General features: G+C 37.7%; 52 protein-coding genes (2 of these 52 cut by a window edge). 34 read left to right on the top strand and 18 right to left on the bottom strand.

The annotated features are described in order from the left end of the window. The 11 genes from AC5YGI_RS07890 to AC5YGI_RS07840 all read left to right on the top strand — a co-directional run. Positions 1-102 carry the final stretch of an NIPSNAP family protein gene (locus tag AC5YGI_RS07890; RefSeq protein WP_330746194.1) on the top strand. It extends 324 nt beyond the left edge of the window, so only the last 102 of its 426 coding nucleotides appear in the window; its start codon lies beyond the left edge, outside the window; it ends in the stop codon at positions 100-102. 317 nt (positions 103-419) lie between these two features. After that, the gene (pdhA, locus tag AC5YGI_RS07885; protein ID WP_110008687.1) at positions 420-1,421 is read left to right on the top strand and encodes a pyruvate dehydrogenase (acetyl-transferring) E1 component subunit alpha; all 1,002 of its coding nucleotides are present in this window, start codon (positions 420-422) and stop codon (positions 1,419-1,421) included. An 84-nt stretch (positions 1,422-1,505) separates the two neighbouring features. After that, the gene (locus AC5YGI_RS07880) at positions 1,506-3,101 is read left to right on the top strand and encodes a dihydrolipoyl dehydrogenase family protein (protein ID WP_496167957.1); all 1,596 of its coding nucleotides are present in this window, start codon (positions 1,506-1,508) and stop codon (positions 3,099-3,101) included. A gap of 295 nt (positions 3,102-3,396) precedes the next feature. After that, a complete protein-coding gene (locus AC5YGI_RS07875) occupies positions 3,397-4,065 on the top strand; it encodes an ABC transporter ATP-binding protein (protein ID WP_002979895.1) in 669 nt (222 codons plus the stop codon). Between the two features lie 15 nt (positions 4,066-4,080). Next, the gene (locus AC5YGI_RS07870; protein ID WP_330746196.1) at positions 4,081-4,659 is read left to right on the top strand and encodes a murein L,D-transpeptidase catalytic domain-containing protein; all 579 of its coding nucleotides are present in this window, start codon (positions 4,081-4,083) and stop codon (positions 4,657-4,659) included. A 17-nt stretch (positions 4,660-4,676) separates the two neighbouring features. Continuing rightward, positions 4,677-5,354 (top strand): RadC family protein, encoded by a 678-nt coding sequence (radC, locus tag AC5YGI_RS07865; RefSeq protein ID WP_330746197.1) that lies wholly within the window; start codon positions 4,677-4,679, stop codon positions 5,352-5,354. Then, on the top strand, positions 5,351-6,265 hold the full coding sequence (locus tag AC5YGI_RS07860; protein ID WP_330746198.1) for a hypothetical protein: 915 nt from the start codon (positions 5,351-5,353) through the stop codon (positions 6,263-6,265). Before radC ends, AC5YGI_RS07860 begins: the two co-directional genes overlap by 4 nt. Positions 6,266-6,338: 73 nt before the next feature. Beyond that, positions 6,339-7,271 (top strand): phytanoyl-CoA dioxygenase family protein, encoded by a 933-nt coding sequence (locus AC5YGI_RS07855; RefSeq protein WP_330746199.1) that lies wholly within the window; start codon positions 6,339-6,341, stop codon positions 7,269-7,271. A 74-nt stretch (positions 7,272-7,345) separates the two neighbouring features. Continuing rightward, positions 7,346-8,521 (top strand): hypothetical protein, encoded by a 1,176-nt coding sequence (locus AC5YGI_RS07850; protein ID WP_496167956.1) that lies wholly within the window; start codon positions 7,346-7,348, stop codon positions 8,519-8,521. A gap of 24 nt (positions 8,522-8,545) precedes the next feature. After that, complete coding sequence (locus AC5YGI_RS07845) at positions 8,546-9,058, top strand: DUF7935 family protein (protein WP_137903997.1); 513 nt, start codon at positions 8,546-8,548, stop codon at positions 9,056-9,058. A gap of 17 nt (positions 9,059-9,075) precedes the next feature. After that, positions 9,076-9,687, top strand: a complete 612-nt coding sequence (locus AC5YGI_RS07840; RefSeq protein ID WP_047495607.1) for an inorganic pyrophosphatase — start codon at positions 9,076-9,078, stop codon at positions 9,685-9,687. 83 nt (positions 9,688-9,770) lie between these two features. On the opposite strand, the gene AC5YGI_RS07835 is transcribed toward AC5YGI_RS07840, so the two are convergent. After that, a complete protein-coding gene (locus AC5YGI_RS07835) occupies positions 9,771-11,492 on the bottom strand; it encodes an amidohydrolase (protein WP_496167955.1) in 1,722 nt (573 codons plus the stop codon). Between the two features lie 135 nt (positions 11,493-11,627). On the opposite strand from AC5YGI_RS07835, the gene AC5YGI_RS07830 reads away from it, so the two are divergent. Beyond that, entirely contained in the window at positions 11,628-14,360 is a 2,733-nt protein-coding gene (locus AC5YGI_RS07830; RefSeq protein ID WP_454510074.1) for a sodium-translocating pyrophosphatase, read from the top strand. Positions 14,361-14,524: 164 nt separating this feature from the next. Here the strand turns inward: AC5YGI_RS07830 and AC5YGI_RS07825 are convergent, their stop codons facing one another. Then, complete coding sequence (locus tag AC5YGI_RS07825; RefSeq protein WP_496167954.1) at positions 14,525-15,664, bottom strand: aminotransferase class I/II-fold pyridoxal phosphate-dependent enzyme; 1,140 nt, start codon at positions 15,662-15,664, stop codon at positions 14,525-14,527. 160 nt (positions 15,665-15,824) lie between these two features. On the opposite strand from AC5YGI_RS07825, the gene AC5YGI_RS07820 reads away from it, so the two are divergent. The 5 genes from AC5YGI_RS07820 to AC5YGI_RS07800 all read left to right on the top strand — a co-directional run bounded on the left by AC5YGI_RS07820 (position 15,825) and on the right by AC5YGI_RS07800 (position 21,240). Beyond that, positions 15,825-16,865: a M28 family metallopeptidase gene (locus AC5YGI_RS07820; RefSeq protein WP_496167953.1), complete on the top strand. Its 1,041-nt coding sequence runs from the start codon at positions 15,825-15,827 to the stop codon at positions 16,863-16,865. A gap of 171 nt (positions 16,866-17,036) precedes the next feature. Next, positions 17,037-17,858 carry a GNAT family N-acetyltransferase gene (locus AC5YGI_RS07815; protein WP_496167952.1) on the top strand — a complete coding sequence of 274 codons (822 nt, stop codon included), beginning with the start codon at positions 17,037-17,039 and terminating at the stop codon, positions 17,856-17,858. Then, a complete protein-coding gene (locus AC5YGI_RS07810; protein ID WP_202842580.1) occupies positions 17,855-18,355 on the top strand; it encodes an endonuclease V in 501 nt (166 codons plus the stop codon). Before AC5YGI_RS07815 ends, AC5YGI_RS07810 begins: the two co-directional genes overlap by 4 nt. A gap of 156 nt (positions 18,356-18,511) precedes the next feature. Next, a complete protein-coding gene (locus AC5YGI_RS07805; RefSeq protein ID WP_496167951.1) occupies positions 18,512-19,687 on the top strand; it encodes an acetyl-CoA C-acyltransferase in 1,176 nt (391 codons plus the stop codon). A 242-nt stretch (positions 19,688-19,929) separates the two neighbouring features. Then, complete coding sequence (locus tag AC5YGI_RS07800) at positions 19,930-21,240, top strand: T9SS type A sorting domain-containing protein (RefSeq protein ID WP_496167950.1); 1,311 nt, start codon at positions 19,930-19,932, stop codon at positions 21,238-21,240. A gap of 96 nt (positions 21,241-21,336) precedes the next feature. On the opposite strand, the gene AC5YGI_RS07795 is transcribed toward AC5YGI_RS07800, so the two are convergent. Continuing rightward, positions 21,337-24,678, bottom strand: a complete 3,342-nt coding sequence (locus tag AC5YGI_RS07795) for a DEAD/DEAH box helicase (RefSeq protein ID WP_496167949.1) — start codon at positions 24,676-24,678, stop codon at positions 21,337-21,339. A gap of 134 nt (positions 24,679-24,812) precedes the next feature. On the opposite strand from AC5YGI_RS07795, the gene AC5YGI_RS07790 reads away from it, so the two are divergent. After that, positions 24,813-25,610, top strand: coding sequence for an SDR family oxidoreductase (locus AC5YGI_RS07790; RefSeq protein WP_227942818.1), 798 nt, complete (start codon positions 24,813-24,815; stop codon positions 25,608-25,610). A 76-nt stretch (positions 25,611-25,686) separates the two neighbouring features. Further along, the gene (locus AC5YGI_RS07785; protein WP_330746210.1) at positions 25,687-26,601 is read left to right on the top strand and encodes a helix-turn-helix domain-containing protein; all 915 of its coding nucleotides are present in this window, start codon (positions 25,687-25,689) and stop codon (positions 26,599-26,601) included. A gap of 51 nt (positions 26,602-26,652) precedes the next feature. On the opposite strand, the gene AC5YGI_RS07780 is transcribed toward AC5YGI_RS07785, so the two are convergent. Beyond that, positions 26,653-27,264: a GNAT family N-acetyltransferase gene (locus AC5YGI_RS07780; RefSeq protein ID WP_330746211.1), complete on the bottom strand. Its 612-nt coding sequence runs from the start codon at positions 27,262-27,264 to the stop codon at positions 26,653-26,655. 429 nt (positions 27,265-27,693) lie between these two features. Here AC5YGI_RS07780 and AC5YGI_RS07775 point away from each other — a divergent pair, with 429 nt between their 5' ends. The 3 genes from AC5YGI_RS07775 (at position 27,694) to AC5YGI_RS07765 (ending at position 30,573) form a co-directional block, all read left to right on the top strand. Next, positions 27,694-28,851: an MFS transporter gene (locus AC5YGI_RS07775; RefSeq protein ID WP_496167948.1), complete on the top strand. Its 1,158-nt coding sequence runs from the start codon at positions 27,694-27,696 to the stop codon at positions 28,849-28,851. Between the two features lie 122 nt (positions 28,852-28,973). Next, complete coding sequence (locus tag AC5YGI_RS07770) at positions 28,974-29,831, top strand: helix-turn-helix domain-containing protein (protein ID WP_330746213.1); 858 nt, start codon at positions 28,974-28,976, stop codon at positions 29,829-29,831. 91 nt (positions 29,832-29,922) lie between these two features. After that, positions 29,923-30,573, top strand: coding sequence for an HD domain-containing protein (locus tag AC5YGI_RS07765; RefSeq protein ID WP_330746214.1), 651 nt, complete (start codon positions 29,923-29,925; stop codon positions 30,571-30,573). Positions 30,574-30,637: 64 nt separating this feature from the next. Here the strand turns inward: AC5YGI_RS07765 and AC5YGI_RS07760 are convergent, their stop codons facing one another. Together AC5YGI_RS07760 and AC5YGI_RS07755 are read right to left on the bottom strand one after the other, a co-directional pair. Continuing rightward, positions 30,638-31,027 (bottom strand): hypothetical protein, encoded by a 390-nt coding sequence (locus AC5YGI_RS07760; RefSeq protein WP_330746215.1) that lies wholly within the window; start codon positions 31,025-31,027, stop codon positions 30,638-30,640. 38 nt (positions 31,028-31,065) lie between these two features. After that, entirely contained in the window at positions 31,066-32,442 is a 1,377-nt protein-coding gene (locus tag AC5YGI_RS07755) for an MFS transporter (protein ID WP_330746216.1), read from the bottom strand. A gap of 71 nt (positions 32,443-32,513) precedes the next feature. Between AC5YGI_RS07755 and AC5YGI_RS07750 the strand changes: the two genes are divergently transcribed. The 3 genes from AC5YGI_RS07750 to AC5YGI_RS07740 all read left to right on the top strand — a co-directional run bounded on the left by AC5YGI_RS07750 (position 32,514) and on the right by AC5YGI_RS07740 (position 34,729). Continuing rightward, positions 32,514-33,359 (top strand): helix-turn-helix domain-containing protein, encoded by an 846-nt coding sequence (locus AC5YGI_RS07750; protein WP_496167947.1) that lies wholly within the window; start codon positions 32,514-32,516, stop codon positions 33,357-33,359. A gap of 114 nt (positions 33,360-33,473) precedes the next feature. Continuing rightward, positions 33,474-33,968: a MarR family winged helix-turn-helix transcriptional regulator gene (locus tag AC5YGI_RS07745; protein ID WP_496167946.1), complete on the top strand. Its 495-nt coding sequence runs from the start codon at positions 33,474-33,476 to the stop codon at positions 33,966-33,968. Then, positions 33,965-34,729: a hypothetical protein gene (locus AC5YGI_RS07740; protein ID WP_496167945.1), complete on the top strand. Its 765-nt coding sequence runs from the start codon at positions 33,965-33,967 to the stop codon at positions 34,727-34,729. The genes AC5YGI_RS07745 and AC5YGI_RS07740 overlap by 4 nt, the downstream gene beginning before the upstream one ends. A gap of 65 nt (positions 34,730-34,794) precedes the next feature. On the opposite strand, the gene AC5YGI_RS07735 is transcribed toward AC5YGI_RS07740, so the two are convergent. Beyond that, complete coding sequence (locus AC5YGI_RS07735) at positions 34,795-35,037, bottom strand: hypothetical protein (RefSeq protein ID WP_496167944.1); 243 nt, start codon at positions 35,035-35,037, stop codon at positions 34,795-34,797. A gap of 187 nt (positions 35,038-35,224) precedes the next feature. Here AC5YGI_RS07735 and AC5YGI_RS07730 point away from each other — a divergent pair, with 187 nt between their 5' ends. Further along, entirely contained in the window at positions 35,225-36,520 is a 1,296-nt protein-coding gene (locus AC5YGI_RS07730) for a cryptochrome/photolyase family protein (protein WP_454510083.1), read from the top strand. 97 nt (positions 36,521-36,617) lie between these two features. Here AC5YGI_RS07730 and AC5YGI_RS07725 read toward each other — a convergent pair whose 3' ends face one another. The 5 genes from AC5YGI_RS07725 to AC5YGI_RS07705 form a co-directional block, all read right to left on the bottom strand. Continuing rightward, on the bottom strand, positions 36,618-37,313 hold the full coding sequence (locus tag AC5YGI_RS07725; RefSeq protein WP_202842563.1) for an ABC transporter ATP-binding protein: 696 nt from the start codon (positions 37,311-37,313) through the stop codon (positions 36,618-36,620). Continuing rightward, the gene (locus AC5YGI_RS07720) at positions 37,307-38,653 is read right to left on the bottom strand and encodes an ABC transporter permease (RefSeq protein ID WP_496167941.1); all 1,347 of its coding nucleotides are present in this window, start codon (positions 38,651-38,653) and stop codon (positions 37,307-37,309) included. Before AC5YGI_RS07720 ends, AC5YGI_RS07725 begins: the two co-directional genes overlap by 7 nt. Then, positions 38,654-40,099: an ABC transporter permease gene (locus tag AC5YGI_RS07715; RefSeq protein ID WP_496167939.1), complete on the bottom strand. Its 1,446-nt coding sequence runs from the start codon at positions 40,097-40,099 to the stop codon at positions 38,654-38,656. A gap of 3 nt (positions 40,100-40,102) precedes the next feature. Continuing rightward, on the bottom strand, positions 40,103-42,412 hold the full coding sequence (locus AC5YGI_RS07710; protein WP_496167938.1) for a TonB-dependent siderophore receptor: 2,310 nt from the start codon (positions 42,410-42,412) through the stop codon (positions 40,103-40,105). Between the two features lie 130 nt (positions 42,413-42,542). Beyond that, positions 42,543-42,896, bottom strand: coding sequence for a hypothetical protein (locus AC5YGI_RS07705; RefSeq protein WP_496167937.1), 354 nt, complete (start codon positions 42,894-42,896; stop codon positions 42,543-42,545). Between the two features lie 300 nt (positions 42,897-43,196). Between AC5YGI_RS07705 and AC5YGI_RS07700 the strand changes: the two genes are divergently transcribed. Continuing rightward, positions 43,197-43,583 (top strand): Rid family hydrolase, encoded by a 387-nt coding sequence (locus tag AC5YGI_RS07700; RefSeq protein ID WP_330746226.1) that lies wholly within the window; start codon positions 43,197-43,199, stop codon positions 43,581-43,583. A gap of 580 nt (positions 43,584-44,163) precedes the next feature. Here AC5YGI_RS07700 and AC5YGI_RS07695 read toward each other — a convergent pair. The 6 genes from AC5YGI_RS07695 to AC5YGI_RS07670 form a co-directional block, all read right to left on the bottom strand. Further along, positions 44,164-46,425 (bottom strand): PAS domain-containing hybrid sensor histidine kinase/response regulator, encoded by a 2,262-nt coding sequence (locus AC5YGI_RS07695; RefSeq protein ID WP_330746227.1) that lies wholly within the window; start codon positions 46,423-46,425, stop codon positions 44,164-44,166. A 2-nt stretch (positions 46,426-46,427) separates the two neighbouring features. Beyond that, complete coding sequence (locus AC5YGI_RS07690; protein ID WP_330746228.1) at positions 46,428-47,564, bottom strand: FIST signal transduction protein; 1,137 nt, start codon at positions 47,562-47,564, stop codon at positions 46,428-46,430. A gap of 435 nt (positions 47,565-47,999) precedes the next feature. Further along, on the bottom strand, positions 48,000-49,043 hold the full coding sequence (locus tag AC5YGI_RS07685; RefSeq protein ID WP_496167936.1) for an MlaD family protein: 1,044 nt from the start codon (positions 49,041-49,043) through the stop codon (positions 48,000-48,002). Between the two features lie 12 nt (positions 49,044-49,055). Then, positions 49,056-49,835 carry an ABC transporter ATP-binding protein gene (locus tag AC5YGI_RS07680; protein ID WP_454510092.1) on the bottom strand — a complete coding sequence of 260 codons (780 nt, stop codon included), beginning with the start codon at positions 49,833-49,835 and terminating at the stop codon, positions 49,056-49,058. Next, on the bottom strand, positions 49,835-50,599 hold the full coding sequence (locus AC5YGI_RS07675) for an MlaE family ABC transporter permease (protein WP_496167935.1): 765 nt from the start codon (positions 50,597-50,599) through the stop codon (positions 49,835-49,837). The genes AC5YGI_RS07680 and AC5YGI_RS07675 overlap by 1 nt, the downstream gene beginning before the upstream one ends. Before the next feature lie 38 nt (positions 50,600-50,637). Continuing rightward, the gene (locus AC5YGI_RS07670) at positions 50,638-51,300 is read right to left on the bottom strand and encodes a BON domain-containing protein (protein WP_330746232.1); all 663 of its coding nucleotides are present in this window, start codon (positions 51,298-51,300) and stop codon (positions 50,638-50,640) included. Positions 51,301-51,550: 250 nt separating this feature from the next. Here AC5YGI_RS07670 and AC5YGI_RS07665 point away from each other — a divergent pair, with 250 nt between their 5' ends. The 7 genes from AC5YGI_RS07665 to AC5YGI_RS07635 all read left to right on the top strand — a co-directional run. Continuing rightward, positions 51,551-52,915 (top strand): L,D-transpeptidase family protein, encoded by a 1,365-nt coding sequence (locus tag AC5YGI_RS07665; protein WP_496167933.1) that lies wholly within the window; start codon positions 51,551-51,553, stop codon positions 52,913-52,915. An 11-nt stretch (positions 52,916-52,926) separates the two neighbouring features. Next, positions 52,927-53,802, top strand: coding sequence for a universal stress protein (locus tag AC5YGI_RS07660; protein WP_496167931.1), 876 nt, complete (start codon positions 52,927-52,929; stop codon positions 53,800-53,802). Between the two features lie 120 nt (positions 53,803-53,922). After that, positions 53,923-55,110 carry a PAS domain-containing sensor histidine kinase gene (locus tag AC5YGI_RS07655; RefSeq protein WP_330746235.1) on the top strand — a complete coding sequence of 396 codons (1,188 nt, stop codon included), beginning with the start codon at positions 53,923-53,925 and terminating at the stop codon, positions 55,108-55,110. A gap of 11 nt (positions 55,111-55,121) precedes the next feature. Beyond that, on the top strand, positions 55,122-56,174 hold the full coding sequence (locus tag AC5YGI_RS07650) for a response regulator (RefSeq protein WP_496167930.1): 1,053 nt from the start codon (positions 55,122-55,124) through the stop codon (positions 56,172-56,174). A gap of 81 nt (positions 56,175-56,255) precedes the next feature. Further along, complete coding sequence (locus AC5YGI_RS07645) at positions 56,256-56,627, top strand: hypothetical protein (RefSeq protein WP_496167929.1); 372 nt, start codon at positions 56,256-56,258, stop codon at positions 56,625-56,627. Between the two features lie 69 nt (positions 56,628-56,696). Further along, a complete protein-coding gene (locus AC5YGI_RS07640; protein ID WP_110008728.1) occupies positions 56,697-57,113 on the top strand; it encodes an Hsp20/alpha crystallin family protein in 417 nt (138 codons plus the stop codon). Between the two features lie 11 nt (positions 57,114-57,124). Further along, on the top strand, positions 57,125-57,671 hold the 5' end (the start) of the coding sequence (locus AC5YGI_RS07635) for an MBL fold metallo-hydrolase RNA specificity domain-containing protein (RefSeq protein WP_330746238.1). The gene runs 833 nt beyond the window's last position; the window shows 547 of its 1,380 coding nt (coding positions 1-547); the start codon lies at positions 57,125-57,127; the stop codon falls past the right edge of the window.

Here is a 57,671-nt window from a genome sequence, read left to right as displayed (position 1 = left end):
AAAGCCCGGACAGCCAGTCAATATGGCAATTTTGTTAATGAAATTGAAGACAGAACGCTCAAACTTACCGGTTTTTCTCCGGAAAAAAAGCTGTTGAAATAACCAAAAGGTATATTAACAATAATTAAAGGGGAAGAAAATAGAGAGTGAAGCATAATCATTTCCCTGTATTTTTGTCTTGATTCTAATTTTGGAAAAGCCACATTAACAGGCTGATTGCTTAGCTGTCATGATAAGAAAATGATCAATAAAAGGTTGCCTTATGAGAGTTTCAAAGGCTCGAAAATTAAGAATAATCCGTCCGGCCTGCAAGTAGATTTTACAGAAAAATCGAAAAGTTATCTATGTATAGAATAAAAACAAAGTTTTTTTCATAATTTTGCTCAACTATTTCATCATAAAAAAGCAAGAGCTAACACATGAAAGAATTTTCTAAAGAGGTATACCTGAAGTGGTATGAAGATATGACAATGTGGAGAAGGTTTGAAGACAAATGCCGTTCTCTTTACCTAAAACAAAAGATCAGAGGATTTTTACATTTGTATAACGGTCAGGAAGCTATCCCTGCCGGATTTACACATGCAATGGATCTTACAAAGGACAGTATGATTACTGCTTACAGATGTCACATCCATCCAATGGCGATGGGCGTGGATCCTAAAAGAATCATGGCAGAACTTTGTGGTAAAGCTACTGGTACATCCGGAGGTATGGGTGGATCTATGCACATTTTCAGTAAAGAACACCGTTTTTACGGAGGACATGGTATCGTTGGAGGACAAATTCCTTTAGGTGCAGGTATTGCTTTTGCTGATAAATATTTCGACAGAAAAGCTGTAAACATCTGTTTCTTTGGAGATGGTGCTGCAAGACAAGGTTCTTTACATGAAACTTTCAATATGGCAATGAACTGGAAACTTCCGGTAGTATTTGTTGTGGAAAACAACCAATATGCAATGGGAACTTCTGTAAAAAGAACAGCCAACCACGAAGATATCTATAAATTAGGTTTAGGATACGAAATGCCTTGCCTTGCTGTAGATGCAATGGATCCTGAGAAGGTAGCAGAAGCTGCTTACGAAGCTATTGAAAGAGCAAGAAGAGGAGACGGACCTACATTTATTGAAGCAAGAACTTACCGTTACAGAGGGCACTCAATGTCTGATGCTGAGCCATACAGATCTAAAGAAGAAGTAGCTCTCCATAAAAATGATGACCCGATCGAATTGATAAAACATAGAATTTTAGAAAACGGATGGGCTACAGAAACAGAATTGGAAGCTATCGATAACAAATCCAGAGATTTTGTTGAAGAGTGTATCGAATTTATGGAAAACTCTCCGTATCCTGATGCAGAAAAAATCTATGAGTATGTATATGCTCAGGAAGACTATCCATTCCTAGACAAATTAGAAAACTAAAAAATAAAAATTTATTTGAAATTTGAAGTTTGAAATTTCTGAAATCTCAAATCTCAAATCTCGAATCTCAAATCAATATAGATTATGGCAGAAGTAATTACGATGCCCCGCCTGTCCGACACAATGACGGAAGGTAAGGTGGCCAAATGGCATAAAAAAGTAGGAGATAAAGTAAAAGAAGGAGATATTTTAGCTGAAATTGAAACTGATAAAGCAGTTCAAGATTTCGAATCTGAAATAGAAGGGACTCTTTTATACGTAGGTGTAGAAGAAGGATCTGCTGCTGCTGTAGACTCTGTTTTAGCTATTATCGGGAATGAAGGAGAAGATATTTCAGGATTGACAGGTGGGGCTGCTGTTCCCGCTGCTGCAACTGAAGAAAAAAAATCAGAAGAACAGCCTAAAGCAGAAACTGCTGCGCCTGCTGCTGCAGAAGTTCCGGCAGGAGTTGAAATTATTACAATGCCAAGACTTTCTGATACAATGACAGAAGGTAAGGTGGCTAAATGGCACAAAAATGTAGGTGATACAGTAAAGGAAGGAGATCTTCTTGCTGAGATCGAAACAGATAAAGCGGTACAGGATTTCGAATCTGAATTCAATGGAGTACTATTGAAGCAAGGTGTAGAAGAAGGAGGTGCTGCTCCGGTTGATTCCGTATTGGCAATCATTGGCCCTGCAGGAACAGATGTTTCCGCTGTAGGAGCTCCAAAAGCTGCGGGTCAGTCAACTGAAAAACCAGCTGAACAAAAAGCAGAAACTAAAACAGAAGAAAAAGCTGCTCCTGCTGCCAATTCTTCATCTTCTGACAGAGTGGCAATCTCTCCACTGGCTAAGAAAATGGCTCAGGATAAAGGAGTTGACATCAACAGTGTTCAGGGTTCTGGTGAAAACGGAAGAATCGTTAAAAAAGATATTGAAAACTATCAGCCAGCTGTAAAACCAGCTGCTTCAGCTCCTGTAGCAAGCGCTGCTCCTGTTGCAGTAAGCTTTGTACAGGGTGAAGATACAGAAACTCCAAACTCTCAGGTAAGAAATATTATTGCAAAACGTCTTTCTGAAAGTAAATTCTCTGCCCCTCACTACTACCTGATGGTTGAGATCAATATGGATAAAGCAATTGAGGCCAGAAAAGAAATCAATTCTTTACCGGATACCAAGATCTCTTTCAACGATATGATCATTAAAGCCACTGCAATTGCTTTAAGAAAACACCCTCAGGTAAATTCAAGCTGGGCAGGTGATAAGATCATCCACAGAGGAAATATCAATATTGGTGTAGCAGTAGCTATTCCGGACGGATTGGTAGTTCCTGTATTGAAACATACAGATCAGATGACCTATACTCAGATTTCAGCAGCTGTAAAGGATATGGCATCAAGAGCTAAGAGTAAAGGTCTTAAAGCTAACGAAATGGAAGGTTCTACATTCTCTATTTCCAACTTAGGAATGTTTGGAATTGAAACTTTCACAAGTATCATCAATCAGCCAAACTCTGCAATCCTTTCAGTAGGAGCGATTATCGAGAAGCCTATCGTTAAAGATGGTCAGATCGTAGTTGGAAACACTATGAAACTTTCATTAGCTTGTGACCACAGAGTAGTAGACGGTGCTACAGGTGCTCAGTTCCTACAGACATTAAGAACATATTTAGAAAGTCCATTAACATTGTTACTGTAATTTTCTGAATTGAAAATATTGAAACCTCCCGGACTGGGAGGTTTTTTTGTTTTTTTGGGTAAATGGGAATGATGACGAATGACAAACCTATAAGGTTTCAAAAACCTTATAGGTTTAGAAAAAGCTTCTGGTACAAATATTTTTATAAAAAATAAGACTGTAATAATTTAAAAAATTAATAGAAAAGAACTGTATAAGTAGATTGCCGGAATCTAAACACTCAAAAAGTAAAATAAAATACAAACCGCTTCAAAAAGCGGTTTTTTATTTGCAGGCAATTCACTATTTTTGAATCATGATTAAAGCAAGAAATATCCATAAATCTTATGGGAATTTAGAGGTACTGAAAGGAGTTGATATTCATATCAAAACAGGAGAAGTGGTTTCTATTGTAGGAGAATCAGGAGCAGGTAAATCTACACTGCTGCAGATTTTAGGAACACTGGATCATCCCACCCAGTCCGGTAAATACGATACTGAAATTGAAATAGCAGGTGAATCATTTATCAATATGAATGATAAGCAGCTTTCAAAATTCAGAAATCAGAATATCGGTTTCGTATTTCAGTTTCATCAGCTTCTTCCGGAGTTTACCGCGTTGGAAAACGTATTGCTTCCGACAAAAATAGCAGGAGCCAACGAAAGAGAAGCTATCGAAAAGGCTTATGCTTTATTTGAAGATCTGAAGATAGAGCAAAGACTGAATCATAAACCCAACCAACTTTCTGGTGGAGAAGCGCAAAGAGTAGCGGTGGCAAGGGCTTTAATCAATTCACCGAAAATCATTTTTGCAGATGAGCCTACAGGTAACCTTGATTCCAAGAATGCGGATGATCTTCACAGATTGTTTTTTGATCTTAGAGACAAATATAACCAGACTTTTGTCATTGTAACCCATAACCCTAATCTTGCAGAAATTACAGACCGTAAGCTTGTTATGAAAGATGGAATGATCATAGAATAGCAGTATAAAAACCGCATGATGAAACACCTTATTTTTCTTTTCTTAATGGTAATTTCCTGTTCAAAAGCTGAATCCCAGCAGTTGAACTCATTAGGTATTCCTCAGATAAGGATTTCGGAGATTAAAAATTACATTAAAGGAAAAGAATACAATCAGGAACTGGCTGTTTTTATCAACTTTAAAATCCCTTCAGGAAAGTATCGCTATTTTATTTATAACCTGAAAAACAATACAATCGTACAGCAGGCTATAGTCTCCCATGGTTCAGGTTCAGTGACTCCAAAGTCAGATGCTTTAAAATTCAGTAATATTGAAGGATCTTATCAGTCATCCCTTGGAAAATATGCTATTGGAGAAAGTTATGTAGGAAAATTTGGTAAAGCGTATCGGCTGACAGGTCTGGATTCTACCAACAGTAATGCTATGCAGAGAGCCATTGTTCTTCATTCTTACGGATGTATTCCTGATACTGAATCCCGGAATTCTGCATGTTTAAGTTTAGGCTGTCCTATGCTTTCGGTAAATGCTTTTAAAGAGACGTCAAAATATATTGATCAGTCGAAGAATCCGATCATTTTATATGCATTCTATTAACTTATAATTCCTTTTCCATGGCTATAAAATTTCTTGCAGAAGATGACAGACCCAGAGAAAAGTTTTTGCAGAAAGGCAAGAGCTCACTTTCTGATTCTGAGCTGTTAGCAATTATTATGGGAAGTGGAAACAGGGATGAGAATGCTGTAGAGCTTGCAAGAAAAATTCTGAATTCTGTCAATAACAACTGGCATCAGTTAAGTTTGCTATCCGTTAAAGACCTGATGAAATTCAAGGGAATTGGTGCTACAAAGGCTATTTCAATCATTACGGCCTTAGAGATCGGAAAGAGGAGAGCTGTTCAGGAAATTCCTGAAAAAACAATGATTGGAAACAGTCACGATGCCTATGTCATTCTCAGAAACCAGCTTTCTGATCTGAGAACAGAAGAATTCTGGGCGATTTTCCTTAACAACAGCAATAAAGTGATTCATGTTTCCCAGCTTACCCAGGGAGGAATCAGTCAGTCTATTGTAGATGTAAGAACTCTTTATAAAGCCGCACTGGATCATTTTTCAACCGGCATTATCATTGCCCACAATCACCCTTCCGGAAGCTTAAAACCAAGCCGGGAAGATATCAACATTACACAGAAAATAAAAGAAGCAGGAAATACATTAAGTATCCAGCTTTTAGACCATATTATTGTCACGCAGGATGCTTATTTTAGTTTCTCGGACGCAGGATTATTATGATTAGAAGATTAAAATACCATGAAATTGACTTTGTGAAATATGCTCAGTGTTTAGAAAATTCCGAACAAAGAAAATATTCTGCTGCAAAGCATTTTTTAGATACTACTTCTACAATGCCCTGGGAAATTCTTGTTTATAAAGATTACGAAGCAGTAATGCCTGTTCCTTTTGTAAGAAAATACGGGATGAAAATCGTGCACAACCCTAAGCTTTGTCAGCAGCTTGGTGTTTTTTCCGTTAAAGATGATGTGGATCTTAATGAGGCTTTTCTGGAATATCTGGAAAAAAATTATATGATAAGGGCATATCCTTTCAATGATGTCAATCAGCTTCGTACAAAGATCAGAATCAAGAAGAATTTTTTACTGTATCCTGATGCTTATGAGAAGGTATATACAAGATATTCACCCAAAAGAAAAAGAAAACTTCGGTTAGATGAAGCTGTTTTAAAAGAATCAGAAATTAAAACAATCACTTACGATAAAGCTAAAGCTTTTATTGAAGCGAATACCATCGGGTTGAGCAAAGAAAATGATCTTGGAGAATTCATGAGGATCTTTGAAAGTTTTCATCATCTTGGTTACCTCAAATTTACGGCATTTTACTATCAGCATAAGATTATCAATGTAATTGCTACCTATACGGACTGTGATATGGTAGCGCTTTTAGGAAATTTTAATGATAAAGACTATGTCAGATTATCGGGAGCATCCGTATTGATTGATCATGTCATTAAAGAGAATATTGAAACTCATATATTTGATTTTGAAGGAGGAGAACTCCCTAATATTGAGGAATTTTTCCGCGGATTCCGGCCGGAATTAAGGCCTTACGGAATTATTGAGAATTCAAAAAAGAACCTTTTCAAAAAGTTAGGGTATCTTATATTGAGAGGAAAGCCATTTTTATGATGAAAAGCATTGTTTAGATTGGTTCTAATTAAGTAATATTCCGTAACTTTATAAAACCCTTAGTAAAACAGTTATGTTACAACAGATTCGTCAGTACAAATTATCATACATGCTTTATAACTTGTTTAAAAAGAATAAATTAAAGCATAATATTCCATTATATAAAAAATACGGAATCAATAAGAACTATTTTTCAAGTATTTCAAGCAAGGATTTTGCTCACCTTCCAGCCAGCGAAAGAACACTGGATTATACAAAATTGAAGGAAACGTCTTTTTTTAAGAAGCTTTCTGAAGAAAATAAAGAAAGTGCTCTTCAGTATGATGAGAATGGGTATATGATTCTGAGAAATTTCCTTAGTCCGGAAACAGCAGATCAAATCAATACTGAAATTGATAAATTGATGAAGGACGGGACTTTGAAATTTATTTACGGAGGAAAGCTGATGTTTGCAATCCATCATTCAGAAATCATTAAAAATATTGGAAGTGATAAAGAACTGTTAGACTTTTTATCTGTTTTACTGGACGGAAAATCCAAGCTTTTCCAAAGTATCAACTTCATCAACGGCAGCCAGCAGAAAACCCATTCTGACAGTATCCATATGACCACTTATCCATTGGGAGGACTGCTCGGAGTATGGATTGCCCTGGAAGATGTAGACGAAAGTAACGGAGCGCTTCATTATATTCCTAAAAGTCATAAGCTTCCTTATTTCCTGAATTCCGATTATGATAATGAAGGCACAGCCCTGAAAATAGGAAAGAAAAGCTACAGAGCCTATGAAACCTTTCTGGAAGATAAAGTAAAAGAATTAGGTTTACAGAAAGAAATTTTTAAAGCCAAAAAAGGAGATCTACTGATCTGGCATGCCAATATTCTTCATGGCGGAGAACCTCACACGGATAAGAACAGAACGAGGAAAAGTCTTGTCTATCATTTTTTTGATGAAAATAGTGTCTGTTATCATGAAGTGACACAGAGGCCGGCACTGTTTGAACTTTAGGGAACTTTCATAAAAACTTTCTTTAGGCATTTTAAATGATAGTTTTTTTACATTTGTATCCTTAATATCAGTGTATGGAAAAAAAGAAGAATATTCTTGTTTTTATATTTTCAATCTATGTATGCATGATGTCATACTACCTGTATACCCATCATTACTACAATACTGATATGGAGGCCTATATGGGACTGATCTATAAAACGGAATATCCTGAAATGAAAATTGAGGAAATTCATCAGAAGGTATATGACGAACTGAGAGAAAAAAATCCTGATTTCGCGGGACTTGGTCCTGTTAATCCAATGGCTGAGGAAGTGGCAAAAGGGGAGAGTACTTACTATAAAATTATCTCACAAAATCCTAAAGCCTACGAGGAAGAGCTGCAACTTTTTGTGGTGAAACCTTTTTATAATTTTATCAGCTGGTCATTATTTAAATTAGGTTTCAGTGCTTCTGCTTCCATCTCCCTGATTTCAGTTATCTCTTATGCATTAATTCTGGTTCTGATTTTCAGCTTTTTGATAAAAATTCTGAGAAATTATCCTCTTGCCTTTATCCTTACTGTTTTAATTTCATTGTTCAAGCCTTTGCCGGAATCGGCCCGGCATGTTTCAGCAGATTCCTTATCATGCCTGCTGCTTCTTTTGAGCTTTTATGTGTTTTTAGTGAGAAAAAATTTCTTTTTCGCAGGCATATTGGCTATGCTGTGTGTGCTTACAAGACCGGAATATTTTATATTTTATTCATTCCTGTACGCCCTTATTTATTTTTATAGGAATAACTTTCAGATTACAACAGGTTCATTACTGGTATCATACGGATATATATTTCTTTCCTTCTTTTTAATACAGGCTTTTAATCGGGTTTCGTGGTCTGCACTTTTTATGAATCAGTTTACCAAAGTTCAGATTTATCCTGTGTCGGGGCCTGATCCGTTTTCCTTTGCAGATTATATTCACTTTATTAAAAGTAATGTAATGTTGGAGTTCAATTCTTCCTACTTTCCGATCTTATTGATTTTTATTGTAATTATTTTAGCCAATCGTTTCTCGTTTTACAATAAAAAGAACCAGGCTCAGCTCTTGTTTTTTGCTGTTATTTACACAACTGTCATGCTGAGATTTCTGGTTTTTCCGTCTCTGGTAAACAGGATGATGCTTGGCTTTTATCTTATAATTATCCTTGCATTGGTCTATATACAAATTTCTAAAGTGGATATCTTTAAAAACTCTTTAGAAGACGGAAAATAATTAGTAATTTTGCAGTCTAAAATTATGACGAGTCTATCAGGATATTTACCCTATGCATTTGCATTGATTATTGCAATTCCTTTTCTGGTTTTGCTCAGACAATTTGTACACTCATATATTACTCTTAAGAACCAGGAAATCAAATTACTTAGTGTGAAATCCAATTCAGAGAACAAAGCACATTCCTATGAAAGAATGACCTTGTTTCTGGACAGAATGAAGCCTTCCAACCTTATACAGAGGTTCGACAGGGGACTGGCCGTTCATGAGTTTATTTTCCTGACTGAAAAGGCGATCAATGAAGAATTTGAATACAACTCTTCACAGCAGTTATACATTACAAAAAACTCCTGGAAGAATATCGTAGACTCAAAAAATGCAATTATAGAACTGCTTCATAAAACTTATGACGGGTTGAAAGGAGAGGTTCAGCTGGATGAATTCAAAACGATTTTCATCATGAACTATATGGAAGGCAACGACTATATTGCTGAAACTATTGAAGATTTAAGAAAAGAAATTTTAATAATAACTTAAAAATTAACAGATAAATAATGATTCCAAATTTTAAAGCACATCCATGGCACGGAATTTCTGCAGGAGAAGATGCGCCAAATGTTGTAAACGTATTTGTGGAAATTGTTCCTTCAGATACTATTAAATATGAAGTAGATAAAGAAACAGGATATTTAAAGGTAGACAGACCGCAGAAATTCTCTAACATTATCCCTGCTTTATATGGTTTTGTTCCTAGAACTTACTGCCACAATGAAGTAATGAAACTTGCTATAGAGGCTGGAGCTGATGATGTAACGATGGGAGATCATGACCCGCTTGATATCTGTGTTTTAAGTTCTCACAACATCCATGCAGGAGGTTTATTGATGGAAGCTATTCCAATCGGTGGTTTCAAAATGATCGACGGTGGTGAAGCAGATGATAAAATTGTTGCTGTAATGATCAATGACCACGCCTTCGGACACTTCAGAGATATTTCTGAATTACCGGAAGCTGAAGTGAAAAGATTAATGCACTACTTCCTTACCTATAAAAACTTACCGGATGAGCCTGCAAAATGCAGAATCCAGGAAGTTTACGGAGCTGAGCACGCAAGAAAAGTGATCAAAGCTTCTCAGGCGGATTACGCAGAAAAATTCGGAGGATAAAATTTTCTTCCCAACACATACAAAAAAGCAGGTGAATTTTCATCTGCTTTTTTCTTTGTAAATATTTTATGATATCAATAGATTCAGTTTCTTTGGTATACGGAATTTCCTTCTTTTATCGTTTCAAGCACCTTAATGTTTCGGAGATTTTCAGGACTTATCGTTAAAGGATTCTGATCAAGAATAACAAAGTCAGCCATTTTACCTGCTTTAATAGAACCTTTTTTATTTTCTTCCTGCAACTGATAGGCTCCGTTAATGGTAATCGCTTTTAAAGCTTCCATGGGAGTAATTCTTTCATTAGGTCCTAAGATCATTCCCGAACGCGTCTTTCTATTCACTGCTGCATAAACTGCGGTAATCAGATCAGGTGGTGTAACCGGAGCATCATGATGAATGGTAAACGTAATTCCTGCTTTTAATGCTGAGTTGGCCGGACTTATAAAAGCAGCTCTTTCAGGACCGAAAACACTTGAATAATGCCAGTCTCCCCATAAATACGCATGAGTAGAAAAGTAAGAAGGAATTACCCCTAATTCTTTTATCTTTTGAATGTGGTCCGGGCGGCTGTTTTGCACATGAATTAACGTTGCCCGTAATTCCGGATGGTAAATATTTTCATCTTTTAACCTTTTAATAACCCGTATAGCCTGATCAATGGCGGCATCTCCATTTACATGAAGCTGTGCAGTTATATGATTCTGGAAAAGTGTTTTCAGGTCGTTATATAACGTTTCATCCGTGAAGATGGGAAACCCTTTATAATCTTTAGACTGACCTTCAGGTGGAACTAAATAAGGCTGAGTGAGCCAGGCCGTTTTTCCCTGTGGAGAACCATCATCAGAAAATTTGAACCCAGCCAGTTTCAAGCGGTTTTCATACTTCATATATTTGGGTCTGAAACTGTTGAAATCTTTTTTGAAATATTCATAATCGGGAAAGTAAACAACATCAGCTTTAAAAAGATGTTGAGATGCTGCCTTTTCTAACAGAGCAACACTTTCCCCCATGGTTCTCCCATCACAAATGGTAGTCTGTCCATAGCTGAGCCATTCACCCTGAGCCTTCATCAGGTTTTCCATGGCGTGAGCCTGGGTATCTTTGCCTTTATTCATTTTTTTCGTTAAGGTCAATAAAGCAGTGAAACTGGCATTCTCTTCTAGTTTTCCGTTCAGTTTTCCTGTTTTTTTATCCCTGCCAATGTGTCCTCCTTCAGGATCTTTTGACGACTCTGTTATTCCCAGCAGTTGTAACATGGCGCTGTTTGCAACGCTGGCATGGCCCGAAGCATGAATAATAATAATAGGATTGGTTTTACTGATGGCATCCAGTTCTGTTTTTGTAGGATGACGGTGCTCTGTCATAATCGCATCATCATACCCATTTCCGATAATGGGCTGCTGACCGTTAATTTTATTGTTTTTGATATGGTTTTTAATTGTATTCTGCAAATCTTTGATTGAATTCACCGTGCCATAGGGTTCGGGAGACAGATCTACAGCATCCATAATTCCTGCTCTTGAAGTAAGATGTCCATGAACATCTATAAAACCGGGAAGAAGGGTTTTTCCATTTAAATTAATCATTTTGGTGGCCGGCTCTGAAAAACGTTCTGCCTCCGATTTTGTTCCGGCAAAAAGTATTTTCCCGTCTTTAACTGCTACTGCTTCAACTTGCGGAAGAGAATCCTCCATGGTTATAATAGGACCTCCAAAATAGAGTATTTCAGCTTTTTCTTTAGGTATCTTATTATGACAACTGCTTATGCTTACAGATAAAAAAAGTGTATATAAAATCCTTTTCATAAATAATTAATTCAAATTGTGGTGAGAAACAAATTTACAAAATAATAGATTATTATTAGTGAATTTTATTGCGTGTTTATAATTTCATTATATTTATAAGACTAATCTCAATTTTTTAATATAAAATAATAAACTATGGATCTATTTGTGTTAGTGCCAATTTTTGGTGTCATAGCTTTGCTTTATACATTTCTTCAGAGCAGCTGGGTCAATAAACAGAATGCCGGAAATGAAAAAATGAAAACAATCAGCGGCCACATTGCAGATGGTGCAATGGCTTTTCTAAAGGCTGAATACAAAATCTTAACGTACTTTGTTGTAGTCGTTGCCATTTTACTGGCAGTGATGGGATCAAGTAATGCCAATTCACACTGGAGTATAGGAATTGCCTTTGTAGTAGGTGCTATTTTCTCAGCATGTGCAGGTTTTATCGGAATGAAAATCGCTACCAAAGCTAATGTCAGAACAGCTGAAGCGGCAAGAACTTCACTATCAAAAGCCCTTAAAGTATCTTTTACCGGAGGTTCTGTGATGGGAATGGGAGTAGCTGGCCTTGCTGTTTTAGGATTAGGTGCTTTATTTCTGATCATTAAGCAGATTTTTGCCCCTGAAGCTACCGTAGATTCCCACGAAATGGAAAGAACCATTGAAATTCTCACCGGATTTTCTCTGGGTGCTGAATCTATCGCCCTTTTTGCAAGAGTAGGAGGCGGTATTTATACAAAAGCGGCAGACGTAGGTGCTGACCTTGTGGGAAAAGTGGAAGCCGGAATTCCAGAAGACGATCCCCGAAACCCGGCTACCATTGCAGATAATGTGGGAGACAATGTAGGAGACGTTGCTGGAATGGGAGCAGACCTTTTCGGATCGTATGTGGCGACAGTTCTTGCCACGATGGTATTAGGTAGAGAAACTGTTTCTGATGATGCCTTCGGAGGCTTTGCCCCGATTCTTTTACCGATGCTGATTGCAGGAACGGGAATTATATTTTCAATGATCGGAACTTTATTTGTAAAAATTAATGATAATGAAGGTTCATCCACTTCCAGCGTACAGAATGCATTAAATCTTGGAAACTGGGGAAGTATTGTGATTACGGCTATTGCTTCCTATTTCCTGGTAACGTATATCCTTCCTGAAAAAATGGTTTTAAGAGGACATGAGTTTACTAAAATGGGTGTTTTCGGAGCGATAATGGTGGGATTAGTAGTAGGAACCTTAATGAGTATCATTACAGAATATTATACAGCCATGGGAAAAAGACCGGTTTCCAGTATTGTGAGACAGTCTTCTACAGGGCACGCAACCAATATTATCGGCGGACTTTCCGTTGGGATGGAATCTACTTTACTTCCCATCATTGTACTGGCAGGAGGGATCTATGGTTCTTATCTATGTGCCGGACTTTACGGAGTGGCCATTGCCGCAGCTGGAATGATGGCTACCACAGCAATGCAACTTGCTATTGATGCTTTCGGGCCTATTGCAGACAATGCCGGAGGTATTGCAGAAATGAGTGAGCTTCCCAAAGAAGTACGTGAGAAAACAGACATTCTGGATGCTGTAGGAAATACAACGGCTGCTACCGGAAAAGGATTTGCCATTGCTTCAGCTGCTCTGACTGCTTTAGCATTATTTGCAGCATTTGTAGGAATCGCAGGAATTGATGGTATCGATATTTATAGAGCAGACGTTCTTGCCGGACTTTTTGTCGGAGGAATGATTCCGTTTATCTTCTCATCCTTGGCGATTACCGCAGTAGGACAGGCTGCCATGGCCATGGTAGAAGAAGTAAGAAGACAGTTTCGCGAAATTCCGGGAATCCTGGAAGGAAAAGCACAGCCCGAATATGAAAAATGTGTTGCCATTTCTACCGATGCGTCCATCAGAAAAATGATGCTTCCCGGCGCTATTGCCATCGTTTCTCCTTTATTAATAGGATTTATTTTTGGTCCCGAAGTATTGGGAGGATTCCTGGCTGGTGCTACAGTATGCGGTGTTTTGATGGGAATGTTCCAGAACAATGCAGGCGGGGCCTGGGATAATGCCAAAAAATCATTTGAAAAAGGAGTTGACATCAATGGTCAGACTTATTATAAAGGCTCAGAACCTCACAAAGCATCTGTGACAGGTGATACGGTGGGAGATCCGTTTAAAGATACATCAGGACCATCGATGAATATTCTGATTAAATTAATGTCAATTGTTTCTCTGGTAATTGCACCTACTTTGGCTGTTTTGCATAAAGATAAAATTGAAGCCAATAGAAAAGCAAAAATTGAAAGTCTTACAGGAGTTTCCGGTATGGCATCAGCTGTAAGTGGTGATACTCCGATCATTACTGCTGTTCCCGGAGAAATTAAAGGATATCTTAACGAAAACGGGGACTTTGTGTATGAAACAGGAAATCTTCAGAAAATAAAACTGAATGGAGGAAAAACAATTGCCATAGGTGATGGAAGCCAGCTTTACCAACTTTATAATGTGGTGAAACAAAAAGATAAATCGGCTTTAGATCCCAATAAATGGTACACCATTGAAAACCTTTATTTTGAAACAGGTTCCAGCGATCTGAAAGTGGAGTCCGCACTTCAGCTCAATACGCTGGCAGAAATTTTAAATGCTTATCCCGATCTGAAAATAAAATTGGGCGGATATACAGACAACAGTGGTAACGAGGACAGTAACCTTAAATTATCCAATCTGAGAGCGCAGACAGCCAAACTCAAACTGCTTGAGCTAGGTATTGCAGCAGACAGAATAGAAGCAGAGGGATACGGATCACAATATCCTGTATGTAAAGCCAATGATACTGATGAATGTAAAGCAAAAAACAGGAGAATTGATGTAAGAGTATTGGCTCTTTAAAATCAATGTAGAAATAGTACAAAAGCATCGCCCTGGCGGTGCTTTTTTAGATTATAAAACGAAACTCACACAAATAAATATCTACAATCATCTGTGAAAATCTGCGCAATCTGTGGTTAAAAAAAGCATCTGTGCGATCTGTGGGAAAAACAACTGCAGCAACATCAAAGATTCCTTTTCAAATGCTCCAGAGCCTGAATGATCAATTCATCTTTTTTAGCAAAACTAAACCTTATATAATCCGAATTCTGTCTTGAATTATAGAAAGCAGAAAGTGGAAGGCAGGAAACTTTTTTCTCTATCGTAAGCCATTTTGAAAACTCTACATCTGTCATGCTTTTAGAAATACTCCTGAAATTTACAACCTGGAAAACACTTCCTTCCGCTTGTTGTTCGATCTGAAAAGGGGTTTCCTTCATCATTTCATTAAAAATATCTCTTTTCTTCTGCATGAGTTTTTTATTGATAAGCGGATCAAATACATCAAGATATTTGGCGATGACATATTGTGCCGGAGCATTGGCACTGTAAGAAATATACTGCTGATGGCATTGAAATTTCGTTGTTAACGTTTCAGAAGCAAGCATATAGCTCACCTTCCACCCGGAAGTATGAAACATTTTGCCAAAAGAAAAAATACAGAAAGTCTTTTCCCTAAGTTCAGGATGAATAAAAGAACTGTAATGTTCTGTCTCATCATAACAGTATGTATCATATATTTCTTCGGAAATCAAATAAATATCACGGTTTTTAATCAGTTCATAAAGCATGTCCCAGTCTTCTTTTTTCCATACTTTTCCCGTTGGATTCTGCGGGGAATTGACAATGACTGCTTTTGTCTTTTCCGTAATACATTTTCTGAACAGCTCCCAGTTAATCGTAAAATCATTATCAAGATCATAATAAACAGGAATTCCGCCATTCATTACAACAGCAGGTCCGTATGTATAGTAGGAGGGTTGAATAATAATAACTTCATCACCCTGATTCAGAATTGATTTAAGAGAAGTATATAAACCAAAGGTTGCACAGGGGATAATAGTGACTTCCTTAGCAGAAACTGAAATTGTATGGGTTCTTTGGGCATTGAAACGGATAATACTTTCAATCAGAAGAGGATTTCCGGCAAGAGGTTCATAATGATGGGTATTCTCTTCGGCAGCTTCTTTTAGAAAAGCCTTCAGACGTTCATCAATATCAAAATCGGGAAGTCCCAGAGAAAGATCAAAGCTTCCATGGCGGGCTGCCAGTTTTGACATTTCCGTGAAAAAAGAGTAATGAGTAAATCCGTAAATTTTATCCACCTATTTTGTATTTTAGTCAAATATAATGAAATTTAAGTATCAAATTATATTTATAACCTATATGTTGTTAGATTTGTAATGAACTGTATATTATTTTATCCAGTTGATTATTGATGCGGGGATTCAATAAAAATTGTTATTTTTAAGAAATTTATTCTTTATGAAAAAAATACTTATCCCGTTATTGGCCATGGCGGTAGTAACCAGTTGCGGAACGGCAAAAATAGCTGACGGAAGTGCGCCACATTCTGTTTCAACAAAACATAACAAAGCATTTAACAATGCCTATAAAGAGATTAATGCAGAGGATTTAAAGAAAAACCTGTACGTTATTGCAGCAGATGATATGGAAGGGCGCGATACCGGAAGCAAGGGGCAGAAAAAAGCGGGTGAGTATATGATTAATTATTACAAAAATCTGGGTATTGCAGCTCCTAAAGCATTAGGATCATACTATCAGAAAGTGCCGTCTGAATTCATGAAGAAAAGAGGAGGCGGCAATCTTCCTGATTCTGAAAATATTTTAGCGTTTATTGAAGGAAGTGAAAAACCGGACGAGATTGTAGTGGTTTCAGCACATTATGACCATGTAGGTACAAAAAATGGAGTGGTATACAACGGAGCAGATGATGACGGAAGCGGAACCGTCGCTATAATGGAAATAGCCAAAGCGTTTCAGCAAGCTAAAAAAGCAGGAAAAGGGCCTAAAAGATCAATCCTGTTTCTCCATGTTACAGGAGAAGAACATGGACTTTTCGGTTCAGAATATTATTCCGAAAACCCTGTTTTTCCATTGGCCAATACTGTTGTTGATCTTAATATTGATATGATCGGACGTGATGATCCTGCCAACAGAGGAAAACAATATGTCTATGTGATTGGCTCTGAAATGTTAAGTTCTCAGCTTAAAGTAATCAACGAAGCGGCAAACAAAAGAACCAATAACCTGGAACTGAATTACAAATATGATGACTTGAATGATCCTGAACAATTGTATTACCGTTCAGACCATTATAATTTTGCCAAGCATAATATTCCTGTAGCATTTTTCTTTGATGGTATTCATGAAGATTATCACAAACCGGGTGATGATCCGGAAAAAATTGATTATCAGTTGTTGGAGAAAAGAACCCAGCTTATTTTTACCACAGCATGGGATATTGCCAATAGAGAAGAAAGAATTGTTGTTGACAGAAAATAATCACCAATTTTAGATTACACTGAAATACATTGGTAAGCCCAAAGGCATAAAGTATCTTTTATTTATAGCGCTTTGAACATGATCAAATTTTATCGAAGATAAAATCCCTGCGCCTTAAAAACTTCATCATAAAATATTTTGCGCCTTTGCGTTTACCAACAAACCATCAACATGAAAACCATAATCCGGGAAGCAAGGCCAGAAGACATTCCACAAATACAGATTGTGAGAAACGCTGTGAAAGAAAACACGCTGTCAGATCCTGGATTGGTTACCGATAAAGACTGTGAGGAATTTCTGTTCCAGAGAGGGAAAGGCTGGGTTTGTGAGGTGGAAGATCAGATCGTTGGTTTTTCCATTGCAGATCTGAAAGAAAACAATATCTGGGCGCTCTTTGTACATCCTGATTTTGAAAACCAGGGATTGGGTAGAAAACTTCATGATACCATGCTCAACTGGTATTTTGAACAAAACAAAGATTCCGTATGGTTGGGGACCTCACCAAAAACAAGAGCTGAGATCTTCTACAGAAAATCAGGCTGGAAGGAAGCTGGAACTCACAGAAACGGAGAAATCAGGTTTGTAATGACTTATGAAAACTGGAAAAATAAAAATATGATGTCCCAAAAATTAAAATCCATCAGACCTTTTATCGGAGCACAAAACTTTGAGATCAGCAGAAGTTTTTACAGAGATCTGGGATTTGAGGAAGTTGTTCTTGAACCGAAATTATCACTGTTTGTAAAAGAAGAAATAGGCTTTTACCTTCAGGATTATTATGCAAAAGATTGGGTGGATAATACCATGATCTTTATGGAAGTTGCCGATACAGATGAATTCTGGAAAGAACTCTTGTCTCTGGAGCTTACAGAAAAATATGAAAATGTGAGGCTTACTCCTGTAAGAACAATGGATTGGGGGAAAGAGTGCTTTGTACATGATCCGTCAGGAATATTGTGGCACTTCGGTGAGTTTTTTAAGAGAGAAATATGATTTACGCATTTGATACCTATTATTATGAGGATTATGCCAATACCGTGTGTATTGCATTTGAAGACTGGACCTCTGAAAAAGAAGTGGAAACGTTTATAGAACAAACTCCTGTGAGTTCAGAATATGAAAGCGGAGCCTTCTATAAAAGAGAATTACCCTGTATTGTAAGCCTGCTGAAGAAAATTACATTAAAATCCGGAGATATCATTATTGTGGATGGATACGTCACTTTGGATGATCACGGGAAAATTGGCCTGGGTGGTCATCTGTATGAAGAACTGGAAGAAAAGTATCCTATAGTTGGGATTGCAAAAAATGAATTTACAACGCCGGATTTCCAGCGGAGAAGCGTATTTCGTGGAGAAAGCAAGACTCCGCTATTTGTTACTGCCAGAGGAATGAGTGTAGATGAAGTTCAGTCGAAAGTAGAGCAAATGCATGGGGCTTACAGGATTCCTACATTATTAAAAAAACTCGATCAGCTAAGCAGAGCATAAATAATAAAATCTTACCCAGAAAGTAAGATTTTTTACTTCTTGTTAATATACCGATTGGTATATTTTAACTATCTTTGCTATATTCCTTTGTCAAAATAAAAAAGGATTTTTTTTAAAACAATAATATACCGGTCGGTATATTTAAAAATAAAATCTATGAAAGAAGTATTTATAGTAGCAGCAAAACGAACCCCGCTTGGTGGTTTTATGGGAAGTCTGTCAGGATTAACAGCACCTCAGCTGGGGGCTTTGGCCATTCAGAATGCTTACGAAAGTATCGGACTTGCTCCGGAACATATAGACAGTGTATACATGGGAAATGTGCTGAGTGCCGGATTGGGACAATCGCCAGCAAGGCAGGCGGCTATCTTTGCCGGAATTCCTGTGGACAAAGACGCTACCACAATCAACAAAGTTTGTGCTTCCGGAATGAAATCGACAATGATGGGTGCACAGCAGATTCAGCTTGGGATGGATCATATTGTTATGACGGGAGGAATGGAAAGCATGAGCAACGTTCCGCATTATGTCAAAATCCGCCAGGGAATAAAGCTGGGAGATACCAATCTTACGGACGGATTGATTAAAGATGGACTCTGGGATGTCTACCATGATTTCCACATGGGAAGTGCAGCTGAATTGGGTGTGAAGAAATATGGACTTACCAGACAGGAGCTTGATGATTATGCCCTTCTCTCATACCAGAGAGCTCAGGAAGCGGCAAAAAACGGCAAGTTTGGCAACGAATTGATCCCAATATCCATTGAAGGGAAAAAAGGAACTGCAATCGTTGATAAAGACGAAGATATTGATAAGCTGATCCCGGAGAAAATTTCCTTGTTGAAACCTGCATTTGAAGAAGACGGGACCCTCACAGCAGCCAATTCCAGCAATCTGAATGATGGTGCTTCTGCCATAATATTAGCCTCTTCAGAAGCTATAGAAAACCATAACCTGAAACCTTTGGCAAAAATAATAGCCTATGCAGATGCTGCGCAGGCACCGGAATGGTTTACTACTTCACCTTCCATCGCTATTCAGAAACTGTTGAAACAAACAGGTCTCAATCTGTCAGATATCGACTTTTTCGAGATTAATGAAGCGTATTCCTCAGTCATTTTATCCAATCAGAAAATCCTGGGTTATGACCTGAACAAAGTCAATGTATATGGAGGTGCACTGGCATTAGGACATCCGATCGGTGCTTCAGGAGCAAGAATTATGACCACTTTAGTGAATGTTTTACACCAGAAAAAAGGGAAGTATGGAATTGCCGCCATCTGTAATGGAGGAGGAGGCGCTTCTGCCGTTCTTATTGAAAGTATAGGCTAAAAGGGATAAAATACTTTAGATTCCAATTATTATATTAAAAAAAGATCTTTCTTAAAGTTAAATTTGAGAAGGATCTTTTGCGTTGGTAACAGATTGATTATCCATTGGTCAAACAGAATATTCAATGATTACAGGCGAAGGCTTATAGCTCTATTTTTATTAAACTGATAAATATCATCACATTCTTATTTTTATTCATTCTAAATAAATATAAATTTGTCCCAAGAAATTGACCCAAGAAAATGAAAAAAATAACTACTCTTTCTGGTATTGTACTTGCATCACTGACGAATGCGCAGCTGCAATATTGTATGCCAACCTTTCAGTATGGAGCTGACAGTAATATGATCAGTAATGTGACTTTCGGAACGATTAATAATTCATCACCTGTTCAGTCCTCCAATGCACAAATTTATGAGAATTTTACGGCAATCTCCACAGATCTGCATTCGGGAAGTTCTTACCCAATCTCTGTACAAGGTCCTTCCAGTACATTTCCCAGCGATGTAGTTGTTTTTATAGACTTTAATCAGAACGGAAATTTTGATGATGCAGGAGAGAGTTTTTATATCGGAAGACTTGATGCCGCTAACCCGGCCAATGCTTTTACAGTGAATAATACCATAGCAATCCCGGCCAATGCTGCCAGCGGAAGTACTAGAATGAGAGTTCTTAAAAACACCAATGTTCAGGCTTATTCAAATCCGTCAGCCGCTAATTCTATAAGCTCAGCTTGCGACAGCAGTTTAAGAGCAGGGCAGACGGAAGATTATACAGTGAATATCATTGGAAATACGGCGAGTTTCCCGGCTCCTTATTGCGGTACTGAAAATATTACAAGCTCAACCGTGAGTGAGATCAGTACGGTAGAATTTGCCGGAGTTATTAGAAACAGTGCACTTGACGGGAATTCTGATGTACTTGAAAACTTTACAGCAACAGTTTTCAATGTGAACCGTGGAAATAGCTATCCTATAAATATTACAGGTGGTACCCATGGTCAAACCACCGTATCCGCTTATGCTTATATTGATTTTAACCATAATAATCAGTTTGATGCCGATGAGCAGTTTAATCTGGGATATCTGGATAATTCGAATCCGGTTCCCGGCCATCAGTCCGGGGTGACAACAGGAAATATCACCATTCCGGCAGGAGCACAGTTGGGACAAACCCGTTTCAGACTGGTAAAAGCCTATGAATCCAATTCATGGATGGGAGCTTTGAAGAATCTTCCGTGTCCTTCAGATTGGTTTATTGGCCAGGCAGAAGATTATACTATAAATATTCAGCCTGAGAGTCTTTCGACCCTTGAAGTTTCCAAAGAGGCATCAAATCTTGCTACAATATATCCAAATCCTACCGCTAATTCTGTAACAATCAAGATGAAAGAAGGATTGGAGAAATATGAAATTTATAACATGTCCGGACAAAAGATGCTGGAAGGTAATTCGATGACGATTTCAATGGACCGTTTTGTTTCAGGAACTTACTTGATCAAAATTCATACAAAAAATCAGAAAACAGTCACAGAAAAGATTATTAAAAAATAGACACATCATATCTAAATCATATCCATATCAATTTTTGTTTTTTAATCGACAGGTCTTTTACCTGTCGGTTTTTTTTGCTGGTTTTAAGCTTTTATATTACGATTCAGATCCCAGTAAATCCATCAAATCCTGTTTAGACAATCCCTTAAGTTTCTTTCCATCTGTAGTCAGCAGATTCTGAGCCAGTTCTTTTTTCTTCTTTTGAAGGGTAAGAATCTTTTCTTCTACGGTATTGGAGCAGATCATCCTTACCGCAATTACATTTTTGGTCTGTCCTATACGGTAACTTCGGTCAATAGCCTGGTTTTCAGCGGCGGGATTCCACCATGGGTCAACAAGATAAATATAATCTGCCTGGGTAAGATTGAGACCGACACCTCCGGCCTTTAAGCTGATTAAAAATACACGGATATCTTCATTGTTCTGAAAATGAGCTACTTTTTCACCTCTGTCTTTCGTTTGACCTGTTAAATATTCAAACTGAATATTGTAGCGTTCCAGCTCAGTCTTGATCAAATCAAGCATGCCTACAAACTGTGAGAAAACAAGGATTTTATGATCTTTTGACTTTCCAAGGATTTGCTCCATCAGAATTTCAATTTTAACGGCATTTTCACCTGAATATCCCTCTTTCATCAGGACAGGGGAATTACAGATCTGTCTGAGCCTCGTAAGTCCTGTAAGAACGTGCATGCTGTTTTTGTTAAGATCATCGTCATCATTGGCGGCAATAAACTCACGAAGTTCTTTTTCATAAGCATCATAAATTTTGCGCTGTTCCGTATTCATTTCACAGTAGATTACTGTTTCAGTTTTCTCCGGAAGTTCTTTGGCAACCTGTTTTTTTGTTCTTCTGAGGATAAATGGCTTTATCTTTTGCTGAAGCTCCACGGCACGTTTGCTGTACTCGAATTTATCAATTGGAATGGCATAAATATCCTTAAAATACTGTTTACTTCCCAATAATCCGGGACAGGCAAAAGAAAGCTGGCTGTAAAGGTCAAAGGTGCTGTTTTCAACGGGCGTCCCCGTCAGTACAATTCTGTTTCTTGATTGGAGAAGTCTTGCGGCTTTGTATCTTTCTGAATCAGGATTTTTAATCACCTGTGATTCATCCAGAAAAACATAATTGAAATTAAAATTTTTCAAAAATTGAATGTCAGAAAGCAGCATCCCATAGGTGGTAAGGACCACTTCATAGTCAGGCATATGAGCTGTTGTTTTCGGTCGGTCTGCCCCATAATGAAGCAGAACTTTTATGGAAGGTGCAAATCTGCTGATCTCTTCCTGCCAGTTGAAGAGCAGAGAAGTAGGAACCACAATCAGGTTGGTGGTATGGCCTCTTTTTTTCCTCTGCGAAAGAATAAAAGCAATGATCTGAATGGTTTTTCCAAGCCCCATATCATCTGCAAGACATCCTCCGAAGTTGAAACTGTCAAGAAAATTAAGCCAGTTCAATCCGTCATGCTGATAATCTCTCAGCTCAGCATTCAGCTCAGCGGGAACAGCTACTTCCGGAATGTTCTTTACTTTTGAAAACCTGGCGGAATAGGAGGTAAGTTCTTCCTGAATCTCCTTGCTCAGAATTTCTTTTTCAAACAGCGACGTTACCTCCGAAAAATTGATTTTCGGAATCTTTAAAAGCTCTTCATCAATTTCTCCCGCTCTGAAGTAAGCAGCTATCTTTTCCATCCATTCTTCGGGAAGAATTCCCATGCTGCCATCATCCAGCTGGACAAATTTACTCTTATTCCGGATGGCCCGGTGAAGCTGTTTCAAAGAAGCTTCTTTAGGTCCAAATCCTACTTTCAGCTTAGCGTTAAACCAATCCAGTCCGCTGGTAATCTGAATATTGATTTTTGCCCGGTGAGGATTTAATTTATTGTTTTTTAATTCGTTAAAGCCAAGTATGGTAATTCCTTCGTTTCTCCAGGTCTCAAATGCTTCAAGAAACCAGTTGTTATCCAGGAACTTATCCCTGTGGAGATAAAAATACTGGTAGCCGTCCATCTGATCTTCAAAATCAGGATGCTGCTGCATCACCAAAGAAGTAAAACGGGCTTCAGCTGATTCGTTTCTTTCTATTTTAAATGGATTTCCATTCTGATCGGTATCAAAGAGCTGCTTCCTGGAATAGACTGGAACTTCCACATCACCGTATTTCATGACGGGAGTAATTCCTATATAATTTTCCTGCTGACGGAGATAAATGACTTTTTCAGTCTGATAATTCTTGTCTTCAAGCTGTACTTTCGTTGCGGGTTGTATATAGCTGTAATTAATATGGATACGCTCTTCTAAAGTAGACAGGATGTCCTGCATGAAAGCTTCATATTTTGAAGAATGAACCAGTAAAATTTCATTATGAGCCTTAAAGAACCGGATGATTCTGAGCATGTCCGGATTGTCTACAAAGCTGAAAATGTTTCGGTTATATACAAAATACTCATTTCTGAGAACTATATTTTTAAATGGAAGAGCAATGTCATTAAACAACAGCTCTCCGGTGATTTCAAAAAACGGATCTTTCTTAAGTACAGATAATTGAACCTCCGCATCTAAAGTATTTAATTCAATAAAGGAAAGTGACTTTGAGGAAACGGTTTCTGCGATCTCCCTGTCATGATAATAGACCTCAAGCTCCAGAGGATTCTGTACAATGAGCCTTAAAGCTTCCAGTTCTGCCGTATTGTAATCTTCATTATAGTTGTTCTGAAAAGTAGTAATGGCAGTATAAAATTTGATGTCTGCCGGTTTCTCTGCTTTCCAGATAAGCTGCATAGCATCTACAGGAGTTACGGGATTTTTGAGCTTTCCTGTCTGTGTTATTTCTGCCTCCATCAGAGAGAAGGTCATATGATTGTAATAACGGTGTTTACCGATAACCAATATCTGCTTTTTACCCGATTCCAATACTGCCAGCTCATCCAGTTTAGAAGGAAGCTGAGGAAGAAGATCCCTTGTCAGCATCACATCATCTGCAGGAAGCATTTCTTTGATTTTGGGCAGTATTTTAATTTTACCTTCAGTAAATTCCAGTTCAAAATACTGATCCAGATCCGGCTCATTTTCCAGACCATATTCTTTTGCTCTGGGAAGAAAGGTTTTTTTGCGGAGTGCGTCATCAAAAAACAGGCGATAGTTTTTATCCTCAATAATGCAGTGGATTATTTCTGCCTGATGAGAACAAAGCTGGTTCTTTTCATTGCTGCAGGTGCAGGAACAAAGCAGAGTGCTGTTTATTTTGCTGATGGTAACCACCGGAAAATCCTGTAATGAAGACTCTTTTGTAAATATTCCTGTATTATTTTCAATAGCCACAGGATAGATCTCACGAAAATCCCTGATCCCGATAAACGTACTGTCTGAGGTATGTTTCAGCAGGTCATATACGGAAAGTGTACTGATATTGATGTTGTCAAGAATATATTCTGCCATAAAAATAGATCGGGACAAACTTACAAAAAACAAATGTATTGAAGAATCCGTTTTGGCTACACCTTACCCCATTTTGGCAACTCCGGCGTTTCTTCTAATGCTGAACTTTGTCCTGTAATTTTAAACCAAGAAAAATGAAAACAATTTTTATAACAGGTGCTTCTACAGGATTAGGAAAAGCAGCTGCCCAATTATTTCAAAACAACGGATGGAAAGTAATCGCCACTATGAGAAACCCTGAAGCAGCAGCTGATCTTGCGGCTTTGGAGAATGTAACTGTACTTCCGCTGGATGTTACCAATCCGGAACAGATTAAGTCTACTGTAAAGCAGGCTCTTGAACTTGGAGACATCGATGTGGTGTATAATAACGCGGGATATGGCCTTATAGGACCTTTGGAAGCGCTTTCTGATGATCAGATCGTCAAACAGCTTGACACGAATTTATTAGGGGTTATACGCGTTACACAGGCATTTATTCCTTACTTCAGAGAACAGAAAAAAGGTATGTTCATTTCTACAACGTCTATAGGAGGACTGGTAGCATTCCCATTGGGTTCTACTTATCATGCAACCAAGTGGGCGCTTGAAGGGTGGAGTGAAAGCTTAGCTTTTGAGCTTAATACTTTGGGAATTGATATTAAAACTGTTTCTCCAGGAGGAATCAAAACGGATTTTGTAAGCCGTTCTCTGGACTCAGCATCCAGTCCTGCTTATGAAGAGATGACGAATTCTTTGTTTTCTAAAATGGAAGGAATGATGGAAGCGGCATCTACACCGGAACAGATTGCAGCAGTAGTTTATGAGGCTGCAACAGATGGTAAAAAACAACTGAGATATGTGGCCGGAGAAGATGCTAAAGCCATCTATGCACAGCGTCTTGAACTAGGTGATGAAGCATTCAGAGAGCAGTTCGGAAAACAGTTTATGTAATCAGGTTTTTGAAAGACAGTATAAGTAAATTACATTTGTACTGTCTTTTTCACCCAATAATTTATAATTTTATATTATGGAAAAAAAAGATAATATTCCCCTGAAGATCTCATCCATATCAGAATTGCACGATATGCTGCAGCTGCCCAAGCCGCTTCATCCGTTGGTAAGCCTTGTGGATAATACGAAAATGAGTATCAGAAAAGATATGCTGAAGAGAAGCTTTATCCTGAATTTCTATAAGATCTCGTATAAATATTCCACGGTGGGAAAAATGGGCTACGGCCAGGGATATTATGACTTCAATGAAGGAGGCATGATGTTCACAGCACCCGGACAGGTTCTTTCCACCGATGAGAATGCAGAATACAGCGGGTATACTTTGCTGGTACATCCGGATTTTATCAGAAGTTATCCTTTGGCAAAGAATATCAAAAACTTCGGTTTCTTTTCTTATGATACGAATGAAGCACTGCACTTGTCTGATCAGGAAAAGACAACGATAACAGGCTTGTTGGATAATATTGGAAATGAATTAAATACAGCTATTGATGAAGTGAGTCAGGACGTTATTGTTTCTTATATTGATGTGCTTCTCAATTACAGCAACCGTTTTTATAAAAGACAGTTTATTACCAGAAAGGCAGTCAATAATGATGTGCTGGCTAAAATGGATGTGGTGCTGGAAAAGTATTTTAACGAGCAGGAAACATTAAATAAAGGGCTTCCAACAGTGGAGTTTCTAGCATCCACACTCAATCTGTCACCCCATTATCTGAGTGATATGCTTCGTAACCTTACCGGATTGAATGCCCAGCAGCATATTCATGAAAAACTGATTGAAAAGGCGAAAGAATATCTTACTACCACAGGTTTTTCTGTATCTGAAGTAGCGTATGCTCTCGGATTTGAACATCCGCAGTCTTTCAATAAGCTGTTTAAAAAGAAAACCGATAAAACACCATTGAGTTACAGACAGTCTTTCAATTAAATAAATACAAACACCTGGTTCAAATATCAGGTGTTTTTTATTGTGTGCTTTTTAGCCAACACTTTGTTTTTCTTTAATCAAAGCTTCAATTTTAAATTTTGCAGTGGTCCATTCATCATCCAAAATACTGTAATAAGCCGCATTTCTTGTGCTTCCATCCCTGAGAACTTTGTCTTTACGTAAAATACCTTCAAATACACCACCGATTTTTTCGATCGCTTTTCGTGATCTGAAATTATCGTCTTTCGTTTTCAACTGTACCCTGTTTGTTTTCAGCACATCAAAGCAGAAGGTGAGCAGTAGTAATTTGCATTCCAGGTTGATGGCTGTTCCCCAGAACTCTTTGGTGATCCATGTCCATCCGATTTCCAGTTTTCTGTCTGCAGGATATATTTCAAAAAAGCGGGTGGAGCCGATCAGTTTTCCGGTTTTTTTATGTCGTATGACAAACGGGTACTGATTTCCGGTTTCTCTTTCTGATAAAGCGAATTCATAAGTTTTATAAAACATCGTCTCCTCTGAACAGTCGGTAGGAATGAGTTCCCAAAGTTCTTTATCTGATGCGGCAGTATATAATTCTTCAAAATGCTGTTTTTCAAGAGGAATTAATTCAACTGTTTCCCCTTCCAAAATGGTTGGATAAGCAATCCATTTTTCTTTCATGGCTCATTATTTATACAACGAAATTAATGAAAAAGTTATTTAAACATTATAAAACCACAAAAGACACAAAAGCTTTTTAAACACTTAAACTATTTAAAGTTATATGCTTTGTGTATAAAAGTATCCTAAAGTTTTGTTGAAAATCAAAGATTTTCATCTTATGTGAACTTAATTACACAGTATTTCCTTAAACTTTCTAAAGTATACCAAAGTGTTTAGAAAATAAAAACTTTTGTGACTTTTGTGGTTAAGTTTAAACAGACTTGAAAATAAAAATTTGTGTTCAAAAAATAAAGTGATTTTCCACCATAATGAGGTCGGCAATTTCATTAATTGGTCAAAATGGAACATAAAAATGACAAAAATGAACTACATTTTAATAGCGCAGCGTGTCTAAATTTGCAAAAAGGATTTTATTACCCTGTTATAATGAACGAGACCCCATCTTTTAATGCAAAAATGCCGACCGCCTGTTTTTTACTATTCTTTGCCCACGGGCTTGTTTTTTCCTCCTGGGCGAGCCGGATTCCTATCATTAAAACTGCTCTTTCCATTACTGAAGCACAGTTGGGAACGCTGTTGCTTCTGATGCCGATAGGACAGCTGTCGACGATGGTTCTGGCCGGAAAACTGATCAGCATCTACGGAAGCAGCGGAATTATTAAAAGATGCTTTATGCTGTATCCTTTTTTTCTTCTCTTAATTGGCTTATCACCTTCTTATTGGACTTTAGGGGGCGTTCTGTTCTTTTTCGGCGTGTCCGGGAATATGTGCAATATTGCCATCAATACACAGGCAATTGAGATAGAATCTATCACGAAAAGAACCCTTCTTTCTTCATATCACGGGGCATGGTGCTTTGCAGGGCTTACAGGGGCTTTAATCGGGTTGCTGATGATTAATCTCCATGTAGGAACTTTTTATCATTTTCTTTTTATTTTCATTCTGGTAGGAATACTTTGGTTTTACAGTACAAAAAATCTGACCAATATTATTCATAAAGCAGAACCGCAGACCCGTTCCATTTTCAAAGCGGTGAATCCTACACTGATTGGTTTGGGAATTATAGGCTTTCTGAGTATGGCGATTGAAGGCGCAATGTTCGACTGGAGCGGGGTTTATTTTCAAACTATAGTTAAAGCACCTGAAAACCTTGTCATACTGGGATATACAAGTTTTATCTTAATGATGACTTTAGGTCGTTTTATCGGGAATAAAATCATTGAAAAATATGGGAAAAAGATCGTTCTGCAGTGTTGTGGACTGCTGATGAGCAGCGGACTTTTCCTAAGTGTTTTCTTTCCGGAACTGTGGATCTGCATTATTGCCTTTATGATTATTGGCCTTGGAAGTTCCCTGAGTGTACCTTCCGTTTACAGTACAGTAGGAAAAGTGAGTACCGTAGCTCCGAGTATTGCTTTGTCATTTGTTTCCAGTATTTCATTTTTAGGATTTCTGATGGGTCCGCCTCTTATCGGATATATTGCAGAAAGTTTTGATCTTAGATATTCCTACGGACTTTTTGCCTGCTTTGGAATTTTACTGGCGGTTATGGCGGGGCAGATGAAAGTCTTCAGGAAATCATAATCAATTTCTTTTTAAGGGGTTTTTTGACATCTTTTAAGCGTTTTTTGACATGTTCTGGCTCATGATCGTTACCTAATCTTGCATTGTAAAATACTTTTTATCTTTATTAAAAATTTCCTTTTATGAAGCCGGTCTCAGGAATTGTATCAGAATCTGTTATTGACCATTCTTTTTCCGTAAAACGATTGGAAGATGATCTCCCGTATTTCGTGAATTTTGTGAGGCTTAATTATCATCACATTGTAATGATTGAAAAAGGTAAAGGAGTACTGGTGATAGATGAGCGCTCTTTTGATATTACAGATCAGGAAATTTTTTTACTCTCAAAAGGCCAGATCTGCAGATTTGAAAATGATGCTGAAGTCTGTGGCTATCATATTTCCTTTGGCGATTGTTTCTGGGAAAGAGTTCCTTCCAGTGCAAGCAATTGCAAGGCTGTTCTGTTTAATAATGCTGCTGCGAATCAAAAACTGATACCGGACCAAGCTGAAACAGATGAATTTTTAAACTTATGTAAAAACTTATTGACGGAATACAAAGCAACATCTTATAGCAATCAAATGGATGTACTGGCGGCCTATTTAAAAATCATGATGATCAAGCTGGCGAATGTAAAAATGGTAAAAGAGGATACTTTTGACAGTCAGGATTATATCATTTACCGCAAGTTTATGGAATTGCTGAGCAGTCAGTATCATAGCCTTCACGCCGTGAATGATTATTCGGAAAGATTGAATATTACGCCAAGAAGGTTAAGTGAATTGTGTAAACGGTGTTCTGATAAAAGTGCTAAAGAAATCATCAACGGACAGATTATAGCAGAGGCAAAAAGACTTCTTCAGTTCAGTTCCCATTCTGTAAAAGAGATTGCTTATCAGCTTCATTTCGGTACATCGGAGCAGTTCAGCCACTTCTTTAAAAAAAATACGGAAATATCTCCGGCAAACTATCGCAGTAAGTTCATTCATATCGGAATATAATTTCGACGGAAATTTTGACATCTTATTGGCATTTATTGATATTCCGAAGCATTTCTAATCAGGATATCTTTGGATAAAATTATATAAAGATATGTCAGTACATCGTATGAAAGAAGTTGCGGGAATCATCATCCCGGACAGTAAAATTGCAACAGAAGCCACAGAACTTCTATTGGAACACGGAACAGAATTTATCTACAATCACTCTATGCGTGTTTTTCTATTTTCTTCCTTACATGCAAAACGTGAAAACAAAGCGCATGACTCGGAACTATTGTATGTAGCATCCGTATTTCACGATCTGGGGCTTGTTTCTCATTACAGCAGCCCGGATCTGAGATTTGAAGTAGACGGAGCCAATGCAGCCAGAGACTTTTTGAAGGGTCATGGTATTGCTCAGGATAAACTTCAGCTCGTTTGGGACACAATTGCCCTTCACACTACCATTGGAATTGCGGAACATAAAGAAAATGAGGTTGCTTTAATGTATTCAGGAGTGGGATTGGATGTGATGGGCGAAGGCTATGAAAACCTGAGTGCGGAACATCGGGAAGAGATTATCAGAGCTTTTCCGAGAAATGATTTCAAAAAGAAGATTATTCCTACATTTTTCGGTGGTTTTGAACATAAAACCGAAACTACTTTCGGAAATATAAAAGCAGATGTATGTGCCTTCATGATCCCAAATTTTGAAAGGAAAAACTTCTGCGACTGTATTTTACATTCTCCATGGTCTGAATAGGAAAATAGCTCTTTCAAAAAATAAACAGCCCCGGACATTCCTAGATGATCAGGGCTGTTATGGTTTATATCCAGTTTTCTATAAGATGAAGCCAGAGTGCTTTTTCTTTATCAAGCAAAAATACCGCAGATGATTTTCTCTTAGTCAGGACTTCTCCAGTGACCTGTGTTTCAATATAGGCAGCAAGTCCGTGATGCGCAGAATGATTCACTTCAATATTTTCAACCTGAAGACTTCGCTCAGGAAATTTTCCAAATACAGTTGGAAGCCATTCTTCAAGCATAGATAGGGTAACAGTATCTCCGTTTCCATTAATCAATTTAAAATCTTGTGAAAATCCGGCTAATAACTCCTGATAAAGACTTTCCTGATTTTCGGCTTTCCCCTGAAACCATTTTTCGATATTCCCGTGGAATTCTTCTATTTCGCAAATGATCTTTTCTGTATTATTCATAATTAAATGTATTATATCTTTTGATTTAAACTTATCTTTTAATTAATAATTTTGCTTAATCTGTTTCGTGCCCAGAGCCCAGCCAGCTGAAAAATACCTATCATTCCTACAGCGGCTGCAAAGGCTTCTGTAAACCCCAGAATTGGGATCAGATTAAAGAACAGCGTACCAATAACAGCTCCTCCGGTGACGCTCCCAATCTGAATACCAATACTTACCAAACCTGAAGCCTGCCCGGCTTTATCTTTTGAAACCAGGGAAATGGCCGTCCGCATCATGACCGGCATAATCGTACCATGTCCAAATCCGGCAATAAACAATGTCAGATGAGTCACAAATGAGGGTTTGTGCTGAAAATAAAAAACAGCTGCACTTATCAGAAATCCTGTCATTAACAATCCTAATCCTATATAGATCATTTTGGATGCGTTTAATTGTACTCTGGAAGTAACCAATGGTGCCAGAAAAAAAGCGAGACCATAAGGAATGATGGCAAATCCTGTCTGCATTGAATTTTGATGAAGAAACTGCTGAAGATAATAAGGATAGCAAATAAATAAACCAGCTGTGAAATTATAAAAGAAAATAATCAGAAGACTTAATGCGAAAGGTTTCTGCTGCAATAAAGCCGGCTCTATAAGTATGGGGCGATTATCTTTGAGCTGTTTCTTCTCGTGTTTTAAAAATAAAATTATTAATACGATTCCGGTGACAAATATTCCGAAAATCCACCATGCCCATTCGAATTTCTGGCCGAAAATAAGAGGGCAGATGAGAAAAAGTAAGGCAATAACTAATAATAAAGCTCCCACAAAATCAATACCTGTTTGTTCTTTCGGGGTACTGTTGCTCATAGTAAAATGAATGCCCAGAATACAGATAATGGTAATTGGCACATTGACAAGAAACACCATTTCCCAGGAAAAATTTCCCCAATGCATGCTTAAAAGAATTCCGCCAAATAACTGTCCGATCACCGAAGCAAGACCAAATACCGAGCTGAAAATACCTACGGCCTTAGGCTGTTCCTGACTGTTGAAAAGGTCTTTTATAGAAGCCAGTACCTGTGGAGCAAGCAGTGATGCACCAACACCCTGAAACAATCTGAAAGTAATTAACCATGTAACATCCGGAGAAAAAGCGCAGGCAAGAGAGGAAAACAGAAAAGTATACAATCCTGCTATAAATATCTTTTTACGTCCGTAAATATCACCCAGGCGTCCGCCACACACAACAAGTGCGGCATAGGTGAGTCCATAAATGGCTATAACCATCTGAAGCTGATGATCACTGGCGTTCAGTGATTTTTTGATGGAAGGCAGAGCCATATTAACAATAAAATAATCCAGTGGTGAAAGAAAAGCACCTGCAATCAGAAAGTTGAGTGCCTGCCACCGTTTCGGATGTATGTTCATATTTTTTTGAGCAAAATTACCTCCTTTGTGTTCTGTTAAAATTGTACTTTTGGAGGAAAATACAGTGTGTCATGAAAGGATTGCCTCTTGAAGAGATTGATGTAAGAGAATTAGAACTGAAAGAAGAGATTGTACTTAAAACAAACACTTTTCTCTCATTCGTTTATATTGTGAAGGGAAAAGGATCGCTTACTTATGATGGGCGAAAGATTAATTTTTCGCAGGGCAAGCTTTTTATTATTCCACAAAAGGAGGTCTATCGTTTTGAAAGTGAGTCTGCCCAGCTTATTACAATTCAATGCCCGGTGGAGTTTATTGATAAAATCCGTTTGGAAGCCGACCGTATTGAAAGTTGTGAAAATTTGTATAAATTACAATATATCAGTCATAATTATCATGCAAGAGCAGGCTGTGTCTTCAGAGATAAAAATGATGAACAATTTGCAGAAACCCTTATTCTGCAAATTGCAAATGAATTCAAAAATAAGGCGGAAGATTATGTAATTATCCGTAACTGCATGTCGATCCTTCTGAACCTTATTGCCCGGAATATCATTCAGAGTGAAACTTCAGATCTGCAGGAAAACCGGAAAGCTTTCTCCATCATGAAAATCATTGCATATATTCAGCAACATATAAAAGACCGTGAGAAAACCGGAATTCAGACTATTGCCGGTCATTTTGGGATTTCCGGGAATTATTTCGGAGAATATTTTAAACAGCAAACCGGAATTTCTTATCAGGATTATCTGCTGGACTATAGATTAAAACTGGTGGAAACCTATTTAAAATACAGCAGTGTCAGACTCAGTGAGATTGCCTACGAGCTCCAGTTCAGTGATGATAGCCACCTTTCCAAACTGTTCAAGAAATACAGAGGAGTAACGCCCGGAGAATACAGGAAAAGTTTCAAGTAAATATCTTTAAAGAAGAAGGCTTTTTTATTAGGTTAAAATTTGATTTCAAAAAATATAAAGTGAACTATATAGTTGACTTTATATTTTTATATATTTACATCAAATATATTTCAGATGGATTTTGACTTTATTAAAGAACTAGGATATAAAGCTTTGGATAGCAGACTGAAGAGAATCAGTGACCGCATGTCTCATGATGTCCGGAAATTTTACAAAGAATTCGGGATTGATGTGGAGCCCAATTGGTACCTGGTTTTTATGTTGCTGCAAAAAAAAGGTGAAATTTCTATTACCGATATCGCTGAACCTTTGGGATATTCGCATCCATCCGTTGTGGCTATCGTCAAAAAAATGAGCGAAAGCGGTTATCTCATCATCAAAAAAGATAGTGTAGATAAGCGAAAGCAGATCATTTCATTATCTCCCAAAGCCATTGATATGCTTCCTCAGCTGGAACAGATCTGGGACAGTTGTGAAAAAGCAATTCTTAAGGTATTATCAGAAGATCTGTCAATTTTCACGTATCTGGATCATATTGATCAGGAATTAAAAAATGAATCTTTTCACCACAGGTTTAAACAGGAATATTTAAAATCAATTCAATCATGAAAGCATTACTTCTCATTACAGCATTTCTTTTTTCCACAAATCTGGTTTCGGCAACAGAAACGAAAATCATGATCAGAGCCAAAGCAAGAGATGCCAAGTTTATCGGAACTTCATTGGGCGGCGCGCATATTATCATCAGAAACAAACTTAATCAAAGGATTCTGGCAGAAGGAAATACCACAGGAAGTACGGGAAACACGGATCTGATTATGAAAACTCCCAAGATCAGAGGAAACTCCATTGCAGATGAACAGACAGGAGGTTTTATGGCTGCCATAGATATTGATGAACCCACATTTGTGAATATAGAAGTAGTTTCTCCTTTGAACAGCAAGCAGGCACAGGCGGTGGTAAGTACAGAGCTATGGCTGATTCCCGGGAAACATATTTTAGGAGAAGGAATTATCCTTGAGATTCCGGGGTATATTATTGATATTCTGAAACCAAGAACCCATCAGTATATTGCTTTGAAAAGTATTAAAGATAAACCTTTCCTGTTTCAGGCCAATATTGTGATGATGTGCGGATGTGTCATTGATAAAGGAGGCGTATGGAATTCTGATGAAATAGAAGTGAAAGGAATCCTGAAGAAAGACGGGAAATTGGTGAAAAATGTAGATATGTCGCTGGTTTCAACCAATCTGTTTGAAGGAAGTCATATCATCAGTTCTCCCGGAAATTATGAGCTTGTTCTGTATGCCTATCATGAAAAAACAGGAAATACAGGCGTAGATAAGGTCAATTATGTTGTTTTCGAATAAATGAAACTCAATATTTGGGAATGAAAAGAGACTTCGGAAAAGTCTCTTTTTTTATGCAGAACAAATTATAAAACCTGAAGCTCTTTAAATACTTCAATAATGGCTTCAATAAGTGCTTTATCTACATTTTTTTCGGAAGCAGCATCGGGGAGAAGAGCTCTTAAGTCACCGTGATCATCACGCTCAATAACGACTTCGGTTCCGTCTACATCCACGTACAGTTTGTATCCATAAGAGAATGTGGCAAGCTTTCCGTTGAAAAGCAGTTCTTTGCCCTTATAGGTTACCGGTACTTCAAATTCTTCCATGCGTAAGCTTCTATTATAATTAGGGCAAATGTCGGAAAATTTTAATTCATATCATCATATAAACTGTAATGATAAAGCCGGACCATGCAAATTATTAAAAATATTAATGTAGTAAATCTGTATATTTATCCTTAGTTATGGAGTCATTCCCAAGCAGGAATGATCAATGAATTTGAATTAAGGAATTATGAAAGATACAATCACCATTTTCTGGTTCAGGCGCGACCTGAGATTGGAAGACAATATCGGACTCCATCACGCTCTGCAGTCTGATGCACCGGTACTACCTATTTTTATATTTGATACTGATATTCTCGGGAAGCTGGAAGATAAAGAAGACCGCAGGGTTGATTATATCCACCAGGCTTTGACGGATATCAATATTTCATTAAAAAAGCATCACTCAAAAATCAATACCTACCATGGTAAACCTATAGAAATATTCAGGAAATTGTCTGAAGAATACACTATTAAAGGTATTTTCTGCAACAGAGATTATGAACCTCAGGCGATTGAAAGAGATAAGGAAATCTATTATTTTTTCAAAGAAAAGAATATTCCTTTTAAAGCCTGTAAAGATCAGGTGATTTTTGATAAGGATCAGATTGTTAAAAAAGACGGTTCGCCTTATACGGTTTACACTCCTTTTGCCAAAAAGTGGCGGGAAGCCTTAACTCCTGAGCATTACCAATCTGTTGAATTGGATTGTAAGAACCTCTTTCAACAGAAATATTCTGAGATTGTGGCATTAAAGGAAATAGGTTTCAAAAAAACAGATTTTGATTTTAAAAAACCGGTTCTGGAGGCGTCTATTATTGATGATTACGATAAGTACCGTGATTTTCCGGCATTACAGCATACCACACAGCTCGGAATTGCTTTACGCTTTGGAACCATCAGCATCAGAAAGTGTGTGGCTTTTGCATTGAAGCATAATGCGGTATGGCTGTCCGAGCTGATCTGGCGTGAATTTTTTATGCAGATTTTATATCATTTCCCACAGGTGGTTCATCAGTCTTTCAAAAAGCAGTATGATAATATCCACTGGCGGAATAATGAAAAAGAGTTTAAGCACTGGTGTGAAGGAACCACAGGGTATCCGATTGTAGATGCCGGAATGAGGGAACTGAATGAGACAGGCTATATGCATAACCGGGTAAGAATGATTGTAGCGAGCTTTTTATGCAAACATCTGTTGATCGACTGGCGTTGGGGGGAAGCGTATTTTGCATTAAAACTGAATGATTATGACCTGTCTGCCAACAATGGAAATTGGCAGTGGGCTGCAGGCTCGGGATGTGATGCTGCACCTTATTTCAGGGTTTTTAATCCAACGGCTCAGGCAGAAAAATTTGATAAAGATTTACTGTACATCAAAAATTGGCTCCCTGAATGGAATACACCAGCATATCCATCACCCATAGTAGAACACACCTTTGCCCGTGAAAGAGCTTTATCAGAATACAAAAAAGCTTTGGCATAAATACCAGGTATCAGCAAAATGCCCGGTAACAAATTGTCACCGGGCATCAACCAATTGATATTAATATGAAAAGTTACTTACAGAAGTAACGGAATCATCAGATTGTTTTCAGATACAGCTCCTGTAATTCCTGTGCTGTAAACGCTTTGGAAGGTAAATTCTGGACAAGTTCTCCCTGTTTCATAATACCGATATTGGTAGCAACACTTACCGCATTGAAAATATCATGAGTTGCCATTAAAACAGTTCTGCCTTCTTTACCCAGCTGCCTTACAATTTCTGTAAATTCTGCAGTAGCAATCGGATCCAGGCCGCTGGTAGGCTCATCCAGAAGAAGCACTTTGGCATCTTTGGCGAGGGCAATGGCAATTCCAACTTTCTGGCGCATCCCCTTGGAATAACCGCCCAATGCTTTATGATGGGCGGTTTCCTGCAAACCGGTACGTTTAAGGAGCGCAGACAGTTCATCTTTCTGGTAATCAAAACCTGCAATTTTGGAGAAAAAATCAAGGTTTTCTATTCCTGTAAGATGAGGATATAAAAGAACGGTTTCGGGAATATAGGCAAGATGTCTTTTAATCTTCTGAGGTTCCTCCTTTACCGAAATATTATTAATGAAGGCATCTCCGGATGTTGCTTTAATGAGTCCCAAAAGAATATTGATCGTTGTACTTTTTCCAGCTCCGTTTTGTCCGAGCAGTGCAAAAATTTCACCTTTTTTTACTTCCAGATTAAGAGAATGAAGGGCGGTAAAATCGTTGTATTTTTTATGTAGATTGACTGTTTTTAACATAGTTTTCTGTATTTATATTGTGAAAGAATGATGAATAAAGCAATGAAGATGAGATAGGGAAGAAGTATCTGTATCCATTTGATAGAGGAAGAGAATTTGAAAACCTCTATCGTTTGCTGTGCCCAGTTGACAGATTCCGCACTCTTGCCCGAAAAAATTAGAGGATAGAAGAACAGCCTTTTTTTCTCATGGAATTTTTTGAGTGATTCAGCATACTGCAAATGATTCTGCAGATCAGATTTTGCCAGATGACTTTCTACAAGCTGAGTATGTAGATTGGGAAGGAAATAACCTAAATAGGTTGCTACTTCATTCCGTTTTTGCATTTTTTCCGTATACTGTTCCGAAGATTTTGCCGATTCAAGATCTCCCATATGCTGCATGGCATAATACCAGGTCCAGGTGAATGCATCATTCTCTTCCACGGTAAAATTTCTGTATTGAGGATATGCTCTGTAGAACTTTTCCATCGTAGGCTGCTTAGCTTCATCCCATTTGTTGTGATAGCCTTCTCTCTGTTCCATCACAGCTTTAAGGGACTCATGTACCGGATAAAGCTTCTGTATCAGGATATTACTGCTCATCGGGATAATAAAATTGATGCCCACCCAAACAATCAGCAGAATTAATGCATTCTGAGCCGATGTTTTACGGAACGATACAATCCATCTGCATAAGGCAAACCAAAGGATAATATACAGCCAGCCACTGATGATAAAAGCAATATAATAAGAATCTAAAGGTATTTTTATCCATACTGAAGCGATGATAATTAATGCGAAATAAACAGCTGTAACAGCCAAAAGACGTACGAACATCTTGTGATCCAGAAACTTTTGTAAATTACCGCTCTGAACGGACAGCAGCTTCCAGGTTCCTTTTTCTTCTTCTTCAGAAATCAGATTATAGCAGAATGCGACAATCACCAGTGGAAATAGGAAAACAACAACGAAACTAAAGTCAAAATTTCCAACAGCTGCATTGGCGGGATTATAAAAATCTGCATTATAGCGCTGTTCTTCCAGATTCCGGATGGTTACTCCCTGAATAGAAGGGTTTAAATCACGCATTCCGATATTTAAAGCCGCCAATTTGGGTGTTTCATTCACCAGATTGAATTTAATATAATAAAGAACCAGTCCCAGATCATCCTTATGAAATTTTGTATTTCTTTCAATACTTTCTTTCTGAAATGCTCCGCTTCGGGAGATGATGTCTTCGTTCCTGTCCAGGAATTTTTTTCCTGTATAGATAGCCATAAGCCCTGCCATCAACAGAAACAGAAGTGCAATGATGTACGATTTATTACGGTAAAATTGGATATATAAATAACGGTTCATTTAGATGAGTTTTAATTTTCTTCCACTTATTTCGATAGCAATGATGCAGATAACCATCCACAGAACTAATGCAGCAGCAGGTATTGGCTGTTGCTTTAAACTTTTCAGAACAGAAGTATACTGATACTGAAAATCCGGAAACTTTTCCCAGTTGTGCCTGTCGATGACAGCTGCTGGTCCGCCGTTTTCCGGTTTAATATTGCTGATGTGCTCAATTTGTAAATCATTTAAGTACTGAGCCATTTTATAGCGATATTCTTCTGCCTGTTTCTGAAACTGGTTATAAGCAAAGAAATCTGTTCCTGCAGCAGTCATGGAAAAGTTTTTAATGGCAATAGCGGGATTAATGAATCCTGAAATATCAGTCAGATTTTGCTGTTTACTGTAAATGTTCTGCAGTTCTTTCTGATGTCTGATATAGATATGTGAACTTATTTTTTCCCCTTCCTTCATAACGAATCCGCCATAGTTGAAAGGAAGTTCATTGGTTGTTTTTACCTGATATTTTGCCAGTAAAGAATCCTTGATTTTTTTGAAATGCGGATCATCAGGATTATGGCTGTCTCCAGACTTTAAAATATCCTTTTCCAGGCTTGTTTCAAAAGCAATCCGTGAAGGGGCAGGATATAAATTCTGTGCTGCAAACTGAATTCCTTTAGGCAGAACGATAATAAAAAGAAGCCAGAACCCGATAAGGCTGATCAGTGCTGATGAGGTACGTTTACTATTGGCCGATACGATAACGGTCAATGTGCAGATAAAAAAATAATAAATCATGTAAGCGGGCAGCAGTAATGACAGACGTAATAGAATATCCGTCGAATCTGTTGTCTCGGACATCAATGCAGCGATGAAAACAACAGGAATTACGGGAATAAGAAAACAGAGAGAAAAGAGCCAGAGTCCCAGAATTTTACCCCAGATAATTGCTCTTCCGGAAGTTCCCTGAACACTGATGATTTTTAAAGTGGCATTCTCACGCTCCTGTACAATTAACCCAAATCCTGAAAAGAGAATAATCAACGGGACAATGCTCTGCAGAATAAATGCACTGCTGAACGCTCCGAATCTTACCAAAGTACCCGAGCTTCCCGCTTCCGACAGATTGGCGGTATTCTGTTTATGAGCCTCCAGAAATATGACATTTCCCAGAAAGTCATCCAGACCGTTGTCAAAAATATTCAGCGGATGTCCGATTCTGAAAACCAGATAGCCATAGTGAGCCATGCGGTGCGGATGCTTATCCGGTCTGTGTTCCCAGTTTTCCCGGACTTCCTTCCGGTATTCTTTTATTTTCGAAAAAGAATCGGTGTATTTTGTATATCCTATGCCAATACTCAGCATACAGAACAGGAGTACGGCAATCGTGGTGAACAGATTTTGTTTTCCTTTAAACAAATCCTGCCAGGTTTTTCTCACCATCAGTTGTAAATTAGAAATAGCCATAGTTTAAAATTTATAAGTAGCAGTTAGCAGATAATTTCTCGGAGTTCCCGGAAACAGTCTTAAGTAGTTCTGAGCTCCGATCCAATAGACTTTGTTGGTTATATTATTCAGATTGAAAGAGAGCTGGACCGTTTTTGCCGGAGTGTAATACAATGCTGCATCCAATGTCGTATAGGCAGGAAGTTCAAAGCTTCTTGTAAACCAGGGGATTTTAGAGCTTTGATACAGTATTCCGGCACCGATTCCGAAGTCTTTCAGAAATTCAATGTTTGAAAAATTGTAGCGTGTCCACATATTCACCGAATTTTTAGAAGTGTTTTCCTTTCTTTCTCCCACAAGATCACGGTTGGTGTCATCCAGTATTGTAGCATCAATATAGCTGTAGCCTCCGTAAATATGCCATTGAGGAAGGATATGTCCGGAAAATTCAGCTTCAAATCCACGGCTTCGGTCAGCACCTCGCTGTACAAGTTCATCAGGTTCTGAAGGATTATTGGCATTGATGATTATATTTCTTTGTTTGATTTCATACACTGCAAGATTCAATGAAATTCTGCCAAAAAGCTGCGCTTTGATTCCCAGTTCTTTAAGATCAGAAGTCAGAGGCTTAAATCGGGCTGCAGATCCGGTAAGGGCTGAGGTATTGGGCATCAGCGTTACGGTATTGGACTGGGGTTGATAGCCGGTTAAATAAGTTCCATATACATTGATATGATCCGTTACACTATAGGTAATCCCGAATCTGTACAGAAGTTTATTATTTTTGAACGATGACTCATTGGCTTCTTTGAAATTGGTGATATCCTGAAACCATTCCTGACGTATTCCCGATAATATTGTCAACTTTTTCCAGGTAAGAAGATGCTGAATATAAGCAGCATGCGTTATGGTAAGAGCAGAAGGCAAGGGTGTGATCACATTAAGGGTATTAAAATCAGTACCCTGATAATTGGCTGCTCCCGGATTCAGGTCAAATGGTGTTACATTAGGTTTGGGAATGATTGTTCCGTTATAATTGATGGTCTGATAATCCGACGCTTTTGCAGGATTATAAGAGGAAGTCACAGAGCCATTCTTTAAAAGAAAACCTCTTGCTGCATTCTGCTCTCCGCCTTTGCGTTTCTCCCAGATCTGGCTGTCGTAACCTATCAGAGCCTGATGCTGAACAGAACCCGTTTTGAATTTAAAATTGAAATACGCATTGATATTATCTGTTGCCCAGTTTTGTTTTCTTTGAACAAACTGCATCATGGCAAGGCTGGAAACCGGGATATTGTTCATATCAGGAACAAATGAATTGGTAGTTCTGTGCTCCTGAAGATTTTCTCTCCAGTATTGCTTCATATAAGATGCATTAAAGCTGATATATTGGTTAAAATGATGGGCAACGGTTCCCATCAGGATCAGTTCCCTTGTTTTAAAAAAATCATCAGGAGCTCCCAGGTTCAAAGATCGTGGAGTGCTGTATAAATCTGTTTTTCCTGCCACTGCCCCGAAAATAGGCTGTCCACGATCCAGATTTCCATAGAGATCATTGAAAATCATTTCCACATTCACGGATGTTTTTTCATTCGGAACAAAAGTGATGGAAGGGGAGATCAGGATACCAATGTTTTTAACATGATCCCTGAATGAACGGGCATTCTGATACGCTCCGTTAAAACGGTATAATAAAGTTTTGCTCTTATTTAAAGGACCTGTAAGATCTGTAGTAACACGATAAGTTTCAAAGCTTCCACCGGATAAACTGATTTCATGACGAGGATTGGATAATGGTTTTTTAGTAACCATATTGATCGTTCCTCCGGGATCTACACTGGACATAGTAATACTTGCCGGACCTTTGAAGACCTCCACACGTTCTATATTGGAAGTCATGGGCTGCAAAAAATAATATTGCCTTGTCCGCATTCCATTGATGATCTGGCCTTCTTCATTCTGGCTGATCCCACGGATGTTGTATTGATTATAATAGCTTGAAGGAGAAACACCGTTCACATTTTTCATGACATCTCCAAGCTGAAAAGCCTGGCGGTCGGTGATCAGTTCTTTGGTAACGGTATTGAGCGTTAAAGGCAGATCTTTGTTTTTCATCGCAATCTTGGTGGCAGCAAAAGAGTAGTCGGAAGTATAATCTTTAGACTTTCTTCCGATAACCTCGACAGTTTGTACCACCGTAGATAACGAATCTTCCGGACGTGACTGAGCACAAAGAAGTGATGAGACAGTGATGAAACCTGTACTGAAAAGCCTTACAGGATTTGGGGAAATACAATAAATTATTCCCGAATAATTAAAATTATTGGTAGTCATGAATAAGCATGTACGGGCAGCGAATGACCCATTAATAAAAGGATATCCTTAATTGTGTAAAGACACAGGTATCCACGGAATTACGGTACAGACCAAAAAATCTGTATACGAAATATTAAGGCAGCATCGATTAAGCTACCGCGGAAAATAAGGCTGGGGGAGCTCTGGAGCTGAAAAAGTCGAGAAGACAACGATAGGAAATGGCTTTTGGCTGCGGCATTTCATTATCACTGGTTGTGTCAATGGCAAAATCCATGTTCAACGAGTCAGGGAGAAGAATTTGTGTCATATGCATATGAAGGGCACACTGACATTCATCGTCCTGAGAAAAAGTAGGAATTTTCTCTTCTTTTGAACCTTTTTTATAAGTCACTTTACTTTTGGAGTGCCTGGCATGGTCAAGACATGTTGTAACCCCGCTGACATTTGAAACAAATATCAGAAGTAAAGAAAAAACAAAAAAGACTCTGAGAAATTTTTGCATAACAGAAAGCAAATGTACAATTTAATTTGATAAAAATTGAATGATGAAGAAAAAGTAGGTGATGTTTTCTTTAAAAATTAAAAATAATTCAGTTCCAATTACCATTTACCGGATCGAAATGATTGTCTATTTGGGGTTTGCAGCAATATTGATAAACAATGATATAAAATAAAGCACTCATAAAACTACGGTATTTCGTATATTATTTTAGGTGGATTCCATTTAAATAAGTTTATAATCAATGCATTATGATATTGTGCCTGTTTATTGATTACAGAATATTGTAAAAATAAATACATAATGAATACTAAAGAATTCAGAACTTTTGATATGCCCTGGGAAAAGGCATATGGCTATGTGCAATCTGTAAAAAGCGGTGACACGGTGTGGATCTCCGGACAGCTTGGCCACGATATGCAGGGAAATCTTGCAGAAGGAATGGAGAACCAGTTCAGACAGACCTATCAGAATATAGGCAAGTTGCTGAGTGAATTTGGATTACATGCCGGCCATGTTACAGAAGAAGTCATCTATGTTACCGATATGCAGGAAGGCTTTGAAAGCAGAAAGGTTTTTGGAAAAGAATTTTATGGTGAGTCCTGTATGGTTGCCAGTACCATTGTCGGAGTGACTGAGCTGGCACTTCCCGGGCAGAAAGTGGAAATTAAAGTTACAGCTAAAGTTTAAAGGGATTATCAGAATTCTATGTACTGTTTATTCGGTATATGATTGAGATCATATTCGACGGTATTGACACTTTATTATATTTGGGCATTGAAAATTTCATATTTCTGACAAATTACAGTATAACCTCTCAGTGATTCGGGAGGTTTTTTTGTGGAAAAATTTAAGTAATAATACTCCACAATTTGTTTTATGATTATTATTTATTTTCCTAAAATACAAATAATTAAACGCTGCCATTACGGTTTCCCGTAGAGAATGACTACAGCTTATCCGTATATTTACAAAGTTTTAAATAACAATAAGTACAGAAAGTTTTTTTAGCCTCCTCAGGGAGGTTTTTTTATGATCATAATCATAACTCCATTCATGGAGATTTATTAATTTTGAAATGTTAATCAAATTTTTTTTTATAAGTTTTATCCTCGGAAAGATCCGGGGATTTTTCATTGTATCATTTGGTATATCAAATTCAACCCTGGAAGCAGGCTTTGGAAGACTGTTTTTATGATCTTATGGATTAACAGGAAGATTGTAATCTGAAAAACAAAATCAATCGTAATTCCGGATCAGGCAGATGAGGTTATTTAATCTCATCTTTCAATTGTGTCACCACTATTTCAAGGGTCTTTTTTATTTTTTCAAATAAGGAATACAGTTCAGGAAATTCTTTATTTTGTTCCTTTGCAAGTAATTCAAGCTGTTTTACAATATCCTCAATAGAAACTATTCCTACAGACTGTATGCCCGGTCGGATTTTATCCATCAGTTTTGCAATTTCGGTGTAGTTTTTCTCTTCAAACGCTTTTTCCACCAATGGAATTATTGTCTCGGTCTGCATAATAAATAATGAGATCATTTTCTGTATAAATTCTTTATCACCCCTGCTGAGGGCTTGTATCTTTTTCAGGTTGTAGAGGCTTTTTTCATCTGTATCAGATACTGTCTCTGCAGTTTTTTCATGAATTTTGACATACTTATAAATGATATTCAGCAAATTTTCTTCATTAAAAGGCTTAGTGATATAATCATTCATTCCCGCGTTAATGCAATGATCTATTTCTGTTTTAAAAGCATTGGCCGTAAGTGCGATCACGGGAGTCTTAATTCCAAGTTCCTTTCTTACTATTTTAGTGGCTTCGATACCATCCATTTCCGGCATTTGCAGGTCCATCAAAATAATGTCAAATTCTTCTCTTTTTAAAATTTCTATGGCTATTTTACCATTTTCGGCTTTGGTAACGCTGCATTTAAAATGATGTAGTGATTTTTCGGCAACCAGCTGATTAAGAGCATTATCTTCCACCAGAAGAACCCTTGTGCCGGCGATGGAAATATGTTGATTTTTCCAGTCATTTTTTTTCAGATCCTCTTCACTGCCTCTGTCCAGAAGTAAAGTTATTGTAATAGATGTACCCGTATTTTTTTCACTTTCTACATTAATTTCACCCTTCATAAGGTAAATAAGTTCCCGTGTAATAGACATTCCAAGACCAGTACCTCCATATTTTCTCGAAATTGAACTGTCTTCCTGATTGAATTTTTTGAATATATCACGTACATATTCTTCACTCATTCCAATTCCAGTGTCCGTAATGCTGATTGAAATGGTCTGTTGGTCGGGGAAACTTTTCAGGACCCTGGATTCAACTCTGATCTGGCCCTCATTGGTGAATTTTAGCGAATTCCCAATAATATTATACAGAACCTGTTCAAGCCTTAACGAATCACCTTTTAAAACAGAAAAAATATCAGGTGAAAAATAGGTGATCAGTTTGAGTTTTTTCTCATCCGCTTTTGGTTTGAGAACAGAAATCACCTTTTGAATGCTGTCTTTTAAAGAAAAGCTTTTGTTTTCCAAAGACATTTCTCCGGATTCAATTTTAGAGATATCCAGTATATTATTGATAATTGATAACAAGTGTTGTGAAGCATTATAGCTGTTTTCTACAAATTCTTGCTGATCTGAAGACAGGTGGCTTCTTTTAAGTTCACGCAAAAAACCAATGATACCATTAAGAGGAGTTCGGATTTCGTGGCTCATATTGGCCAGAAAAACCTCTTTTGCCTTGGAGGCCTCCAGGGCTTTTGCTTTTTCAAGTTTTAATTCGTCTTCCAGTTTTTTTTGGTCGGTTATGTCAAGATGAATTCCTATGGATCCTAATAAATTTCCCTGATCATCATAACTGGGAGCTCCACTTATGGCCCACCATCTTGTTTCACCTTTCTTATTCCTGACAGGAAGCTGATACACACTGGAAACTCCTTTTTTTCTTAATTCTATCTGATCCTGTATGAAACGGATATTATTTTCTCCATACAGGAAAAGTTCACTGGGATTTTTACCAATGACTTCATCCAGTGAAAACCCTGAAACATCACAAAAACTCTGATTAGCGTAGCGGATAATTTCATGATTATCTACTTCAATGAGCCCTAAATTCATATTAGCAATGATATTACGGTATTTCTCTTCCTGTTGTTTTATGTAATCTTCGGCCCTTTTTCTTTTTCTCAGCTGTTCAGAAAGGTACAGGGATAATTCTTTAAGATCTTCTGATTTTTTTATTTCAATATCAGAATCAATAATCTTTAATGACTCATATAGATTGCTGATAGATTCCTGTTTAAGGGTATTTTCATCTTTAAGATTTTGATAAAGCTCCTGATATTCTTCTTCACTTTGTTTGAAAGCATAGTCCATGAGTTCCTTATCCCTATCAAATGATTTGTAAGATTCGTTAACTGCATTGATGAAATTAGTAAACTGCGAATGATTTTTAAAGTCGTCCGTAAGGTATTTATTAATCTGCCTTTCAAGCAAATTGTGTAATTTGATTTCCATAGCTATTCAATTTCATTCACTGTGGTAATGGTAATGGTTTGATTGTGCAGAGCACAGTTGCCAAACGGGCTTAAAGGAGATAATTCTCCATATGAATAAAATCCGGTCAGTACCGTATCTGATTTGAAAACATCCCGAACAATATCTGCTTCTTCATACACTCTGTCACCCAGTACGATCTTTCTTCCCACGCAGCTGATAATGATTCCCAGTTTAATGTTATGTTGGGTCATCCGGAGGCATTCATTGGCTGCGTCATTTGCTGCATCAATAAGCCTGTCCATATTGGCTTTCATAAACCTTACTTTGCTTCCTTCCGGTAAATCTCCTGCAAAAATCATTGTGTCATCTTTAATGGACAGAATCGTTCTCACTACTGATGACGGATCTCTGGATAGCTTAAGCGATAACGGAAAAAGCAGGGCAGAGCCGGGAAGCTCTTCAGCATATTTTCCCAGATATTTTTTATAGAGATCCAGTGCGTTTTTATTATCAATCTCGTAAAGAAGATTATTTTGTGATTTTGTAACTATCCTTTCAAGTCCGAAGCTTTCCCAGCCTCCGATTGAAGAATGTGATAATTCAAGATGTTCGCCATAAAATCCAACAGCAAGAATTTTATTGGGCTGGGGAACCTGATTGAGCCCAACCACTGTTTTTTCAAATTTATCCCCATCTCCGGCAAGTCCTCCTGAGATCAAAACTTTATCCGGACGGCTGGCGTTAAGCCCATGTACCAGCTGGCTGCCATTTACCTTGCTGCCATCTGATAGGATGAATACCCATCTAAGCCCTTCTGAAGGCAGATTTTCAATTAATTTTTTTCCTGCGTCATAGCTGTCTGAAAAATCTTCAATATCAATTTGTGACGTTTTTATGGAAGATGTTGAAAAACTAATTGCGGTTAAAACAACGGTTCCGTCATACACTTCATTACAGAAAATTTCTCCTGAGGAAGAAGAGAGAGCGATCTCTGCGTTCGGGAACTTTTCCTTTAAAAGAATAAAAAAATCTTCCTTCTCGATAATACTTCTGGTTCCGAATCCTATGACGAGCTGCACTTCGTGATAGTCAAGCTTTTCTTCATTTCTTTCTGATTTGAAGTCGCCGTTTATAAAAAGTAATTTGGCAACTTTCATATAATTATTTGCTGTTTCAAGGTTATTAATCGCTTATAAATAATTTATTTCCTATTTCTTTTAGATGGCCTCAATCTGTTTAAAGAGTTCATCAGCTTGAATGTCAGGCAATCCAAGGTCGGCATAGATTATATTATGGTACAGGTAAGTGTTTGAATTACAGTTTTTTGTGTTGGGCGATAGCGGGACTTTATAAGCGGGATTTAGCTGGAGATGATATTTTAACATTCCTCCAAAGAAATTATCATCGTCGACTATAAATATTTTACACATTTGCGTTGGTTTTTAGTTTAAGGTTACTACTAAAATAAGTAATTTTCATCAACTAATGAATTATTTTATCATAAAGGTTGATAAATTTAAATTATAATTGATTATTATTGAATATTATGTATGGAAGCAGCGGGTGAGTCTTTGATTTTATTAAAGCAGGTTTCACTTATTCGCAGCCTTTTTTTTGAAATAACCCCTCAATAAAAAGTTGTTTCTGGCCGCAGCCTCTAATTCCCTGAGCTCATCAACCCCTTTACCGATATTAGTAATGGTAGAATCTACCGACCTTCCCAGTCTTGGATTATCAACCAATTTGGAAACTACATTTTCATCATTGTTGATTTTTGTAGTAAATTTTTTCAGATCCTCAGAAGATTTCTCCAGATTGGTCAATGTTTTTCCCAATGAGGCTGCTAAAGTATCATTTGTCGTTATTTGGGAAAGTATATTGTTCTTATCATTGAGCTTCGCAGCGAAAAGGCTGATCTGCCCTGCACTGTTTTTTAAATCAAGAATACTGCTTTCCATATTATCGCTCAGGCTTTTATCAGTAAATACCCTGTAAATAATTCCATCCTTATTGTGGAGAACAGGAGTGAATGAAGCAAAATCATTCATGCTTGACTGAAGATTCTGTACCGTTTTGTCTATACGGTCTGCAAAATCTTTACTGGTCATTATTTTTACCAGTAAACCATCCTTATTGTTCATCTTGGCTGTGAAATCAACCAGTCCGGTGGTGACAGTCCGGATATTGTCTGCGCTTTTCTTAATGCTGAAAAGAACATCTTCAATTTCCTTGGTTTTGTATGAAGCAATTACAGCATCGTTACCAACTATATTGGCAGAGCCCGTTCCCGGAGAAATAACAAGTACTTTATCACCAACCAATCCGTCTGAAGCAATGCTTGCGACAGCATCTGTCTTAATATACTGCTGAACATCTTTTTTGATGCTCATTTTTACCATAACCAGTGAATCAGAAATAAAATCTATTTTACTGACAGTTCCGATATTGATCCCTGAAAGGCGCACATTGCTGCCTTGTTTTAATCCGCTTACATTTTCGAATTCTGAACGCAGAATAAAGTTAGAACCAAATATATTTCTTTTAAGGCCAATAAAATAGATGGTCAATATAAAGAGAATGATCCCTGCGATAACAAAGATTCCTAATTTCAGATTATTTGATGATTCGTTTTTCATGATTTACTCCGTTTACTTTTCAAAAAATGATTTTATCCAGCTGTCCGTACTGCTTTCAACAGATTGATAGGTTCCTTCCATATTAACCTTTCCATCTTTCAGTACAATAACCCGGTCACTGGTATACTTTGCACATAGTAAATCATGGGTGATAATGATAGACGTTGTATTGAACTTCTGCTTAATGCTGCGTATCAGCTCTATAATTTCTTTGGCAGTAATCGTATCCAGCCCTCCGGTAGGTTCGTCATAGATCATTATTTCAGGCTTGATGATCAGAGCTCGTGCGAGGCCTATTCTTTTGCGCATTCCTCCTGAAAGTTCTGATGGCATTTTGTCGATGGCTTCTTCAAGGCCGACATTGCTTAGCGCTTCTGTAATGGATTGGTCTATTGCTTCTTCACTCAGCTTTTTATTATGATGCTGTAAGGTGAATGCTAAATTTTGTCTCACCGTCATAGAATCATATAAGGCTCCGCTTTGAAACAGAAAACCAATTTTTTTCCTCACCTTGTTAAGTTCTTCTTCATTAAGGCTGGTGATCGCTTGTCCGGCAATATAGATGTCTCCTTCATCAATTTTGGTAAGACCTACAAGACATTTTACTGTAACGGACTTTCCTGAGCCTGATCTTCCTAATATCACCAGATTTTCTCCTTTTTTAACCTGAAAGCTGATCCCGTCCAATACCTTATTATTGCCATAAGATTTGCATACATTCTTAAACTCGATAAGCGGTCCGTTAATCAGAGGTAAGGTAAATTCAGCGTTAAGGTTTTCATATGTTTTCATTACAGTTCAAAAAATAAATCCGCAATCTGTACTGCGAGCAAGTCAATAATAAAAATCATCAGGGAAGCTGAAACTACGGCTGTGTTGGCAGCTTTTCCTACACTCTTTGTTCCTCCTTCAGCACTAAAACCATGATAACAGCCGATAATTCCGATAAAAAAACCGAAAAAAAATGTTTTCAGGGTTGCCGGAAGAAGATCGGCAAATTCCAGTGATTCAAAAACATGAGAAAAATAGTGACTGATACTATTATCTCCGTGAATATTGATTCCTATAAAACCTCCCAGAATTCCCACCAGATCGGCAAAAATTACCAGGATAGGGATCATTAATGTTGTGGCAAGAGTTCTTGTCACTACAAGATAACGGTAAGGATTAATGGCAGAAACCTCCATAGCATCAATCTGTTCGGTAACCTTCATGGATCCAAGCTCGGCACCTATTCCGGATGAAACTCTTCCTGCACAGATTAAAGCGGTAATAACCGGGGCAATTTCTCTTATTAATGAAAGGGAAACCATACCCGGTATCCAGGATTCAGCCCCAAATCTGGACATTGCCGGACGTGACTGAATGGTAAGTACCAGCCCCATAATAAAAGCAGTTACGGTGACCAGAGGCAATGACTGGTATCCCACAACAAAACACTGTCTGGCAAACTCTTTATATTCAAAACCGGGTTTCATCATCTCTCTGAAAAACCGGGCAGAAAAGGAGGCAATATTGCCTGCAAGAGCAAAGCTTTTTGTAAGAAAAGGTTTCACAATATTCTGTTTAATTTCTGATAACCGGAATCGTTTACTTATACATTGTATTCATAATCAACTTCCAGTTTGTTTTTTAAATGTTTAATACCAGGAGTTTTCCAGGCAATCCGGCCTGCTTCTTCCTTTTGCTGCCATGAATGGACAGTTCCTGTCAGGGTTACTGTTGTATCAGATACAGAAACCGTTATTTCTCTTTCATCAACAGCACTTCTTTTCAATGCTTCCTCTACTTTTTTTTTGTTTACTGTATCATCAGTATCGGGATTGATGGTAATATTATTAAAGATACCTTTTATTCCGGGGAGGAATTGTATTGCATTTTCAGTAATCTCTCTCTGATAATCCCAGGGAAGCTCACCATCCAGATCTACCCATCCGTTTTCGACCTTAACCTTTATCTTATCCTGAGGAATAATAACATTGGAAGTAAAAGCACTGATAATTTCAGCACCAATTTCAGCATCAGTTTTTACCTTTGAATCCGGGAGTTTTACCTGGATGTTTTCTACCAGTACCTTTACTCCGGCTACATTTCTGGCTGCATTTTCTGCCTGTTTCTTTTTCGAAAAGCTATCAACAGTTCCGGTTAAAGATACAACCCCGTCTGCTGCCGTAACTCCTATTTCTGCAGGATGGAGCAGAGGTTCCCACTTGATGGCATCCTGTACATCTTGCTGTAATTGTTCATTTGTTTTCATCTGTAGTCAATTTTATACTTCAAAGTTCAGGAAGACTTACAGGTAAAGGAATGATGGCAGTCATTCTGAAAAATGATGTTGATCATATGACGGTTGTGTATATAATTTTTAAGTTGATTTATCAAAAACAGATGATTACTGTATTCATATAAGAAAAATATGGGACAGGATTATGTCATTTTTTTATGTGATAAGGGTCATTATTCATCAGGCAATGAATTTGGAACTTTACATTCATAAATTAAGCATTATGAAGACTTTATTGAACTGGATAACTGTTATTTTCAGTATTACATTTTTCCACGGACAAGATATAAGTACTGCCAATCAAATAGCAATTGTACTCCGTGATAAAGCTGAACTTATGGAACTGCACTTTCCAAAATCTGTCAACCAGTTTTATCATCAATACGGGTTTGAATATGTCTGGATCAATCCCTCTGTAAAGAAGAGCGTGCTTCAGGATGCTATTCTTTTATTGAAAGATACCGGTAAAAGAGGATTGTCTTCCAAAGATTACCATGAACAGAGTCTTACCCCGGAAATTTTAAATACTGCTGCGGGGCAAACTCAATATACAGACACCAAAGAAAATGCTGTAACTGATATTTTAATGACAGATGCTCTTATTACTTACATCAATTACCTGCACTTTGGAAAGTACAATCCTTTTTACAGTTCGTCTTTTATTGATGGTAATAATATAGAAGGTTTTAAGGCGGTAGAAATATTGTATCAGGCATTACAGAAAGATGATTTTCAAAAAGCAGTTATGGATGTTCAGCCTGAAATTCAGGAATACGTTGATTTTCAGAATTATCTGAATTCTAATTATAGCGATGGTGTTAAAAGCCGGGAAGAAGAATTCAAAAAGATAGCTATTAATATGGAGCGTTTGCGCTGGATGGACGTAAGCAGGAGTACTTATCTGTTGGTGAACATTCCTTCTTATTCTCTGGATTTTGTTCAGAAAGACAGGATATTCCATTATAAAGTGATTGTAGGAAAACCCTCTACGCCAAGTCCTGTTTTAAAGAGTACCGTTGATTATTTTACAACTGCTCCTGACTGGAAAGTTCCTCAAAATATATTCATAAAAGAAATGCTTCCTAAAATAGTAAAAAACAGCCGGTATCTCGAAGATCATCATTGTTCACTGTATGACAGATCAGGAAAAGCAATACTTGCTACTTCTTCAAATTTGAAACAAATATATAAAAACCCGTATCAATACAGTATAAGGCAGTCTTCCGGCTGTGATAATGCGCTTGGAGCTGTCGTTTTCAGGTTTTCAAACTCCTATGGGGTATACCTTCATGATACCTCTCAGAAACAATTATTTGAAAAGACGCAGCGGGCCTTAAGCCATGGATGCATCCGTGTAGAAAATGCAGGAGACCTGGCTGCCCGGCTGTTGAAATATGATGGTGCTGAAAAAGAGATCCCGCTTATGAAATCTTTTATGGATCGTTATGAAAGAAAAGATTTTGTTTTAAAACAACCGGTTCCTATCATGATTGCTTACCTTACTTGCCTTATCAAAAACGGAAAGGTGGTATTCTATAATGATATTTATAATCTTGATCCTATCCTGGAACGTAAACTTCAATTTTAATACCTAAAATAATGAGAACAATTGTAGTACCCACCGATTTTTCAGAGCCCGCCAGAGCTGCTGCAGAATATGCTCTTCACCTGGCACATACATTAAAAAGTAATATAGAGCTGTGTCATGCCTTCCATATTCCTGTAGAAGAGCCGATGCTCGGACAGACCGCATGGACTTTATATGAATATCCTGTACTAAAGAAAGAATATGAGGATGAATTGAAGAAAGAGGTAAAAAGTATTGAATATAAAGAAAAGCATTTGTGGGGAGAGGATTCTTTTCCTTTTCATCCTTCCATCTATTATACATGCGAAACAGGAGATCCCATACGGCTGATCAACGATACAGCGGCTAGAAACAGAACATTACTGGTGGTAATGGGAATGAAAGGAGCAAGCAATCTTGCACGGTTTCTTCTGGGGAGCAATAGTATCAAAATGATTGAGTATACTGAATATCCATTACTTCTCATACCGGCAGGATATCAATATCAGGACCTGAAAAAGATTGCATTTGCTACAGATTTGAATATACAGGATATAAAAATATCACATGCGCTGATCAAATTTGCGAAGTATTTCAATGCTGAGCTGCTTATTACCCATATCACAGACACCGCTGTTGATCTTATAGATAACACATCCTATCAGCAGAAGAAAGATACTTTTTTTAGAGATCTGGAAGGAAAAATCTGTTATAACTATATTGAAAGCGAGAGCATTGATACCGGACTGAACATTTTAAAAGAGAAAAGCATCGATATGCTGGTTATGGGTCATCAGCAAAAAGGTTTTATAGGCAGGCTTATTGCCGGTAGTCATGCAGCCAGACAAGCTCACGATTTGCAGATTCCTTTATTGATTATTCCGGAAGGAGGACACATCTATTTTTAAACTCCGGAATATTGATAAAAATAATAATTAAAAAATATTTATTTGTTAACATATTAAAGTGTTTCATAGGAGATTGATTTAAAATACTTATCTTTAATAAGGGTAAGTATTTATTTTTTTATGGAAAGCACCAGACTCTTACAAGCAATTATTGAAACAGCAATAGACGGGATTATTACTATTGACAGTCAGGGTAAGATTGAAAATTTAAATCCCTCTGCGTTAAAGATATTTGGGTACAGAGAAGAAGAGTTAATTGGTAAAAATATTTCTGTATTAATGCCGGAACCCGATCACAGCAGACACGATGGTTATCTTCTGCGCTATCAGCAGACAGGAGAGAAAAAAATAATTGGTAAAGGCAGAGAAGTAAAAGGACTTAGAAAAGATGGCACCCAGTTTCCATTCAGGCTTGCTGTAAGCGAAGTCCAGCTCCAGGACAGGGTTATTTATACCGGGTTTATTCACGACCTGTCTAAAGAGAAAGAAGCTGAGGAATTTCTTAAAAAATACACCGGAGAACTTGAAGACCTGGTTGAAAAGAGAACAAAATCTCTTCAGGAGATGCTAAGTGCTTTGGAAAAAGCAAAAGAAGAAGCGAATCTTTCCCTTGAAAAAGAAAAGGAGCTTAACCGGATGAAAAGCCGTTTTGTATCTATGGCTTCGCATGAATTCCGTACCCCTTTAAGCTCTATGCAGCTTTCTGTCGTTCTTATTGAAAAATACCTTCAGCTTGCTGATCATTCTCAAATCCTGAAACATCTTCATAAAATAAAAAATGCAATTGCTGGTCTCAACGGGATTCTTAATGATTTTCTTTCCCTGGAAAAACTGGAAGCGGGTATGGTAACCCCGGCATATAATGAGTTTGATATTATAAAATTCTCAGAAGAACTTGTAGAAGAAATGCAGCTGATTACCAAAGACAATCAAATTATAATTTACCAGCATACGGGAGTAGAAAATCTTGTCAGTCTGGATCAGAATTTATTAAGAAACTGCCTCATGAATCTGATCAGTAATGCTATAAAGTATTCCGGGGAAAATACACTTATTGAGTTTTGTACGGAAATAAATAAAGAATATTACCTGATGACGGTAAAAGACAATGGAATAGGGATTCCTGAAGATGATCATGCAGGGCTCTTCCAGCCTTTTTTCAGGGCTCATAATATTGGTAATATTCCGGGAACCGGTCTGGGACTAAACATTGTTCTCCGGTATGTTAATCTGATGAACGGGAATATAGATTTTAATAGCGAGCCTGGTAAAGGAACTCAGTTTACGTTGTCTTTTACAAGGAAATAAGTTCATTATGTATGGAAAAAACAAAAATATTGATCATTGAGGATCATGATGACATCCGGGAAAGCACATCCGAAATTCTGATGCTGGCCGGCTATGAGGTTTTGCAGGCAAAAAATGGCAGACAGGGAGTGGAGCTGGCCATCAGATATATCCCTGACATCATATTGTGTGATATTATGATGCCTGAGCTCGATGGGTATGGAGTATTATATCTTTTAAGCAAAAGAGAAGAAACTTCACTGATCCCCTTTGTCTTTATTACAGCTAAAGCGGACAGGGCAGAAATACGCAGGGGAATAGAAATGGGGGCGGATGATTATCTGACAAAGCCGTTTGATGATATTGAACTTTTAAATGCTATTGAGAGCAGGCTTAAGAAAAGAGAGCATCAGAAAAAATTTTATAGCGCTAATGATGACCAGATGAACCATTTGTTCCGATCTGTAAGTGGTCTTGAAGAACTGAAAAAATCTTTTGATGTCCGCAAAATCAAAACTCTCAAAAAGAAACAGATTATATACACTGAAGGTGATACGGCAAATGCTGTGTACCTCATACTTTCCGGGTCGGTAAAAACTACAAAAATGACAGAGGAGGGAAAGGAGCTGATGACATGTGTATATTACCCTGACGAATATTTTGGAATTACCTCATTGTTTACAGGAAGAGAGTATAAAGAAACGGCCGAAGTACTTGAAGATGCTGCTTTATGTTCTATTCCCAGAGAAGAGCTGGATCAGCTGGTCTGTAAATATCCTGATGTTGCTGAAAAGTTTATTAAAATTCTTGCACAGAATGTGGTCAATCATGAACAGCAGCTTTTACATCTCGCTTATTTTTCAGTAAGAAAAAGAATGGCAGAAATTCTCAGCAGATTATATCAGGTGCATTCGGAGACGGGAAATTTTGAAATTTCCAGGGAGAATCTCGCTTCTATGGCCGGTATGGCTATCGAGACAGTAAGCAGGATACTCGGAGACTTTAAAGAAGAAGGTCTTATTGACAGAAATGCTGGAAGGATTACAATTTTGGACATTACCCGATTACAGAAGATGAAAAATTAAAATACAGATCATCTTTAATAATGATTTTGCACACGGCTGGCTTTTTTATTCTTCAATACATTTGATGAATGAACAGAAGCTATGAAAGTGATCGCATATAATATAAGTCAGATTGACAAACAATTTCTTGCTTTAGCCAATCATAAAAGACATAAAATTACCATCATCAGCGTTCCGTTGGATGAGGCAACAGTATATTTTGCCCAGGCAAAGGATGTTGTTATCATTACCGATGATGACTGTTCTGTTTCGCCCTCAATTTTTAAAATTCTTATTTCATTAGGAGTCAGATATATTATAGCATGGCTTAACGACCCTTTAAAAGATGATGTGCCCGGAATACGGAATGACAGTTTACGATGGACATCTGTTAGAAATGCAGATCCGTCCGGTGCCTGGGAAGTTATCAATATTATCAATAGGTGGCAGAAGGATGATGACGATCACAATTAAGTACAATCACTGTCACGGTTTCTGAATACGCCTTATGGTACCTTTGATATCTAATCAAAAACGGTTATTATGAAAACTTTAGCCCAAAAACAATCTGCAGTAAAACTATTAACAGAAGAGTTCTGGAGTAAAAACGAAATTGTTAACCAGCCTGCTAAAATAGAACATTCAGTGAATATCATTGATAAAAACGGGAATTATAAGATACAGGTTAATGCTCCCGGCTTTAAGAAAGATGATTTTAAGATAAAGATAGAAAACGGCGTTTTGAATATTCAGGCTTATACATCAGATAAAAAAGAAGAAATTAAAAAAAATTATGTAAGAAAAGAATTTCTAACCTCTTCTCTTGCGAGAAGTTTCAGGCTTCCGGAAGGTATTGATGTCAGTAATATCAAAGCCCGCTATAAAAATGGCCGGCTGTACATTAAAATGGGTAAAGCCAATACCGTAAAACAAATGAATAAAAAAGTAAAAGTCCAGTAAATGATATCAAAATGAAAACGATTACTTTAAAATCACTTGGCGGTGCGGAAACAGTTACCGGATCGAAGCATTTATTAAAAACGCCTGAACTAACTATTCTAATTGATTGCGGCTTGTTTCAGGGTGTAAAATACCTTAGAGAGCAAAACTGGATGCAGCTGGATACCGATGTTTCGGAAATAGACGCCATTATTCTTACCCATGCCCACCTTGATCATTGCGGATATATTCCGCTTATCGTAAAGAATGGGTTTAAAGGTAAAATTTACATGAGCGGTCCTACTAAGGAACTTACAAAACTGATATTACTAGACAGCGCCAAACTTCAGGAAGAAGATGCCGAAAAAGCCAACCGTCATCATTATACAAGGCATCATCCGGCAAAACCTCTGTATACGGTAAATGACGCTGAAAGGTCTTTTAAGCAGTTTTTTGTGATTGATGAAAATGAGGAAATTAAGCTAAGCGAACATATAAGCTGTATGTTTAAGCCCTGCGGGCATATTATAGGAGCCTGTTCGGTGAGAATTACCTGCTTTGGGAAAATAATAGTTTTTT

The sequence above is a fragment of the Chryseobacterium sp. CS3K3.1 genome, assembly GCF_059515165.1.
This window is presented reverse-complemented; position numbering and strand designations above follow the sequence as displayed.

Excerpts from the sequence above, each read along its gene's own strand:
- pdhA (WP_110008687.1), top strand. The coding sequence starts at position 420 with ATGAAAGAATTTTCTAAAGAGGTATACCTGAAGTGGTATGAAGATATG.
- AC5YGI_RS07880 (WP_496167957.1), top strand. The coding sequence starts at position 1,506 with ATGGCAGAAGTAATTACGATGCCCCGCCTGTCCGACACAATGACGGAA.
- AC5YGI_RS07875 (WP_002979895.1), top strand. The coding sequence starts at position 3,397 with ATGATTAAAGCAAGAAATATCCATAAATCTTATGGGAATTTAGAGGTA.
- AC5YGI_RS07870 (WP_330746196.1), top strand. The coding sequence starts at position 4,081 with ATGATGAAACACCTTATTTTTCTTTTCTTAATGGTAATTTCCTGTTCA.
- radC (WP_330746197.1), top strand. The coding sequence starts at position 4,677 with ATGGCTATAAAATTTCTTGCAGAAGATGACAGACCCAGAGAAAAGTTT.
- AC5YGI_RS07860 (WP_330746198.1), top strand. The coding sequence starts at position 5,351 with ATGATTAGAAGATTAAAATACCATGAAATTGACTTTGTGAAATATGCT.
- AC5YGI_RS07855 (WP_330746199.1), top strand. The coding sequence starts at position 6,339 with ATGTTACAACAGATTCGTCAGTACAAATTATCATACATGCTTTATAAC.
- AC5YGI_RS07850 (WP_496167956.1), top strand. The coding sequence starts at position 7,346 with ATGGAAAAAAAGAAGAATATTCTTGTTTTTATATTTTCAATCTATGTA.
- AC5YGI_RS07845 (WP_137903997.1), top strand. The coding sequence starts at position 8,546 with ATGACGAGTCTATCAGGATATTTACCCTATGCATTTGCATTGATTATT.
- AC5YGI_RS07840 (WP_047495607.1), top strand. The coding sequence starts at position 9,076 with ATGATTCCAAATTTTAAAGCACATCCATGGCACGGAATTTCTGCAGGA.
- AC5YGI_RS07835 (WP_496167955.1), bottom strand. The coding sequence starts at position 11,492 with ATGAAAAGGATTTTATATACACTTTTTTTATCTGTAAGCATAAGCAGT.
- AC5YGI_RS07830 (WP_454510074.1), top strand. The coding sequence starts at position 11,628 with ATGGATCTATTTGTGTTAGTGCCAATTTTTGGTGTCATAGCTTTGCTT.
- AC5YGI_RS07820 (WP_496167953.1), top strand. The coding sequence starts at position 15,825 with ATGAAAAAAATACTTATCCCGTTATTGGCCATGGCGGTAGTAACCAGT.
- AC5YGI_RS07815 (WP_496167952.1), top strand. The coding sequence starts at position 17,037 with ATGAAAACCATAATCCGGGAAGCAAGGCCAGAAGACATTCCACAAATA.
- AC5YGI_RS07810 (WP_202842580.1), top strand. The coding sequence starts at position 17,855 with ATGATTTACGCATTTGATACCTATTATTATGAGGATTATGCCAATACC.
- AC5YGI_RS07805 (WP_496167951.1), top strand. The coding sequence starts at position 18,512 with ATGAAAGAAGTATTTATAGTAGCAGCAAAACGAACCCCGCTTGGTGGT.
- AC5YGI_RS07800 (WP_496167950.1), top strand. The coding sequence starts at position 19,930 with ATGAAAAAAATAACTACTCTTTCTGGTATTGTACTTGCATCACTGACG.
- AC5YGI_RS07795 (WP_496167949.1), bottom strand. The coding sequence starts at position 24,678 with ATGGCAGAATATATTCTTGACAACATCAATATCAGTACACTTTCCGTA.
- AC5YGI_RS07790 (WP_227942818.1), top strand. The coding sequence starts at position 24,813 with ATGAAAACAATTTTTATAACAGGTGCTTCTACAGGATTAGGAAAAGCA.
- AC5YGI_RS07785 (WP_330746210.1), top strand. The coding sequence starts at position 25,687 with ATGGAAAAAAAAGATAATATTCCCCTGAAGATCTCATCCATATCAGAA.
- AC5YGI_RS07780 (WP_330746211.1), bottom strand. The coding sequence starts at position 27,264 with ATGAAAGAAAAATGGATTGCTTATCCAACCATTTTGGAAGGGGAAACA.
- AC5YGI_RS07775 (WP_496167948.1), top strand. The coding sequence starts at position 27,694 with ATGAACGAGACCCCATCTTTTAATGCAAAAATGCCGACCGCCTGTTTT.
- AC5YGI_RS07770 (WP_330746213.1), top strand. The coding sequence starts at position 28,974 with ATGAAGCCGGTCTCAGGAATTGTATCAGAATCTGTTATTGACCATTCT.
- AC5YGI_RS07765 (WP_330746214.1), top strand. The coding sequence starts at position 29,923 with ATGTCAGTACATCGTATGAAAGAAGTTGCGGGAATCATCATCCCGGAC.
- AC5YGI_RS07760 (WP_330746215.1), bottom strand. The coding sequence starts at position 31,027 with ATGAATAATACAGAAAAGATCATTTGCGAAATAGAAGAATTCCACGGG.
- AC5YGI_RS07755 (WP_330746216.1), bottom strand. The coding sequence starts at position 32,442 with ATGAACATACATCCGAAACGGTGGCAGGCACTCAACTTTCTGATTGCA.
- AC5YGI_RS07750 (WP_496167947.1), top strand. The coding sequence starts at position 32,514 with ATGAAAGGATTGCCTCTTGAAGAGATTGATGTAAGAGAATTAGAACTG.
- AC5YGI_RS07745 (WP_496167946.1), top strand. The coding sequence starts at position 33,474 with ATGGATTTTGACTTTATTAAAGAACTAGGATATAAAGCTTTGGATAGC.
- AC5YGI_RS07740 (WP_496167945.1), top strand. The coding sequence starts at position 33,965 with ATGAAAGCATTACTTCTCATTACAGCATTTCTTTTTTCCACAAATCTG.
- AC5YGI_RS07735 (WP_496167944.1), bottom strand. The coding sequence starts at position 35,037 with ATGGAAGAATTTGAAGTACCGGTAACCTATAAGGGCAAAGAACTGCTT.
- AC5YGI_RS07730 (WP_454510083.1), top strand. The coding sequence starts at position 35,225 with ATGAAAGATACAATCACCATTTTCTGGTTCAGGCGCGACCTGAGATTG.
- AC5YGI_RS07725 (WP_202842563.1), bottom strand. The coding sequence starts at position 37,313 with ATGTTAAAAACAGTCAATCTACATAAAAAATACAACGATTTTACCGCC.
- AC5YGI_RS07720 (WP_496167941.1), bottom strand. The coding sequence starts at position 38,653 with ATGAACCGTTATTTATATATCCAATTTTACCGTAATAAATCGTACATC.
- AC5YGI_RS07715 (WP_496167939.1), bottom strand. The coding sequence starts at position 40,099 with ATGGCTATTTCTAATTTACAACTGATGGTGAGAAAAACCTGGCAGGAT.
- AC5YGI_RS07710 (WP_496167938.1), bottom strand. The coding sequence starts at position 42,412 with ATGACTACCAATAATTTTAATTATTCGGGAATAATTTATTGTATTTCC.
- AC5YGI_RS07705 (WP_496167937.1), bottom strand. The coding sequence starts at position 42,896 with ATGCAAAAATTTCTCAGAGTCTTTTTTGTTTTTTCTTTACTTCTGATA.
- AC5YGI_RS07700 (WP_330746226.1), top strand. The coding sequence starts at position 43,197 with ATGAATACTAAAGAATTCAGAACTTTTGATATGCCCTGGGAAAAGGCA.
- AC5YGI_RS07695 (WP_330746227.1), bottom strand. The coding sequence starts at position 46,425 with ATGGAAATCAAATTACACAATTTGCTTGAAAGGCAGATTAATAAATAC.
- AC5YGI_RS07690 (WP_330746228.1), bottom strand. The coding sequence starts at position 47,564 with ATGAAAGTTGCCAAATTACTTTTTATAAACGGCGACTTCAAATCAGAA.
- AC5YGI_RS07685 (WP_496167936.1), bottom strand. The coding sequence starts at position 49,043 with ATGAAAAACGAATCATCAAATAATCTGAAATTAGGAATCTTTGTTATC.
- AC5YGI_RS07680 (WP_454510092.1), bottom strand. The coding sequence starts at position 49,835 with ATGAAAACATATGAAAACCTTAACGCTGAATTTACCTTACCTCTGATT.
- AC5YGI_RS07670 (WP_330746232.1), bottom strand. The coding sequence starts at position 51,300 with ATGAAAACAAATGAACAATTACAGCAAGATGTACAGGATGCCATCAAG.
- AC5YGI_RS07665 (WP_496167933.1), top strand. The coding sequence starts at position 51,551 with ATGAAGACTTTATTGAACTGGATAACTGTTATTTTCAGTATTACATTT.
- AC5YGI_RS07660 (WP_496167931.1), top strand. The coding sequence starts at position 52,927 with ATGAGAACAATTGTAGTACCCACCGATTTTTCAGAGCCCGCCAGAGCT.
- AC5YGI_RS07655 (WP_330746235.1), top strand. The coding sequence starts at position 53,923 with ATGGAAAGCACCAGACTCTTACAAGCAATTATTGAAACAGCAATAGAC.
- AC5YGI_RS07650 (WP_496167930.1), top strand. The coding sequence starts at position 55,122 with ATGGAAAAAACAAAAATATTGATCATTGAGGATCATGATGACATCCGG.
- AC5YGI_RS07645 (WP_496167929.1), top strand. The coding sequence starts at position 56,256 with ATGAAAGTGATCGCATATAATATAAGTCAGATTGACAAACAATTTCTT.
- AC5YGI_RS07640 (WP_110008728.1), top strand. The coding sequence starts at position 56,697 with ATGAAAACTTTAGCCCAAAAACAATCTGCAGTAAAACTATTAACAGAA.